The organism is Flavobacterium chungangense LMG 26729, from assembly GCF_000735715.2.
Taxonomy (GTDB): Bacteria; Bacteroidota; Bacteroidia; order Flavobacteriales; family Flavobacteriaceae; genus Flavobacterium; species Flavobacterium chungangense.
In genome coordinates, this window is the sequence record NZ_JASY01000004.1 from 57672 (window position 1) to 115342 (window position 57671).

Annotated in this window: 50 protein-coding genes and 1 pseudogene (2 of these 51 cut by a window edge); 37 read left to right on the forward strand and 14 right to left on the reverse strand. The window is 35.0% G+C overall.

The window, feature by feature from the left end; all coding sequences use genetic code 11:
• From JE46_RS09505 to JE46_RS09575, 15 genes are all read left to right on the forward strand, one after another.
• Positions 1-308, forward strand: partial view of a RagB/SusD family nutrient uptake outer membrane protein gene (locus JE46_RS09505; RefSeq protein ID WP_031455042.1) — the end only. The gene continues 1267 nt to the left of window position 1, outside the view; the window shows 308 of its 1575 coding nt (coding positions 1268-1575); the start codon falls outside the window, past its left edge; its stop codon occupies positions 306-308.
• 22 nt (positions 309-330) lie between these two features.
• Positions 331-1740: a hypothetical protein gene (locus JE46_RS09510; RefSeq protein ID WP_035136475.1), complete on the forward strand. Its 1410-nt coding sequence runs from the start codon at positions 331-333 to the stop codon at positions 1738-1740.
• A 235-nt stretch (positions 1741-1975) separates the two neighbouring features.
• Positions 1976-4450 carry a beta-galactosidase GalB gene (gene galB, locus JE46_RS09515; protein WP_031455044.1) on the forward strand — a complete coding sequence of 825 codons (2475 nt, stop codon included), beginning with the start codon at positions 1976-1978 and terminating at the stop codon, positions 4448-4450.
• A 129-nt stretch (positions 4451-4579) separates the two neighbouring features.
• Positions 4580-6979 carry a glycoside hydrolase family 31 protein gene (locus JE46_RS09520; RefSeq protein WP_031455045.1) on the forward strand — a complete coding sequence of 800 codons (2400 nt, stop codon included), beginning with the start codon at positions 4580-4582 and terminating at the stop codon, positions 6977-6979.
• A gap of 78 nt (positions 6980-7057) precedes the next feature.
• Positions 7058-9064 carry a glycoside hydrolase family 97 protein gene (locus tag JE46_RS09525; RefSeq protein ID WP_031455046.1) on the forward strand — a complete coding sequence of 669 codons (2007 nt, stop codon included), beginning with the start codon at positions 7058-7060 and terminating at the stop codon, positions 9062-9064.
• Between the two features lie 114 nt (positions 9065-9178).
• Positions 9179-10735, forward strand: coding sequence for a GH39 family glycosyl hydrolase (locus tag JE46_RS09530; RefSeq protein WP_031455047.1), 1557 nt, complete (start codon positions 9179-9181; stop codon positions 10733-10735).
• Between the two features lie 102 nt (positions 10736-10837).
• Complete coding sequence (locus JE46_RS09535; protein WP_031455048.1) at positions 10838-13066, forward strand: glycoside hydrolase family 3 C-terminal domain-containing protein; 2229 nt, start codon at positions 10838-10840, stop codon at positions 13064-13066.
• 47 nt (positions 13067-13113) lie between these two features.
• Positions 13114-14610 (forward strand): cellulase family glycosylhydrolase, encoded by a 1497-nt coding sequence (locus JE46_RS09540; RefSeq protein ID WP_083480869.1) that lies wholly within the window; start codon positions 13114-13116, stop codon positions 14608-14610.
• A 203-nt stretch (positions 14611-14813) separates the two neighbouring features.
• Positions 14814-16067, forward strand: a complete 1254-nt coding sequence (locus JE46_RS09545; protein WP_209445154.1) for a glycoside hydrolase family 5 protein — start codon at positions 14814-14816, stop codon at positions 16065-16067.
• A 23-nt stretch (positions 16068-16090) separates the two neighbouring features.
• On the forward strand, positions 16091-18037 hold the full coding sequence (locus JE46_RS09550) for a sialate O-acetylesterase (RefSeq protein ID WP_031455051.1): 1947 nt from the start codon (positions 16091-16093) through the stop codon (positions 18035-18037).
• Positions 18038-18099: 62 nt separating this feature from the next.
• The gene (locus JE46_RS09555; RefSeq protein ID WP_051872865.1) at positions 18100-19611 is read left to right on the forward strand and encodes a family 43 glycosylhydrolase; all 1512 of its coding nucleotides are present in this window, start codon (positions 18100-18102) and stop codon (positions 19609-19611) included.
• Position 19612: 1 nt separating this feature from the next.
• Positions 19613-20230, forward strand: a complete 618-nt coding sequence (locus tag JE46_RS09560; RefSeq protein ID WP_051872866.1) for a transposase — start codon at positions 19613-19615, stop codon at positions 20228-20230.
• A gap of 157 nt (positions 20231-20387) precedes the next feature.
• On the forward strand, positions 20388-22781 hold the full coding sequence (locus JE46_RS09565) for a glycoside hydrolase family 95 protein (RefSeq protein ID WP_031455054.1): 2394 nt from the start codon (positions 20388-20390) through the stop codon (positions 22779-22781).
• A 131-nt stretch (positions 22782-22912) separates the two neighbouring features.
• A complete protein-coding gene (locus JE46_RS09570; RefSeq protein WP_031455055.1) occupies positions 22913-23374 on the forward strand; it encodes a Panacea domain-containing protein in 462 nt (153 codons plus the stop codon).
• Position 23375: 1 nt separating this feature from the next.
• Positions 23376-23735 (forward strand): hypothetical protein, encoded by a 360-nt coding sequence (locus tag JE46_RS09575; protein ID WP_031455056.1) that lies wholly within the window; start codon positions 23376-23378, stop codon positions 23733-23735.
• A gap of 101 nt (positions 23736-23836) precedes the next feature.
• On the opposite strand, the gene JE46_RS09580 is transcribed toward JE46_RS09575, so the two are convergent.
• Entirely contained in the window at positions 23837-24367 is a 531-nt protein-coding gene (locus JE46_RS09580; RefSeq protein WP_031455057.1) for a CvpA family protein, read from the reverse strand.
• 164 nt (positions 24368-24531) lie between these two features.
• Here JE46_RS09580 and JE46_RS09585 point away from each other — a divergent pair, with 164 nt between their 5' ends.
• The 4 genes from JE46_RS09585 to JE46_RS09600 all read left to right on the forward strand — a co-directional run bounded on the left by JE46_RS09585 (position 24532) and on the right by JE46_RS09600 (position 27089).
• Positions 24532-24888 (forward strand): hypothetical protein, encoded by a 357-nt coding sequence (locus JE46_RS09585; RefSeq protein WP_031455058.1) that lies wholly within the window; start codon positions 24532-24534, stop codon positions 24886-24888.
• A gap of 47 nt (positions 24889-24935) precedes the next feature.
• Entirely contained in the window at positions 24936-25463 is a 528-nt protein-coding gene (locus JE46_RS09590) for a hypothetical protein (RefSeq protein WP_031455059.1), read from the forward strand.
• A gap of 123 nt (positions 25464-25586) precedes the next feature.
• Complete coding sequence (locus JE46_RS09595; protein ID WP_031455060.1) at positions 25587-26606, forward strand: phenylalanine--tRNA ligase subunit alpha; 1020 nt, start codon at positions 25587-25589, stop codon at positions 26604-26606.
• A 75-nt stretch (positions 26607-26681) separates the two neighbouring features.
• Entirely contained in the window at positions 26682-27089 is a 408-nt protein-coding gene (locus JE46_RS09600) for a hypothetical protein (RefSeq protein WP_031455061.1), read from the forward strand.
• A 1-nt stretch (position 27090) separates the two neighbouring features.
• Here the strand turns inward: JE46_RS09600 and JE46_RS09605 are convergent, their stop codons facing one another.
• Genes JE46_RS09605 through JE46_RS09615 form a run of 3 tightly spaced genes read right to left on the reverse strand, consistent with a single transcriptional unit; the run spans position 27091 to position 29243 of the window.
• The gene (locus tag JE46_RS09605; protein WP_031455062.1) at positions 27091-27663 is read right to left on the reverse strand and encodes a hypothetical protein; all 573 of its coding nucleotides are present in this window, start codon (positions 27661-27663) and stop codon (positions 27091-27093) included.
• Between the two features lie 43 nt (positions 27664-27706).
• Entirely contained in the window at positions 27707-28276 is a 570-nt protein-coding gene (locus tag JE46_RS09610; RefSeq protein ID WP_031455063.1) for a 5-formyltetrahydrofolate cyclo-ligase, read from the reverse strand.
• Positions 28263-29243, reverse strand: a complete 981-nt coding sequence (locus JE46_RS09615; protein ID WP_031455064.1) for a succinylglutamate desuccinylase/aspartoacylase family protein — start codon at positions 29241-29243, stop codon at positions 28263-28265. The genes JE46_RS09610 and JE46_RS09615 overlap by 14 nt, the downstream gene beginning before the upstream one ends.
• A gap of 134 nt (positions 29244-29377) precedes the next feature.
• Between JE46_RS09615 and uvrC the strand changes: the two genes are divergently transcribed.
• The 14 genes from uvrC (at position 29378) to JE46_RS09685 (ending at position 47767) form a co-directional block, all read left to right on the forward strand.
• Positions 29378-31171 (forward strand): excinuclease ABC subunit UvrC, encoded by a 1794-nt coding sequence (gene uvrC / locus JE46_RS09620; protein ID WP_031455065.1) that lies wholly within the window; start codon positions 29378-29380, stop codon positions 31169-31171.
• Positions 31172-31181: 10 nt separating this feature from the next.
• Positions 31182-33536, forward strand: a complete 2355-nt coding sequence (locus JE46_RS09625; RefSeq protein ID WP_083480871.1) for a patatin-like phospholipase family protein — start codon at positions 31182-31184, stop codon at positions 33534-33536.
• A 215-nt stretch (positions 33537-33751) separates the two neighbouring features.
• Positions 33752-34909: a homogentisate 1,2-dioxygenase gene (locus tag JE46_RS09630; RefSeq protein WP_031455067.1), complete on the forward strand. Its 1158-nt coding sequence runs from the start codon at positions 33752-33754 to the stop codon at positions 34907-34909.
• Between the two features lie 137 nt (positions 34910-35046).
• Positions 35047-35406: a four helix bundle protein gene (locus JE46_RS09635; protein WP_031455068.1), complete on the forward strand. Its 360-nt coding sequence runs from the start codon at positions 35047-35049 to the stop codon at positions 35404-35406.
• Between the two features lie 88 nt (positions 35407-35494).
• The gene (gene hppD, locus JE46_RS09640; protein WP_031455069.1) at positions 35495-36655 is read left to right on the forward strand and encodes a 4-hydroxyphenylpyruvate dioxygenase; all 1161 of its coding nucleotides are present in this window, start codon (positions 35495-35497) and stop codon (positions 36653-36655) included.
• A gap of 294 nt (positions 36656-36949) precedes the next feature.
• The gene (locus JE46_RS09645) at positions 36950-37720 is read left to right on the forward strand and encodes a DUF3108 domain-containing protein (RefSeq protein ID WP_031455070.1); all 771 of its coding nucleotides are present in this window, start codon (positions 36950-36952) and stop codon (positions 37718-37720) included.
• Positions 37720-38661: a tryptophan 2,3-dioxygenase family protein gene (locus JE46_RS09650; RefSeq protein WP_031455071.1), complete on the forward strand. Its 942-nt coding sequence runs from the start codon at positions 37720-37722 to the stop codon at positions 38659-38661. The genes JE46_RS09645 and JE46_RS09650 overlap by 1 nt, the downstream gene beginning before the upstream one ends.
• A gap of 21 nt (positions 38662-38682) precedes the next feature.
• On the forward strand, positions 38683-39903 hold the full coding sequence (locus JE46_RS09655) for a M23 family metallopeptidase (RefSeq protein ID WP_031455072.1): 1221 nt from the start codon (positions 38683-38685) through the stop codon (positions 39901-39903).
• Between the two features lie 24 nt (positions 39904-39927).
• Positions 39928-40548, forward strand: a complete 621-nt coding sequence (locus tag JE46_RS09660) for a hypothetical protein (protein WP_031455073.1) — start codon at positions 39928-39930, stop codon at positions 40546-40548.
• Between the two features lie 56 nt (positions 40549-40604).
• Positions 40605-41336 carry a hypothetical protein gene (locus JE46_RS09665; RefSeq protein WP_031455074.1) on the forward strand — a complete coding sequence of 244 codons (732 nt, stop codon included), beginning with the start codon at positions 40605-40607 and terminating at the stop codon, positions 41334-41336.
• A gap of 116 nt (positions 41337-41452) precedes the next feature.
• A complete protein-coding gene (gene pgi / locus JE46_RS09670; RefSeq protein ID WP_031455075.1) occupies positions 41453-43090 on the forward strand; it encodes a glucose-6-phosphate isomerase in 1638 nt (545 codons plus the stop codon).
• A 347-nt stretch (positions 43091-43437) separates the two neighbouring features.
• Positions 43438-46668 (forward strand): TonB-dependent receptor, encoded by a 3231-nt coding sequence (locus tag JE46_RS09675; protein WP_236010637.1) that lies wholly within the window; start codon positions 43438-43440, stop codon positions 46666-46668.
• Positions 46669-46771: 103 nt separating this feature from the next.
• Positions 46772-47194, forward strand: coding sequence for a hypothetical protein (locus tag JE46_RS09680; RefSeq protein ID WP_031455077.1), 423 nt, complete (start codon positions 46772-46774; stop codon positions 47192-47194).
• Positions 47195-47281: 87 nt separating this feature from the next.
• Positions 47282-47767 carry a septal ring lytic transglycosylase RlpA family protein gene (locus JE46_RS09685; RefSeq protein ID WP_031455078.1) on the forward strand — a complete coding sequence of 162 codons (486 nt, stop codon included), beginning with the start codon at positions 47282-47284 and terminating at the stop codon, positions 47765-47767.
• A gap of 15 nt (positions 47768-47782) precedes the next feature.
• Here the strand turns inward: JE46_RS09685 and JE46_RS09690 are convergent, their stop codons facing one another.
• Positions 47783-48238: a DinB family protein gene (locus JE46_RS09690; RefSeq protein ID WP_031455079.1), complete on the reverse strand. Its 456-nt coding sequence runs from the start codon at positions 48236-48238 to the stop codon at positions 47783-47785.
• Between the two features lie 73 nt (positions 48239-48311).
• Between JE46_RS09690 and JE46_RS09695 the strand changes: the two genes are divergently transcribed.
• From JE46_RS09695 to nadD, 4 genes are all read left to right on the forward strand, one after another.
• Positions 48312-48668 (forward strand): arsenate reductase family protein, encoded by a 357-nt coding sequence (locus JE46_RS09695; protein ID WP_031455080.1) that lies wholly within the window; start codon positions 48312-48314, stop codon positions 48666-48668.
• Between the two features lie 442 nt (positions 48669-49110).
• Entirely contained in the window at positions 49111-49971 is an 861-nt protein-coding gene (locus tag JE46_RS09700) for a YicC/YloC family endoribonuclease (protein WP_035136476.1), read from the forward strand.
• A gap of 64 nt (positions 49972-50035) precedes the next feature.
• Positions 50036-50608 carry a guanylate kinase gene (gene gmk, locus JE46_RS09705; protein ID WP_031455082.1) on the forward strand — a complete coding sequence of 191 codons (573 nt, stop codon included), beginning with the start codon at positions 50036-50038 and terminating at the stop codon, positions 50606-50608.
• A 108-nt stretch (positions 50609-50716) separates the two neighbouring features.
• The gene (nadD, locus tag JE46_RS09710; protein ID WP_031455083.1) at positions 50717-51298 is read left to right on the forward strand and encodes a nicotinate (nicotinamide) nucleotide adenylyltransferase; all 582 of its coding nucleotides are present in this window, start codon (positions 50717-50719) and stop codon (positions 51296-51298) included.
• 199 nt (positions 51299-51497) lie between these two features.
• Here nadD and JE46_RS09715 read toward each other — a convergent pair whose 3' ends face one another.
• The 9 genes and pseudogenes from JE46_RS09715 to JE46_RS09755 form a co-directional block, all read right to left on the reverse strand.
• Positions 51498-52091 carry a rhodanese-like domain-containing protein gene (locus tag JE46_RS09715; RefSeq protein WP_031455084.1) on the reverse strand — a complete coding sequence of 198 codons (594 nt, stop codon included), beginning with the start codon at positions 52089-52091 and terminating at the stop codon, positions 51498-51500.
• A gap of 47 nt (positions 52092-52138) precedes the next feature.
• Positions 52139-53608, reverse strand: coding sequence for a nicotinate phosphoribosyltransferase (locus tag JE46_RS09720; protein ID WP_031455085.1), 1470 nt, complete (start codon positions 53606-53608; stop codon positions 52139-52141).
• Positions 53605-54552 carry an ADP-ribosylglycohydrolase family protein gene (locus tag JE46_RS09725; RefSeq protein WP_031455086.1) on the reverse strand — a complete coding sequence of 316 codons (948 nt, stop codon included), beginning with the start codon at positions 54550-54552 and terminating at the stop codon, positions 53605-53607. Before JE46_RS09725 ends, JE46_RS09720 begins: the two co-directional genes overlap by 4 nt.
• Before the next feature lies 1 nt (position 54553).
• Positions 54554-55286 (reverse strand): annotated as a pseudogene (locus JE46_RS09730) (metallophosphoesterase family protein).
• A 34-nt stretch (positions 55287-55320) separates the two neighbouring features.
• Positions 55321-55923, reverse strand: a complete 603-nt coding sequence (locus JE46_RS09735) for a macro domain-containing protein (protein ID WP_031455087.1) — start codon at positions 55921-55923, stop codon at positions 55321-55323.
• A 10-nt stretch (positions 55924-55933) separates the two neighbouring features.
• A complete protein-coding gene (locus tag JE46_RS09740; RefSeq protein WP_031455088.1) occupies positions 55934-56482 on the reverse strand; it encodes an RNA 2'-phosphotransferase in 549 nt (182 codons plus the stop codon).
• 23 nt (positions 56483-56505) lie between these two features.
• Entirely contained in the window at positions 56506-56976 is a 471-nt protein-coding gene (locus tag JE46_RS09745; protein ID WP_031455089.1) for a macro domain-containing protein, read from the reverse strand.
• Between the two features lie 3 nt (positions 56977-56979).
• Positions 56980-57501 (reverse strand): O-acetyl-ADP-ribose deacetylase, encoded by a 522-nt coding sequence (locus tag JE46_RS09750; protein ID WP_031455090.1) that lies wholly within the window; start codon positions 57499-57501, stop codon positions 56980-56982.
• A protein-coding gene (locus JE46_RS09755) for a hypothetical protein (RefSeq protein WP_031455091.1) crosses the window boundary here: on the reverse strand, positions 57498-57671 show its final stretch. It continues 240 nt past the right edge of the window; the window shows 174 of its 414 coding nt (coding positions 241-414); its start codon lies off the right edge, out of view; the stop codon is at positions 57498-57500. Before JE46_RS09755 ends, JE46_RS09750 begins: the two co-directional genes overlap by 4 nt.

Here is a 57671-nt window from a genome sequence, read left to right on the forward strand (position 1 = left end):
TTGACCAGGTGAGACAAAGAGCGTACAAAGCAAACTTTGCTTCATTACCACCAACTCAGGAAAATATCATGGAGGAAAGACGTTTAGAATTTGCTCTTGAAGGTGTAAGATATTGGGATTTATTACGTCAGGGAATTGGTATAGCTTCGTCAAAAATTGCAGAAAATACAACCTTGTTAAGCGGTGGAGTTGCCACAACAAAAACAATATCGGCTGCTAAAATTCAGGAAACAAAAGGATTATCTCAAATTCCTAATACGCAGATTACATTGTCAGGAAATGTTTTAAAACAAAATGCCGGCTGGTAATTTTAACTAAAAACTAAAGAAAATGAAAAATATTAAAATAGTAATTACAACATTTTTGACGCTGGTACTCCTAATGTCATCTTGTTCACCAGATACCTATTCGTTAGATGCTGTGACTGATAAGTCGGATATTGATTATGAAATTACACAAGATTTTGCAGTAGATCCGGGAGGGAATACTGTAAAATTAACGAATAAAACACCTGGAGTTGTGCTGACCTGGGATTACGTTACAGGAAAATCAAACAAAGCTACTGAAACGGTAAAATATGCCTTTAAAGGAAATTATACTATAAAAATTAGAGCAGTAACAGGTGGTGGTATTGTAGAGTTGGATCCCTATACTGTGACCGTTACTCAGGATAATTTAAATTATGTAAACGACCCACTTTGGAATTTACTTACAGGTGGCGTTGGAAAATCTAAAACCTGGCTTTTGGATTTAAATGCAGATGGGGTTTCGAAATATTTTATTGGCCCAATGTACTTTTATGGGGCAGATAACGGATGGCTTGAAGGTGGCGATAATGGATGTTATGGTGCTAGTTGTTGGAATTGGCTTCCGGAATGGAAAGGAAACACATGGATTGCTGCTAAAGGTGATTATGGAAGCATGACATTTAGTTTAGAGGGCGGTCCATTTTTAAAAACAGATCACAAAATGATGGCCAGTTATGGTCAGGAATCAGGGACGTTTTTTTTAGATGCTGATGCAAAAACATTAACTACCTCTAATGCTACTATTTTACATACCAATGAAAATGAAAATTGTGTAGATAATTGGCACTCTATGAAAATTATGTCACTAACAGAAAACACATTACAAGTTGGTGTTTTAAGAAAAGGAAGTTGTGATGGTGCTGCAACATTGGTTTTTAACTTTATATCAAAAGACTACAGCGATAACTGGGTACCAAAAGATGTTCCGGATCCAAATCCGGCAATTGATTTAAATGGTGGAAGTGTCGATGATTTATTATCAACTACAACTACAACCACTAAGACATGGGCCTTAAGCAAAGACAGCCCTTTTAACTGGACAGATTTAACAGGAGCATTTTTAAATCCTTGGAATACTGTAGCTGATTATCCGGACTGGGCTGCATTTACAGCAGCAGATCAGGCAACTGTAGTGAAAAATAAAATCTCTTTTTCTGATGATGGAACTGTTAAAACCGTAAAGAGCGATGGTACTACAACTTCAGGGACTTATACAACAAGTACTGATGGAACAAATATTATCACTTTTGGCGGAATAAATCCTTCATTTGCGATAGGCAATTCCTGGGCAAGTGTATCTACTACTACAAAAAACCAATGGAAAATTGTTAAAACAGCAAAAACCGGTAATGTAGTTACTGACATTTGGTTTGGAAAACGTGATGAGGTGAAAAGTGAGTATATGGTTTTCCACTTTGTATTAAGTAATTAATAATCTAAAACCACTTTTTTAAATAATAAAGTCATCTCTAAATACAATCTTATGTACTATTTTTTTTGAAAGAGAGTGTTTAGGGATGTCTTAATTATTTGTTGCTTTTTTGACAAAATCAAATCAGTTTAAGATTAAAAAGTACAAGAATAAATACATGAAAAATAATAATTTACCCTCCAGTAATTAGTTGAAATAATTATCGGTAAATTTATTTGAACTAATCTAAAGAAAGATGAAATATTTGAATTTTTTAAAGACATTGACAATTTTGGGACTTTTTATAGTTTGTAGCTGTAATAAGAAAAATACTGATTTTGAAAACCGAAAAGTCTCTTTTAATTCAGATTGGAGTTTTCATCTAAATGACAGCCTTGTTGATAAAGATACTATAGGAACTTCTACAAAATGGAGAACTTTAGATGTTCCTCACGACTGGAGCATCGAAGGAAAATTTGATGAAAAAAGTCCTGCCGGTTACGGAGGAGGATCGCTTAACGGAGGTTTGGGCTGGTACAAAAAAACATTCAAAGTTGCAGCAGCAGACAGCACAAAAATTACTTCAATTACTTTTGACGGTGTTTACAGAAACAGCGAAGTGTGGGTAAACGGACATTTTTTAGGAAAACGTCCAAACGGATATATTGGTTTTCAATATGAAATGACTCCATACTTAAATTACGGAGACAAAAACAACGAAATAATTGTTAAGGTTGACAATTCAAAACAACCCAATTCACGCTGGTATTCGGGTTCAGGAATTTTTAGAAATGTGTGGATCGAAACAACAGACAAACTTCACATTGGACAATGGGGAACTTACATTACAACTCCAAAAGTTACGGCTGAAAAAGCTTCTGTAAATATTGAAACAACGATTAAAAATCAATATAAAGAAGATAAAAAGGTAAAAGTAACGACAACTATTTTTAAAGAAGATACCAAAGTAACATCGGTTACTCAAGATATAACAATCAGTGCAAACGGAAATCAAATTGTAAAGCAATCGGCTGAAGTTGCAAATCCTGCATTATGGTCAGATCAAAAACCTGAACTGTACACAGCAGTTACCGAAATTTCGTTTGATGATAAAATCATTGATGAATACAAAACCAATTTCGGAATCAGAGATTTTAAATTCGATCTGAACCAAGGTTTTATTTTGAATGGAAAACAAGTCAAAATAAAAGGAGTTTGTATGCACCATGATTTAGGGCCGTTGGGTTCTGCAATTAATACGCGCGCAATTGAACGTCAGTTAGAGATTTTGAAAGAAATGGGGGTGAACGGAATTAGAACGTCACACAACCCACCTGCACCCGAACTCCTCGATCTTTGCGATAAAATGGGGTTCATCGTGATGGATGAAGCTTTTGATATGTGGAAACAAAACAAAACCAAATACGATTATGCGAATGATTGGGACAAGTGGCACAAACAAGATTTAATCGATCAATTGCTTCGCGACCGTAACCATCCAAGTATTTTTATGTGGAGTATCGGAAATGAAATTCCGGAACAATGGAACGAAACAGGAATTGAAATTGCGAAGGAATTAGCAGCAATAGTACGTTTAAATGATAAAACACGACCGCTAACAGCAGGAATGAATCCACCGGTAAATATGAATATCGATGCAGTAACTTTACAATTTGAGAAAAAGAATGTTTCGATTAATCCGCTTGCCGGATCTGGTGTTTTAGATTTGATAGGATACAATTATGCTCATCAAACTTTCGAACATCATTTGCAAAACTTTCCCAAAACTCCTTTCATTGCAACCGAAACGACTTCAGGTTTGCAGACAAGAGGTTATTACGATGCAGTTTCAGATACCATCAAAAAATGGCCGGTTAGTTGGGATAAAAAATTTGATGGAGGTAATCCTGGAAATACGGTTTCAGCTTACGATCAGGTGCAGACACCTTGGGGATCTACGCATGAAGCAACCTGGAAAATTATAAAAAAACATGATTTCTTAGCCGGAATGTACGTTTGGACAGGTTTTGATTATATCGGTGAACCAACTCCGTACGAATGGCCATCGGTAAGTTCGTATTTCGGAGTTGTCGATTTAGCCGGTTTCCCAAAAGATGTTTATTATATGTACCAAAGTGAATGGACGAACAAAACAGTTCTTCACATTTTCCCGCATTGGAACTGGAAAGCCGGACAAACCGTTGACGTTTGGGCCTATTATAATAATGCTGATGAAGTTGAACTTTTTGTAAACGGAAAATCAGTTGGAAAAAGAACTAAAAAAGAAGACGATTTACATGTCATGTGGAGAATTCCTTTTGAAGCAGGAACTCTAAAAGCAGTTTCTAGCAAAAGAGGAAAAGTGGTTTTGGAAAAAGAAATCAAAACTGCCGGAAATCCATCACAATTAAAGTTAACAGCCGACAGAAGTACGATCAAAGCAGATAAAAAAGATTTGTCTTTTGTAACTGTTGATATTTTAGATGATAAAGGAACTTTGGTTCCAAATGCCAATAACGAAATCCATTTCTCCTTAAAAGGAAACGGAAAAATCGTAGGCGTTTGCAGTGGTGATCCGGTGAGTCATGAATCTTATAAAGGAACAAAACATACTGCTTTAGCCGGAAAATGCCTGGTAATTGTGCAGGCGGGAGATAAATCCGGAAGATTAGAATTAACCGCTAAAGCGAATGGACTAAAACAAGCCACAATTGTAATTACAACAGAATAATAAGTCACGTTCCTAACAGGTTTCCAAAACCTGTTCGGGATGAATAGATTTTTATTAAGATATTAAACAAAATAGCTAACAGGTTTCCAAAACCTGTTAGCAGAAACTAACATCTAGAATTATTAACTCATGAAGAACAAACAACTAACCACATTGTTTTCGGCTTTTATGCTTGGATTTGTTTTGATGCCAAAAGCATCAGCTCAAATTCAGAACGCAGACGTGCTAAATGCACCAATAGATATCAGCAAAGATTTTCAGAATTATCTGAATACGTTTTATTTCGCTGATGAATTGGCCTCTTTTGATCCTGCAACAGGAAAAGGAACTATAAAATATTTGCGATACAATTACAAAACGCGTCAGGCTTTCAACAACATGATGATGAAACCTGATGCAGAGAAACCAAATGAATTCCCCACAACAGAATATGAGGTTTCACCGGTATTGCCATTCGAAATTCAGTTTGTTTCAGACAGAACAATAAGAATCAAAACTACATCAGGGCCACAGTTTCACCCGCAAAAAGAATCCTTAATGCTGGTGGATGGTGTTGCACCAAACCATCCGGAATTATGGAAATATTCTAAAATCGAAGGCGGTCATAGTTATACTAGCAAACACGGAAAAGTTGAAATTTTGACAAAACCATGGCACGTTAAAATTTACGATGAAAAAGGAAAACTGCTGACAAGCACGCTTCACGATACCGATTTTAAAAATACCTATACACCAACACTTCCGTTTTCTTATGTTCGCAGAAACAGCGATTATTCCAGAAGTATGGGCGCAGCGTTCAGTTTAGAACCGGACGAAAAAATATTTGGTTGTGGAGAATCTTTCACACAATTCAATAAACGTGGTCAAAAAGTAGTTTTATGGACGGATGACGCAAACGGAATCCAAAACGAAACGATGTACAAGCCAATTCCGTTTTACATGAGCAGCCGTGGTTATGGTGTTTTCATGCACCATTCGACACCCATTACAGTTGACTTTGGGAGATATTTTGCCAGTGCCAACGAAATGTATATTGGAGATGACGAAGCTGATTTGTTTTTCTTCATCGGCGAACCAAAAGATATTTTAGATCAATATACCAATTTGACCGGAAAAGCAGCCATGCCGCCACTTTGGTCGTTTGGTTTCTGGATGAGCCGTATTACCTATTTCTCAGAAAAAGAAGGACGTGAAGTTGCCAAAGATTTACGTAAATATAAAATTCCAACAGACGTAATTCACTTTGATACAGGCTGGTTTGATGTAGACTGGAGAAACAATTACGAGTTTGCAAAATCCCGTTTTCCGGATGCAACTAAAATGATGTCTGATTTAAAAGAAGATGGTTTTCATGTTTGTCTTTGGCAATTGCCTTATTTCACACCAAAAAATACGTTGTTCAATGAAATCATAGACAAAAACCTGGCAGTAAAAGACCGTAAAGGAAATCTTCCTTACGAAGATGCTGTTTTAGATTTCTCAAACCCGGAAACCATTTCATGGTATCAGGGAAAACTGAAAAAGTTATTTGATGAAGGAGTTTCGGTTTTCAAAGTAGATTTTGGAGAAGCCGCTCCGCCAGACGGAATTTACCATTCAGGAAGAACTGGTTTTTACGAACACAATTTATATCCATTAAGATACAATAAAGCGGTTGCCGAAATCACACAGAAAGAAAAAGGGTATACTTTGATCTGGGCAAGAAGTACATGGGCAGGATCACAGCGCTATCCGTTACATTGGGGCGGTGATGCCGAAACGACTAACGGAGCCATGTCAGCTGAATTACGTGGCGGACTTTCGTTAGGTCTTTCTGGTTTTAGTTTCTGGAGTCATGATGTGGGAGGTTTCGCAACAAAATCACCAGAGAATTTATACAGAAGATGGGCGCCATTCGGAATGTTTACTTCACACGTAAGAAGCCACGGAGAACCGCCTCGCGAACCATGGTTATACAGCAAAGATTTTCTCGAAGGATTTAGAAAAGCAGATAATATGCGTTACGAGTTAATGCCATACATCTACGCTCAGGCAAAAGAAAGTTCTCAAAAAGGATTACCAATGATGCGTGCTTTATTTGTAGAATATCCAAACGATCCGGGAGCCTGGTTGGTTGATAATGAATATTTATTCGGATCCAGTATGCTGGTAGCGCCTTTGTTTGAAGAAGTAACAGAGAGAGACGTTTATCTTCCGGCAGGAACATGGATTGATTATCAGACCAAAAAAGTATACGAAGGAGGGTGGCACAAAATTAAAGCAGGCGAAGTACCAATTGTAGTTTTGGTTAGAGACGGTTCAGCTATTCCACATATTGCTTTGGCACAATCTACAAAAGATATGGACTGGAGCAAATTAACCCTAAAAGTATTCGCAAGCGACAAAACAACTTCGGCGAAAGCCAAAGTATTTTTACCAAATGGAGATGCTGTTCAGGAAATTACAGTTACTAAAAAAGGAAATGCTTTTGATGTAACACCAAATACCTTAAACGGAAAAACCACTTTTAAAACCGAGTGGCTAAAATAGGTTTTGTTAGAGTTAGTTTTATAAATCGGGTGAAATCTGCGTCACCCGATTTATTTATAAAAGATTAAATAAAATACCATGAAAAAATACCTTTTCCTTCCCGCTGTACTACTTTCAATAACTTTTGGATATAGTCAGAAAAATAAAAATGCTTACGAACTGGCTTCCCCAAACGGGCAAAACAAAATCAAATTTGAGCTGGTAAAAAACGCTCCGAAATATGCCGTTTCTCACGGAAAAACCGAAGTGATATTTCCATCTGAAATGGGATTTGTATTAAAAGGAAACGAAGACTTAAGTTCGAACTTTGAAATTAAAGGCGTCAAAACATCTACGTTTGATGAAACCTGGGAACAAGTTTGGGGAGAAAAGAAAAACATCAGAAATCACTACAATCAGTTAATTGTTGATTTACAGCAAAAAACAGGAAACAAAAGAAAACTGCAAATTCAGTTTCGTGCTTTTGATGACGGGGTTGCTTTTAGATATGTGTATCCAAAACAAAATGTAAAAGACAGTATTTTCATCACGGATGAAAAAACCACTTTCAACCTGAAAGAAGACGGAAAAGCCTGGTGGATTCCGGCTAACAGAGAAAACCGCGACGAATATTTATTTGAAGCTGCGCCAGTCAGTAAATTAGATACGGTTTTAACTCCGCTAACAATCGAAAGCAAAAGCGGATTGGCTTTAAGTTTCCACGAAGCAAACCTGATTGATTTTGCCAGTATGACTTTGGTAAATAATAAAGGAACAGAACTAAAATCAGATTTAGTGCCTTGGCCTGACGGAATTAAAGTTCGTGTAAAAGACACTTTTACTTCTTCGTGGAGAACGATTCAGATTGGAGAAAATCCGGGAGAGTTAATTACTTCCTATTTGGTTTTAAATCTGAATGAACCAAACAAATTAAAGAATACAAACAGTTATTTCAAGCCTTATAAATATTTAGGAATATGGTGGGGAATGCACATCGGGAAATATACGTTCTGGGAAAGCGACAAACAAGGTGCCACTACAAAACACGCCGAAGAATATATTGATTTTACAGCAAAAGAAGGTTTCAACCATTTATTAATCGAAGGATGGAACAAAGGCTGGACGCCGGGCTGGTACGAAAACCGTATGCACATGTTCAGTTTTACCAAAAGTGCCGATAATTTCGATTTAGAGAAAGTAGTTGAATATGGAAAGAAAAAGAACATCGAATTAATAGGATACCACGAAACGGGCTCTAATTTAATTAACTACTTAAAAGAAGTTGACGAAGGTTTTGCTTTATATAAAAAATTGGGAATCCATACCGTAAAAATTGGTCACGTGGGTTCTAAATTAAATATGAAACAAATGCACTTCGGACAATTTGGAGTTAATTATTTCAGATACATTTTAGAAAAAGCAGCGCAATATGATTTGGCGGTTTTATATCATGAATCAATTAAAGATACAGGAGAACGCAGAACTTTTCCAAACATGGTTTCGAGAGAAGCAGCACGTGGACAAGAATACAACGCCTGGAGCGAAGGAAATCCGCCAAATCATTTAAGCATTATTCCGTTTACGAGATTACTTTCCGGACCAATGGATTTTACACCCGGAATTTTCGATGTTGAGGTAAAACAAGGATATCCGGGAAAAAGAATTCAGGGAACAGTGGGGCAGCAATTGGCATTGTATGTAGTACTTTATTCTCCAATTCAAATGTTGGCAGATCTTCCTGAAAACTACGAAGGAAAACCAGCTTTACAATTCCTAAAAGATGTTCCTACAGATTGGGGAGATACCAAAATCATAGAAGGTAAAATTGGCGAATACATTACCACAGCAAGAAAAGACAGAAACAGTGCCGACTGGTATTTAGGAACTTTGACAAATGAAAATCCAAGAAAAGTTGAGGTTTCCTTGTCATTCTTAGATCCAAATGCAACTTACGAAGCACAGATTTATGTTGATGCTGAAGGGACAGATCAAAAACACAATCCGGAAGCAGTAGCTATTTCAAAGAAATCAGTAAAATCTTCAGACTCTCTAAAATTGAATTTAGGAGGAGCCGGAGGGGGCGCAGTGCGATTTAAAAAATTGTAATTGGAGTTAGAAGTTAAATCCTGCAGGTTTTAAATAGGTAAGGATAATTTCAATAGGAAAATTGTAGATACGCACAGCAGTGCGTCTAACATTCAGAATTAAAATATTTTTTAGATGAAAAAGCTTCTTATAATAGCGGTTCTAATTAGTTCAATCAATTTGTTTGGACAAGACCGAACCATAAAAGTAGATTTCAACAAATCTTCGGGAAAAATAAACACCATGTTCAAAGAATGTATTGGTGCCGGAAGAGCAAATGAAGGATTACGTGCAGATTGGCAGCAACAATTGGCAATGGCAAAAAAAGAATGCGATTTTAAATACATCCGATTTCATGGTTTATTGTCTGATGATATGGCAGTTTATCGTGAAGATTCTAAGGGAAATCCAGAATACAACTATCAGTATGTAGATGTTTTGTTTGATTTTATTGTGAGCCTGAAAATGAAACCTTTTGTTGAATTAGGTTTTATGCCTAACGCACTGGCAAGTGGAAGTGAAACGATTTTCTGGTGGAAAGGAAATGTAACACCTCCAAAAGATTATAAAAAATGGGAAGATTTGATTCGGAACTTAACGCAACATTTTACTGAACGTTACGGAGTAGAAGAAGTCAAAACATGGTATTTTGAAGTCTGGAACGAACCAAATCTAACTCCCGGTTTCTGGACAGGCACACAAGCAGAATATTTTAAATTATACGAATATGCAGCACGAGGCATAAAAGCTGTAAATAAGGATTTTAAAGTGGGTGGACCAGCAACAGCCGGTGCCGGATGGGTTCCGGAAACCATTGAATTTGCTGCTAAAAATAATGTTCCGTTAGATTTTATTTCGACACATACTTATGGCGTAAATCAGGGATATTTAGATGAATTCGGGACTTCAGGCACTGTTTTGAGTCCTGACCAAAACAGTATTAGCGGTGACGTTATCAATTCGCGTAAGCAGATCACCAATTCGGTTAAACCAAATCTTGAATTGCATTATACAGAGTGGAGTTCATCTTACACACCAGCTGACCCAATTCACGACAGTTATCATTCGGCAGCCTATATTTTACAGAAATTAAAACAGGTTGGCAATGCGGCAAACTCAATGTCATATTGGGTTTTTACCGATATTTTTGAAGAGGCAGGGCCAAGGTTTACTCCTTTTCACGGAGGTTTCGGATTATTGAACACACAGGGCATTAAAAAACCGGCTTATTTCTCGTATTATTTTCTGAATAAATTAGGCGAAACAGAACTTCAAAATACGGATAAAGCTTCATGGGCAGCTAAAAATGCAAAAGGAGATGTTCAGCTTTTATTCTGGGATTTTACCAATACGCATCCGGGTGACAAAGTCTGGAATCAGACTTATTACGTCAAGGATTTGCCTTCAAAAGAAAAAGAAAAAGTAAAAATTGAAATTGACGGATTGCAAAAAGGAAAATACATTTTGGAAATCTACAAAGTAGGTTATAAATCAAATGATGCTTATGCAGATTATTTGGCTATGAATAAACCAAATCAGCTGACACGTGATCAGGTAAATTCAATCAAAGTAAAAAATAACGGCGCACCTGTTGCCACAGAAAAAATAAGCATCGATTCTAAAGGAACTTTCAGTAAAGAAATTAAAATCAATGAGAATGATGTTTTCCTGATGAATTTTGTAAAACAATAATTTGAAAATAAACATACAGCAAAAACATAAAATAAATATAAACACCACGAATTTAAAATTTTAGTGAGAATGGGATTTTAAATCTATTAACGAAAATGATCTATGAAAAACAAAATTTTACAACTGTCAGCATTCATGGCTTTTGTGGTTTTTACTTCCTGTAAAAATTACGCACAAAATTCAGGTGTTGCTCAAAAAGCATATGTTGGTAAAGAAATAGGGACAGGATTTGATGCGAAAATTGATAAGTTAATTTCTCAAATGACACTTGAGGAAAAAATCGGGATGCTGCATGGCAATAGTATGTTCACGTCCGGCGGTGTAAAGCGTTTGGGGATTCCGGAACTAAAAATGGCAGATGGCCCGTTAGGAGTTCGTGAAGAAATTTCAAGAGATAACTGGTCTCCGGCAGGGTTAACAAATGATTTTGCAACCTATTACCCGGCTGGAGGCGGTTTGGCTGCCACGTGGAATGTAGAAATGGCGCACAAATTCGGAACCAGTTTGGGAGAAGAATTACGTGCAAGAGATAAAGACATGCTGCTTTCGCCTGCAATTAATATTGTGAGAACACCACTGGGAGGAAGAACATATGAATACATGTCTGAAGACCCATTTCTAAATAAAAAAATTGCGGTGCCTTTGATTGTTGGTTTACAGGAAAATGATGTGATGGCGTGTGTAAAACATTACGCTGCCAATAATCAGGAAACCAACCGTGATTTTGTAGATGTGCAAATTGACGAGCGTACTTTGCGCGAAATATATCTTCCTGCCTTTGAAGCTTCTGTAAAAGAAGGAAAGGCCTATAGTATAATGGGAGCTTACAATAAATTCAGAGGTGAATATTTATGTGAGAATGATTACATGCTCAATAAAATACTTCGTGATGAATGGGGATTTAAAGGAGTGGTAGTTTCAGATTGGGCAGCGGTACATTCAACAGGAAAAGCTTTAAAGAACGGTTTAGATATCGAAATGGGAACACCAAAACCATTCAACGAATTTTTCCTGGCCGATAAATTAATCGCAGCAGTTAAATCAGGAGAAGTTTCAGAAACAGAAATTAACCTGCATGTAAAACGTATTTTACGAACTCTGTTTCAGGTAAAAGCGATAGATGGAAAAAACCGTGCTAAAGGAAGCATTGCAACAGAAGCACATTATCAGGACGCTTATAAAATAGCAGCGGAAGCAATTGTCTTACTGAAAAACGAAAATAATGCATTGCCTCTAAAATTAGACGGAGTTAAATCTGTTGCGGTAATCGGAAACAATGCAACCAAGAAAAATGCACTGGGCGGATTTGGAGCCGGTGTAAAAACCAAAAGAGAAGTTACGCCTCTTGAAGGATTACAAAACAGATTGCCTTCATCTATAAAAATTAATTACGCTGAAGGATACTTAGAGCGTTACGAAGAAAAAAACAAAGGTAATTTAGGGAATCTTACATCGACTGGTCCCGTAACAATAGATCAGTTAGATCCGTCTAAATTACAAGAAGCATTAGAAGCCGCTAAAAATTCAGATGTAGCTATCATATTCGCAGGTTCAAACCGTGATTATGAAACTGAAGCTTCTGATCGCCGTGATTTAAAATTACCATTCGGACAGGAAGAACTGATTCAAAAAGTGCTGGCTGTAAACCCAAGAACAATCGTAGTTATGGTTGCAGGTGCTCCTTTTGAAGTGGAAGAGATTAGCAAAAAAACTTCAGCTTTAGTATGGACGTGGTTTAATGGTTCTGAAGGAGGAAACGCTTTGGCGGATGTATTGTTAGGAAAAGTAAATCCATCCGGAAAATTGCCATGGACAATGCCAAAAAAACTGATGGATTCTCCTGCACATGCAACAAACAGCTTTCCTGGCGACAAAGCGGTAAACTATGCTGAAGGAATTTTGGTAGGGTATCGTTGGTTTGACACTAAAAAAATTGAACCGTTATATCCTTTTGGATACGGATTATCATATACCAGTTTTGCTTTTGAAAATGCTAAAGCAAATAAAGCAGCATATGCTTCAGGTGAAACGATTTCTGTTTCAATTAATGTTAAAAATACGGGAAAGACAGATGGAAAAGAAGTTGTTCAGTTATACGCTTCAAAATCTGATTCAAAAGTAACGCGAGCTGCAAAAGAATTAAAGGGATTCAAAAAAGTATTTGTAAAATCCGGCAGTTCTCAACCGGTAACGATTCAGGTTCCGGTTAAGGAACTTGCCTACTATGATGTCGCTTCAAAAAAATGGATCGTAGAACCGGGAAAATATACACTGAGTCTGGGGAATTCTTCAAGAGACATCAAAAAAGAAATTATAGTAAACATTAAATAAAAATTCAAATAACCACCACTTTATTAACTTAAACAACCAAATTAACAATGAAAAAAATAATAAAAATGTACTTATTAAACACGATTTTGTGTTTATCTTTTTTGGGTATCCTCGCCTGTAGTTCCGATAAGGAAACTTCGGAGGAAACAGATCCAATAGTAAAAACCCTGACCGTAAATGTCAATAAAGTTGAGCTTGACAGTAAAGCTAACAGTGCAGATGTAATTGTTGCCACAAACAGCACAGGATGGTCAGTAAGTACATCAGATGCAACCTGGATAAAATTTTCTCCGGCTACGGGTGTAGCGGGCAGAACAACAGTTACGATTTCTGTTTTAGAAAACACGAGTTCTGTAACAAGAACGGCAGATGTTACTATTAGTTCCAGCGAAGTAGCTTCGGTAAAAATAACCGTTTCGCAAGCAGGAAAGGCAGGTTTATATCCGAGCTATAATACGAATCCAATTGCAGCAGATGCTACAGGTATGAGCAGTACTGCTGTACAATTGGCCGCTAAAATGAAATTGGGATGGAATATCGGAAACACTTTAGAAGCAACTGGAAGTGAAACAGCCTGGGGAAATCCAAAAGTTACAAAAGCACTAATCGATCTGGTTAAAGCAAACGGTTTTAATGCTATTAGAATTCCGTGTTCATGGAATCAATATGCTAATGCTACAACAGCAAAAATTAATACAATATGGCTGGACAGAGTTAAAGAAGTTGTTCAGTATTGTGTTGATAATGATATGTATGTAATTGTAAACATCCACTGGGATGGCGGATGGCTGGAAAGAAATGTTACCGAAGCCAAGCAAGTAGAAAATAACGCCAAACAAAAAGCTTTTTGGGAGCAAATTGCAACACACCTACGCGGATTTGATGAGCATTTACTTTTTGCAAGCGCTAATGAACCAGATGTTGCGAATGCCACAGAAATGGCTGTACTTAAGTCCTATCATCAGACTTTTATTGATGCTGTTCGTTCAACAGGAGGGAAAAATGCATATCGTAATTTAATTGTTCAGGGGCCATCGACAGATATTGAAAAAACAAACCAATTGATGACTTCATTGCCTACAGATCCTGCTGCAAACCGTATGATGGCTGAGGTTCATTTTTATCCGTATCAGTTTACCCTGATGACCGAAGATGCTGACTGGGGTAAAATGTTTTATTATTGGGGATCAGGAAACCATTCCACTACGGATACTTCACGCAATGCAACATGGGGAGAGGAAGCTGATGTGGACAAATTTTTCTTAATGATGAAAACACAATTTGTAGACAAAGGAATCCCTGTAATCTTAGGCGAATTTGGAGCCATAAGACGTAATTTAACCGGGGATGCGTTAACCTTACATCTAAAATCAAGAGCAGCTTTTTATAAATATGTTGTTAAACAATCAAAAGCAAATGGTTTAGTTCCTTTTTACTGGGATGCAGGAAATCTGGGGGTAAATACAATGTCTTTATTTGACAGAAGCAATAATACCGTATACGATTCACAGGCATTAACAGCCTTACAGGACGGGTTGAAATAAAAAATTATTAAAGCTCTGCAGTTAGTTACAAAACTAATGACTAATTAATTGTAGATTTTTTATCAATTTTAAAGGTTATTTTCTACACCAGATTTTTTTAAGCCATTATTTCTTTTTCTTTCAGATTGAAATAATGGCTTTTACTCCTTTAATAAAAAAATATTATACTTTAACTTATGCATTTAACGAAAAAATTAAATATCATGAAAAAAACATTTATGAATTGCCAAATTACATTTTTATTGTGTTTGGGGTTATTAGCAAATCTTTCCTGTAGTAATGATGTTCCTGAACAAAAAATTACTGCAGAAACGAATTCAGCTGTATCAGTTTCAACTTCAAAATTACCAAATTATAATACAAACCCATTACCGGCTGACGCTTCAGGCATGGGAAGCGATGCCAAAACAATTGCATCAAAAATTAAAATAGGCTGGAATATCGGTAACACGATGGAAGCTACCGGAGGTGAAACGGCCTGGGGAAACCCAAAAGTGACCAAAGCATTAATAGATTTAGTAAAAGCGAAAGGTTTTAATGCTGTAAGGATTCCATGTTCATGGAACCAATATTTGGCTAATTCGACAACTGCTCAAATAAAATCAGATTGGATGAACAGGGTTAAGGAAGTGGTAAAATATTGTAATGATAACGGAATGTATTGTATTGTAAACGTTCACTGGGACGGAGGATGGCTGGAGAACAACATTACAGTAGCTAAACAAGCCGAAAACAACGAAAAACAAAAAGCATTTTGGGAACAAATTGCGACCAGTCTTAGGGATTTCAACGGATTATTACTTTTTGCCAGTGCTAACGAACCAAATGTAGACAATGCAGAACAAATGGCGGTACTTAAATCCTATCATCAGACTTTTATTGATGCGGTGCGTTCTACAGGAGGAAAAAATGCTTACAGAACCTTAATCATTCAGGGACCGGGAACAGATATTACAAAAACAAACCAATTGATGACTTCTTTACCTACAGATAAATTAGCAGGCCGAATGATGGTAGAAGTACATTATTATGCGCCATGGCAATTTGCTGGTTTGACTCAGGATGAAAGTTGGGGAAAAATGTTTTATTATTGGGGAAATGGATTTAAATCTACAACCGATACCGGCAGAAATGCAACCTGGGGAGAGGAATCTGCAGTAACAGCCGATTTTAAACTAATGAAAACACAGTTCGTAGACAAAGGAATTCCGGTAATTTTAGGAGAATTTGGTGCCATTAGACGTTCTTCATTAACCGGAGATAATCTAACGAAACATTTGGCATCACGTGCTTATTATTTAAAATATGTAGTGCAACAGGCAAAAGCTAATGGTTTGGTACCTTTTTACTGGGATGAAGGAAGCATGACTAATAATGGTTTTGGAATCATCAACAGAACGAACAATACCGTTTTTGACACTAAAGCACTCACTGCTTTAATGGATGGTTTGAAGTAGAATCTGATTTATAAAAAACCAAAATGAAAAAAAACATAGTAACCTTTATATTGTTTTTTTCTTTGTTTGCAAGCGCCAATGTCAGAATGCCTTTGTTGTTTTCTGACGGAATGGTGCTGCAGCGCAATAAGGAAATTCCGGTTTGGGGCTGGGCAGATGCCAACGAAAAAGTAACGATTCATTTTAACAAACAAACCAAAACCATACAGGCTGATACAAACGGAAAATGGATGGTTAAACTAGCTGCCGAAAAAGCCGGAGGTCCTTTTGAATTAACCATTACTGGAAAAAACAAAGTTGTTATCAAAGATGTTTTGGTGGGCGAAGTCTGGATTTGCAGCGGACAATCCAACATGGAATTCCAGATGTATAAACTGCCTGGTTTTGAAACTCAAAAAAATCAGGCTAATTATCCGATGATTCGTCAGTTTGGTGTGGCTCAGGATTTAAGCGGAACTCCAAAAGAAGATTTAAAAGCTGGAAAATGGGCAGTTTCGAACAAAGAAAATATTCGCGATTTTACGGCAGCAGGTTTCTTTTTTGCTAAAAAGTTATATACCGAATTAAAAATTCCAATCGGAATCATCAATACCTCTTGGGGCGGAACCAATTTAGAAACCTGGACAAGCCACGAAGCATTTCAAAATAGTGATGAATTCAAATCGATGATCGCCGAAGTTCCAACTGTTGATATGGATGTTATTTTCGAAAGCTATAAAAAATCCATTTTGCAAAATCTCAAAAAAGTTCAGGGTTTTGATGTTTCCATAGAAAATGAAAACCAATTTAAGGAATTCGGTTTTAATGATAAAAGCTGGCCGGAAATAAAAGTGCCTTCACTTTGGGAAAATCAGCAAATAGGTAATATTGACGGAATTGTATGGATGCGAAAAATGATTGTTTTAACTGCTGAACAAGTCAAAAGTGAAGCCGTTTTGCATCTGGCAAAAGTCGATGATGAAGATCAGACTTTCGTAAACGGAATCCAGATTGGGACTAACAATATTTGGGACAAGCAAAGAATTTACAAAATTCCGGCAAATGTCTTAAAAGAAGGAACAAACGTAATCGCAGTCAGGATTACAGATTACAGCGGTGGTGGCGGAATTTATGGAGATCCTGCTGATTTGAAAATTCAATTTAAAGACAGTAATTTACCTCTCGAAGGACTTTGGAAATTTAATGTTGTTCAGGTAAAAATATCCGTTTCGCCAAACAGTTATCCTTCATTATTATACAATGCTATGGTAAATCCGCTGGTTCCGTATGCGATTCAGGGGGTTTTATGGTATCAGGGTGAAGCGAATGTCTGGAGAGCAAATCAATACAAAAAAGCATTTCCGTTAATGATTCAGGACTGGAGGACAAAATGGAATCAGGGCAATTTCCCTTTTTATTATGTACAGTTGTCAACTTTTGATGAATTTGGAGGGAATAGTAAAAAAGGAAGCCGTTGGGCAGAACTTCGCGAAGCACAATCGGAAACTTTAAAAATACCCAATACCGGAATGGCTGTTACAACTGATATTGGTAATGCAAAAGATATTCATCCAACAAACAAACAAGACGTTGGGCTTCGTTTGGCAGCAATCGCGCTGAATAATGTGTACGGTAAAAAGCAAGTTTTTAGCGGTCCTACTTATAAATCTCAGGAAATAAATGGGAATCAGATTATTTTGACTTTCGAAAACATAGGGACCGGATTATCAAAACCAAATAATTCCGAATTAAAAGGTTTCGAAATCGCCGGTGCCGACAAAGTTTTTTATTCTGCGAAAGCAATAATTAAAGACAACAAAATTATCGTTTCGGGCGATCAGGTTCAAAAACCCGTTGCCGTTCGCTACGGCTGGGCGGATGACGATACAGAAATCAATCTTTTCAATAAAGAAAAATTTCCGGCATCGCCCTTTAGAACCGACAATTGGGAAATGATTACGGCAAATGAAATTTATAAAATTAATCCGTAGTACAGACGGGTTTCAAACCCGTCTGTACAAACCCGTCTGTCCAGCAAAAGAAATAAAAATTTATGGAATTTCTAAAATCAAAAATGCGGTTGTTATTGTTGTTTTTATCGCTTACTGTAAATGCGCAGCAGCAAAATGCTGTTTCCAACAGTAAGCAGTATCAAAATCCAATATTTGCAGGCGATTATCCTGATCCTTCGATAATTCGTGATGGTGAAGATTATTATATTGTACATTCTTCATTCAATTATTACCCCGGATTGTTAATCTGGACCTCTAAAGATTTAATCAACTGGAAACCCGTTACGCATGCGCTCAAAAAAAGTGTAGGTTCAGTCTGGGCTCCGGATTTGGTAAAACTTAATAACAAATTCTACATCTATTTTCCGGCAAACGAAACCAATTATGTAGTTTGGGCAGATTCGATAAACGGTCCATGGAGTGATCCGATTGATTTAAAAATCGGTAATATCGATCCCGGACATTTTACAGACGAAAAAGGAAACCGTTACCTATATTTCAGCAACGGAAGTTATGTCCCGCTTTCAAAAGACGGATTGGTAATTTCGGGAGAAAGCAAACATGTATACGACGGATGGAAAATTCCTTCAGAATGGTCCATTGAATGTTTCTGTATGGAAGGACCAAAAGTTTTTAAAAGAGGCGATTACTATTATTTAACCACAGCCGAAGGAGGAACCGCCGGGCCTGCAACAAGCCACATGGTAATTTCGGCAAGATCAAAATCACCTTTGGGACCTTGGGAAAATTCGCCTAACAATCCAATTATAAGGACAAACAGCGCTTCCGAAAAATGGTGGTCAAAAGGGCACGCCACAATAATTGATGATGCGAAAGGAAATTGGTGGATGGTTTTTCACGGCTACGAAAACGGTTATTACAATATGGGACGCCAGACATTACTGCAGCCTGTAGAATGGACAAAAGACGGCTGGTACAAAATGAAAGACGGTATTAAAACCGAGGACCAAATTAAAAAACCAGCAGGGCAATCCATAAAAAGTAATTTCACACTTTCGGATACTTTTACGGGAACGAAACTCAATCCGCAATGGCAATTTTTTGATGAATACGATTCCCGAAGAGCCACATTTTCTGCAAACGGAATAAAAATCAAAGGAAAAGGAATGGGTATCGGTCAAAGTTCGCCCTTGTTATGCACACCTTCAGACCATTCATACACGGCTGATGTAGAAGTTGAAATAGAAGGAAATGCATCGGCTGGATTGGTTCTTTTTTATGATCCTAAAATATTTACCGGAATCGCTTTCGATAAAGAAAATATCATGGCAATTCTTAGAGTATGGCAATTTCCTACTGTAAAAGGAGTTAATAAAACACATTTGTTTTTACGTCTGGAAAAAAAGGAACAGACAGTAAATATGTTTTACAGCATCGATGGAAAGGATTGGCTAAAAATCGAAAACTCTGCGGAGGTAAGCTCTTTCAACCATAATGCGTTAAGTGGTTTTATGAGCCTTCGTTTAGGACTTGCATCTGTTGGAGAAGGTTCAGTTACTTTCAGGAATTTTGTTTACAGCGCTGTAAAATAAAATGACTAAATTTCAAGGAAAATACAGGATAGATTCTGCCAGAGCCAAATGGTGGAATTATGATAATCCAGGTGATTATTTTATTACCATTTGCACCAAAAATAAAGATCATTTATTTGGATATATAAAGGATGGAGAAATGATATTGAATGAATATGGCAAAATTGTATTAGATTGTTGGCTGGATTTACCCAATCATTATAACAATATTGTTTTGGGGGAATTTCAGATAATGCCCAATCATATTCATTATATCGTTGGAGTAAATGATTCAAAAATAATGATTCCCGATTCGGATCACGCAGATTGCGTAGAGACGGGTTTGAAACCCGTCTGTACCACGAATGATTTCCATGATGATATTGCGGATAATTTCGCAAATAATTCCATGAATGAAAATCCCATAAAAAAGAATCACGGCGTATTTGAATTTATAAGAGCATTAAAATCATTTTCGTCCCGGAGAATAAATGAAAAAAGAAATTCAAAAGGAGTTTCTAATTGGCAGGAAAGATTTCACGATCATATTATTAGGAATGAAGCAGAATATGATAGAATTAGAAATTATATCATAAATAATCCCAAAAAATGGGATGAGGATTGTTTTTTTAATAGATGATTGTAGACGCGGGTTTCAAACCCGTCTGCATGCAGTTGTGAATTGAAATAATTACGGTACGTATAGACGGGTTTGAAACCCGTCTGTACTAACGTCTGTACTAACGTCTGTACAGGAGCCATCTGTACCGACTAGAATTTAGATTAAATCATATTTTATGAAAAAGTTATATTTAGTTTTTGTTATTGCCATTTTTTGTGGAAAAATTACGGCACAATCCAGCCATGTTTTATGGTACAACCAGCCAGCTGAATTTTTTGAAGAAAGTCTGGTTTTAGGAAACGGAAAAATGGGCGCAACCGTTTTTGGCGGAGCCAATTCAGATAAAATTTATCTAAATGATGTCACACTTTGGTCAGGAGAACCCGTAAATCCTAAAATGAGTCCGGAAGCATACAAAAATATCCCGGCAGTTCGGGAAGCATTAAAAAGTGAAAATTACAAGCTGGCTGAAGAATTAAACAAAAAAATTCAGGGTAAAAACTCCGAATCTTTTGCGCCATTAGGAACATTAGAAATCAATAATTCTGAAAAAGGAAAAGCAGTAAATTATCATCGGGAATTGAATATTTCGAACGCAGTATCAAAAGTGAGTTACGAAATGGCCGGTATAAAATATACTCGTGAATATTTTGTATCGGCTCCTGATCAAATTATGATAATCAAATTGACAAGCGATCAAAAAGGAGCGCTAAATTTTGATATTAATCTAAAGAGTTTACTGAAATCAAATGTTGAAGTGAGAAATAATGTTTTGGTAATGAGAGGGTCTGCGCCAATTCATGAAAATGCCGGATATACCGTTTTACCAAAATATTTAGACATAAAAGAAAGAGGAACAAAATTTACCACTTTAGTCCAAATCAAAAAAACAGACGGAAAAATCACAACTTCCAGAGAATCTTTAACTTTAAAAGATGCAACAGAAGCAATTATTTATGTTTCTGTTGCAACAAGTTTTAATGGTTTTGACAAAAATCCAGTAACTCAAGGTATAGACGATGTAGCAATTGCATTGCAGAATATGAACAAAGCATTTGCAAAGCCTTTCGATAAAATAAAAGAGGCACATATAGCTGATTATCAAAAATTCTACAATCGCGTCACTTTAGATTTAGGAAAAACAACTGCTCCTGATTTAGCAACAGACGAACGTTTATTACGTTACGCTGATGGAAAAGAAGATAAAAACCTCGAAATTCTATATTTCAATTTTGGGCGTTATTTATTAATTAGCAGTTCAAGAACCCTAGGAGTTCCGGCCAATTTACAGGGAATTTGGAATCCGCATTTAAATCCGCCATGGAGCAGTAATTATACGATGAATATCAATTTGGAAGAGAATTACTGGCTGGCAGAAAATACCAATCTCTCCGAAATGCATTTACCGCTTTTAAGCTTTATTAAAAATCTTTCGGTAACCGGTAAAATTACAGCGAAGACTTTTTACGGAGTAGACAAAGGTTGGGCAGCAGGGCATAACTCAGATATCTGGGCGATGACGAATCCTGTTGGTCAGTTTGGAAAAGAAGAACCCATGTGGGCTTGCTGGCCAATGGCTGGTGCGTGGTTAAGTACCCATATCTGGGAGCATTATATTTTTACACAGGACAAAAATTACTTGAAAAATGAAGGTTATCCGCTGATGAAAGGAGCTGCCGAATTTTGTCTTGCTTGGCTCGTAACCGATAAAAACGGAAATTTAATCACTTCGCCCTCAACGTCACCTGAAAATCAATATAAATTGGCAGATGGTTTTATTGGAGCCACATTTTATGGAGGAACAGCCGATTTGGCGATGATTCGTGAGTGTTTCGATAAAACGATCAAAGCTTCAAAAGTTTTAAATGCCGATGCCGATTTCAGAAAGAAATTAGAAACAGCACTTTCTAAATTTCATCCCTATCAAATTGGCAAAAAAGGGAATTTGCAGGAATGGTATTTCGATTGGGAAGATAAAGATCCAAAGCACCGTCACCAATCGCATTTATTTGGACTGTTTCCCGGCGATCATATTACGCCTTTAAAAACTCCGGATTTGGCAGAAGCGTCCAGAAAAACACTCGAAATAAAAGGCGATGAAACTACCGGCTGGTCAAAAGGCTGGCGAATTAATCTCTGGGCAAGACTCTGGGACGTAAACCGTGCTTATAAAATGTATCGTGAATTACTTCGTTACGTAGATCCGGACGGAAAGAAAACAGACAAGCCAAGAAGAGGAGGAGGAACGTATCCGAATTTATTTGATGCGCATCCGCCATTTCAAATTGATGGAAATTTTGGTGGCGCTGCTGCCGTTGCAGAAATGCTGGTTCAGTCAGATGAAAACGAAATCAGATTATTGCCGGCTTTACCTGATGCGTGGGAAAGCGGTTCTGTAAAAGGAATCTGTGCACGTGGCGGATTCGAAATTGAAATGGAATGGGATAATAAAGTACTAACGAAAATTTCAGTTTCTTCTAAAAATGGAGGAAAAACAACTTTAATAAGCGGTGATAAAAAACAAGACATCACATTGAAAAAAGGGCAGAAAATAGGGATAGACTGGTAATATAAAATAGAGATAACTAAGTTAGGTATCTCTATTCTGTTTTAATAACTCTTCTGATTAATAAAACAATAGAACCCATAATTGTAAAGCAACCTAATTTTAATTAACTTTGAAAATATATTTTTATAATTATGTCTTACAATCCAACAACGGTAGCAAATTATTTCATAGATAAATATTCCAAAACAGGGAATCTTACTCCTATGAAAATAATCAAGCTTACTTATATTGCGTATGGCTGGTATTTGGCCTTGACAGATAAAAAAGAAAGGTTGATTGATGAAAACCCGATTGCCTGGGATTTTGGGCCAGTTTTCCCTTCATTGTATTATAGTATCAAACAGTATAAGAAAGAAAAAATCACTGAAAAAATTCCGAATGCTACTAAAAACGAAAAAATCACAAATGAAGATGAAAAGTTTTTAGATAAAATCTGGGACGTTTATGGAAGATTTGACGGGATATATTTGAGTGCTCTTACCCATATTGAAGGAACACCGTGGCAAAAAGTATATCGTAAGGATTCTAATGCGGTTATTTCTGATGATGATATTTTTGAGCATTACAATAATTTAAAACCAATTTCTACTTAAGATGTCTTTACTCAATTTAAGCAATATTTCTATTGAAAATACTGCTGCAGTCAGACCTGTTGATATTGATAATGCCCGCATTCAAAACCAAATTCTGGAAGATAGACTGGGAAATGCAAAAGTGGGAAGGTTTTTAGAAGATACAATGCTAAGAAGATATCTTACTTATATCTTCTCATTTATTATTTTCCTTTGGCTGGCAGCTGTTATCTCCATTTTATATTTCAATCACAATCTGTTGGAACTGAATCTTTCAGAAAATGTACTGATAACTTTACTGACTACTTCATCAGTGAATGTCATTGGAATGATGCTGATTATTCTGAAAAATTTATTTCCTCAGGCGCCTAATCAGGGTTAATAAAAGTAAGGATTAATGATGTGTCAGGCTGAGCGGAGTCGAAGCCCATTAATATTTAAAAAGCCTTGACTCCGTTCAGGATGATAATGGTATTTATAGCACTATTCTTTTTCTACAGACTTTTCAGCATTCGCTTTTTTCAATTTTTCATATCCTTTTTCAATCGAAGGATATACAAAAGCCGCTATTTTTTTAATCGGATTATAAAAAATATAATGGTCTAAAGTTTGTTTTTTGGCAAAAGTCTGGTTGAAGTTTATTTTTTCAAACAGTGAAATAAAAATACTTACGATCAAAACGGTTTTCAAAACTCTGAAAAAGCCTCCGCCCAATTTGTTGATCCATCCCAAATAAGCAAAATCAGCTATTCCGGTTAAAATTTTGGCTAAGAAATAAACGCCTATTACCACTAAAATAAAAGTCAGGATAAAAGCTGTAACCTGAACCGTGTTCGGATTCCATGAAACATATTTTACAATAATGTTTTTTAGAAGAGAAGAGAATTTAATGGCTATATAAATTCCTAACAGTAAAGAAATAAAAGAAGCAACTTCTACAAAAAGACCATTTTTGATGCCCTTGTATAAACTGAAGGCCAAAAGTGCTCCTAAAAGCATATCGAAAAAACTCATAATTAACGTTATTTTAATGAGGCGCAAATATAAAAGAATTTATCAGGGATATGTTCTCAAATTTCAACTCCGTATCTTTGCAGCAATAATTTTAGAGTTTAAAACAGAATCAGATTTGAAGCAATCTGAAATATACAGTCTAAAATCACAAATCACAAATCATAATGTCCAGAGATACACAACTAAAAGAGCGTTGGGAAAAGCTCGTTAATATATTGTCCAATCAGTTTTCGCAAGGGGAAGATTTAGATTTGGATGCCATAATTTACCTTATTGGAGTTCAGGAACTTGGCAAAGTGCACCGGGAATTCAAAAAAGATGAAAAACTGAACCTGATGCACATTGCCATTTGTCGATTATTAGAACCTTACGGGTTTTATGAATTCGAATATTTTGATGACGAAGGCTGGCCACATTACAAAGTAAAAGAAGAACTGCCGCCATTAAAAGCAGGTGAACAATCCGTTTTGATGAAAGAAGCGATTGTAAATTATTTTTTGGAAAGAGAATTGATTGAGTAAAAATTGATTTCAAATTGCAATTTTGGATCAAATAAAAAGACCTGAGAATGTGTAGATATGGAATGACCCAGTATAAGCCTCATTATGTCTGCTTTAACTGTCGGAAAACATTCAAAAGAAGATTCAGAAAGGATGTAAAAAATGAAGAAAGCTTTGTTTTTGAAGCCAAATGCCCGGACTGTAGAGGATTAATGGCAGATATGGGACTTGATTTTGAATCACCAAAAAAGGACGATTTTAAAAAATGGAAACATTTGGGAAGTCTTTATTCAGTAGGAATTACATTTCATTCCTGTGGATGCAGTGGACCGGGATATATTCCAAATTCAAAAGAAAAACTAATAGAGTATTTTGAAGAGTTAAAACAAACTTATTTTAAAAATATCGATTTTTGGCGTACAAGAGTAGAACCATCAACTAAAAGTGAAAAAGATCGGGACTCGACTAAAAACTGGATTGAATTAAGTAAAGTTTCGTCTAATTATAACAAAGAGTCAGTTAAAAATCAAGAGGGAATAGATTACTGGATAAAACGAATTAAGGAAATAGAAGGGAAAATTAGTGTGATAAAATAGTGAGAAAAGAGCAATTTTGCATTAAGATTGAAGATATTCTTAAGCTTTAGAAATACTTCTGACTTCTCACACCTAATATCTGACTTTTTTCCTTAAATTTGTACCCTCAATTGTAGAATGGAAATGATAGACAAGATAAAAGAACATATCGAGGAAGCTAAAGCCTTTAATGATAAAAATAAAGAATCTTTAGAGAAGTTCCGTGTTAAATATTTAGGAAGTAAAGGTTTGGTACGAGAGCTTTTTAATGAGTTCAGAAATATTCCGAATGACCAGAAAAAAGATTTTGGTCAAGTAATGAATACCCTAAAATCGGTTGCTGAAGAAAGAGTAAAAGCGATTCAGGAAGAGCTTGAAAGTAAGGAAGAAGTAAAAGGCTTTTTTGGAGACTTAACGCGTTCGCCTGAACCTGTAATCATTGGTTCACGTCATCCTATTTCGATTGTTAAAAATCAAATTATAGATATTTTTGCCAACATTGGTTTCAACGTTTCTGAAGGTCCGGAAATCGAAGACGACTGGCATAATTTTACTGCATTGAACTTACCTGAATACCATCCGGCACGTGATATGCAGGATACCTTTTTCATTCAGACCAATCCTGATGTGCTGTTGCGTACGCATACATCATCTGTTCAGGTACGTTATATGGAAAATCACAAACCGCCAATCCGTACCATTTCTTCTGGGCGTGTGTTTCGTAACGAAGCTATTTCGTCACGTTCTCACTGTATTTTCCATCAGGTAGAAGGATTGTACATTGATAAAGATGTTTCTTTCGCAGATTTGAAACAGACATTGCTTTATTTTACCAAAGAAATGTTCGGGAAATCTAAGATTCGTCTACGTCCGTCATACTTTCCGTTTACAGAACCAAGTGCCGAAATTGATATCTACTGGGGCTTAAAAACCGAAACGGATTATCGTATCACAAAAGGAACCGGCTGGCTGGAAATTGGAGGCTGCGGAATGGTAGATCCAAACGTTCTTAAAAACTGTGACATCAATCCTGATGAATTCAATGGTTTTGCTTTCGGAATGGGAGTAGAGCGTATTGCGATGCTTTTATACCAAATAGGTGATATCCGTATGTTTTACGAAAATGATGTTCGTTTCTTAGAGCAATTTAAAGCAAATATATAATTAAGTCGAAAGTCAAAAGTCGAAAGTCTCAAAGTTTGGGACTTTCGACTTTTGACTTTATAACTTTTGACTAATATGAAAAAAGATATTACAATCCCCGAAGTAGAAAACGTATTCTTAGCCGCTGTTCAGGAATGGAGCGACGATTTTATGGAAAAAGTGTGGTATGCTTATTTGGTAAACGACAGCGATTTTAATTTAGATAGTGTGATGGTAGTTTCTAAAGCTTTTGGAACTATTGATGGAGAAATGAAAAAAACATCTATTCTTCGTCATGCATTTGTTGAGGTTCCGGCGGTTTCTGTTGTAAAAATCGAAATGATCGAAAAGAGTCTTTTGGTTTTAAACAACGAATTTATTGTCACTTTCTTCATCGGAAATACCTTGTACGATAAAAAGTTCATCTTCAAATCAAACTTAATCAACGAAAACAATACGGAAGAGGTGCCGATTCTTTTTGTTGAAGGGATTATGGTGAAATAGATTAAAAACTGCTATTAGCGGTAACGGTTTTTTTTTCATATTCTTTTTCTAATTCGTTCTTGTTTAACCAAAGTGGAATGCCAATAATGCAGAAAAATATTGATGCAAAAAAAACGAATATTCTTTCTCCAAAATTATCCAGTTCACTTATTTTGAATTTATACCGAATGTTTTTATTGATTATTTCAAATGTCTTATCATTAGCTTTTTTTTCAATAATTACATTTTTTACTATCTTATTTTCATTTTTACTATTTATTAAATTTAGACGATATATTGAACCATCTATCAATTGAATAGCAAAATAAGTTTTAAAAAAAGTTTGTTTCATCGGAACTGTAATCGTATCAAAAATTATTTGTGGTTTAATTTCTGCCTTAATAAATTTTTCATTTTCGATATTTTCTGATTTATAAGGATCAGAATTTTCAACAATGGTTTGTCCAATTGCTACAATTATAATGACAGCAATAATATAGCAGAATAATTTTTTTAAACTTATCCTGTTGTCATCTTTGTTTTTTAAAAACCTATAAAAATCAGTTGAATATTTGCTTGGTTCTGTGTTATACATTTTTTTCTATAAATAACCGTTATTTGCTGGTTTGTCTCGGATTTCAAAACCTATAAATTTTTTCAGGCGTCACACAATAATCCAGTTTTATATCCGATTCAAATACATCATCAATCTGGCTTACAGCTTCAAAAAAGGAAAGGCCGATTTTGATGGTTTCAGGGTTACATTCTGCTAAAAATTTATCATAAAATCCCTTTCCGTAGCCAATACGGTTTCCAAAAATATCGAAAGCTAAAAGCGGTACAAAAACGACATCAATAGTTTGAGAAGGAACCGGTAAGCCATTTACAGGTTCCGGAATATTGTATTCGTTTTTCTTGATTTTGGTATTATCTGTCAGTAAAAAGTGCGACATGATTCGGGTTTCAAAATCACTTTTTGAAATCACAATTTCTTTATCTTTTCCGGAAAGCAGATGCAGAATAAACTCGGTATTTACTTCTTTTTGTTCCTGTATTGGAAGAAAAACATGATAATACGTTTTGTCCCAAATAGGTAAGGAGATCAATTGATTACTTATTTCAAGGCTTTTTTCTTCAATATTTTCCTCAGTAAGTTCTTTTCGGAGGTTTTTATAATGTAATCGCAGTTCTTTTTTAGTCGTCGGCATTTTCATCTACATTTTTAGAGATATGGTAAATAGCATCACCTTCATAAACAATTGGTGAATGATTGGCGTTAATGACAAAACCGTCATGTGGTGCTTTTACTTTTTGCTCGAATTTACCAAACGGATCAGTAATAATGGCTAAAATAGTTCCTTTAGTAACAAATTTACTGATCATATTATAATCGTGTAATAATCCTGACTGTTTTGCCCGTAACCAAACGGAATTTTTAATATAGATAGATGGGAAATCAGCTTTTTCAACTATGTTTTTTGGGTCGAGCATATTGAGATAATGAAGCAAACGTTTGACTCCTTTAACACCTTCATTAGCAATTGGATCATTGATGTCCAATGATTTTCCGCCTTCAAAAAGTAACATTTTGACATTGGCTTTTTCAGAAGTATTTCTAAAAGAACCATTAATGTTTTTAGAATACAATGTAAACGGAGCATCAAAAACATCAGCCAAAAGCTTTAATTCGGGATTGTTTTCTGTAATTCTAATCTGAGGAGCGTTGAATCGACTTGCTCCTCCTGCATGAAAATCTACCGCATAATCAATAAGAGGCAATACCTGATTGGTGATATGAAAAGCAAACCGGCTGGCAAGAGAGCCTTTTTTGCTTCCGGGAAAAACACGGTTCAGGTCGCGGCCATCGGGAAATTCCCTCGATTTATTTACAAATCCGTAAATATTGATAATCGGAATGCAGATAATAGTTCCTCTCGTTGGACGATTGATTTTTTTACTGATGATTTGGCGGACAATTTCGACACCGTTTATTTCATCGCCATGAATTCCGGCCGAGAACAAAACTACGGGTCCGTCAATTTTAGAACGCCGAACTATAATCGGAATATTAAGTTTGGTTGTAGTGTGTAATCTGGCGATTTCTACATTTATCGTTTTGTTTTCTCCGGGCAAAATCGATTCGCCAAAAAGAACTATTGGGGCGTTGTTTTTCATGTCGAATTATAAAATCTAAATATAGAAATTATTCTTTTGATTTCGTAAATTTGAAAAGATTTCATTGTTAAGCTTTCCGATTTGAATCGGAATGATTTTTGACAATACTTTTTACATCTTCAGAAACAAATATAATGCAAATACCGTCTTTAGAACTTCAAATTCAAACCCTTCCGGACAACCCTGGAGTGTATCAATATTATGATAAAGAGGGAAAGATATTGTATGTTGGAAAAGCAAAAAACTTAAAGAAAAGGGTTTCTTCTTATTTTAATAAAATTCACGACACGAAGAAAACAAATGTACTGGTCAGGAAAATTGTAACTATCAAACATATCGTTGTTCCTACCGAAACAGATGCACTTTTATTAGAAAATAACCTGATCAAAACGTTACAGCCCCGTTATAATGTACTGCTTCGTGATGATAAAAGCTACCCTTGGATTTGTATTAAAAGAGAACCTTTTTCCAGAATATTTTTAACCCGAAGAATGATAAAAGACGGATCTGAATATTTTGGTCCGTACACGAATTTCAAAATGGTCTACACCATTCTGGATTTAATCAAAGAACTTTATCCGTTAAGGACTTGTAATTACGATTTGAGCGAATCAAATATCAATTCCGGTAAATTTAAAGTATGTCTTGAATATCATATTGGAAATTGCAAAGGGCCTTGTGAAGGAATAGAATCATTAGAAGATTATCAGAGACAAGTTGATGCAATCAGAGAAATTTTAAAAGGAAATTTCAAGGAAAGCATGAAGGATTTTAAGCGTTTAATGAACCAATATGCCCAGGATTTGCGTTTTGAGGAAGCACAGAAAATTAAGGAAAAAATAGAAATTCTGGAAAACTATCAATCGAGATCAACTATTGTAAATCCGAAAATTACCAACATCGATGTTTTTTCAATTGTATCTGACGAAAGTGCTGCTTATGTGAACTTTTTACAAATTTCTCATGGGTCGATTATTCGTTCGCATACCATGGAAATCAAGAAAAAACTGGACGAAACTGATGAAGAATTACTGGAACTGGCGATAATCGAACTTAGGGAGCGTTTTCAGTTATTATCAAAAGAAGTAATTGTTCCGTTTGATGTAGATTTAGGCGAAAATATAAAAGTTACCGTTCCGCAATTAGGCGACAAAAAACAAATTCTCGATTTGTCAGTCCGAAATGCCAAGTTTTATCGAATTGAACAATTAAAACAATTGCAAATTGTTGATCCGGACAGACATGTTAACCGTATCATGGCGCAAATGCAAAAAGATCTGCGTTTGCAGGCTGAACCCAGACATATAGAATGTTTTGATAACTCAAATATTCAGGGAACCAATCCAGTTGCAGCCTGTGTTGTTTTTAAAGACGGAAAGCCAAGCAAGAAAGATTACCGACATTTTAATGTAAAAACCGTCGTAGGACCTGATGATTTTGCTTCAATGACCGAGATTGTATATCGCCGTTACAAAAGATTGTTAGACGAAAACGAACCGCTTCCACAACTGATTATCATAGACGGTGGAAAAGGACAGTTATCCGCTGCACTTAAAAGTATTGACGAACTGGGATTGCGTGGTAAAATTGCTATTATCGGAATTGCGAAACGACTAGAAGAACTGTTTTATCCCGGTGATTCGATTCCGTTATATTTAGATAAAAAATCCGAAACATTAAAAGTAATCCAGCAATTACGAAACGAAGCACACCGGTTCGGGATCACTTTTCATCGTGACAAACGCAGCAAAGCAGCTCTTAATTCTTCTGTAGAAAGTATTCCGGGTATTGGCGAAAAAACAATGCTTGCGTTAATTCAACATTTCAAAAGTGTTAAAAGATTAAAATTGGCTACTGAAAAAGAAATATCTGATATTGTGGGTGTATCAAAAGCCAAAAAAATTGTCGACTTTTACAAAACAAATTAGTACCTTTTTTATGCGCCTAATCCAGTTATCCATTTCAAATACCCGGCCTAACAGTTTTTTTTCTGCAGTAAAAAAAGGAGCTTTGGTGATCGCTTTTTTTTTACTGGGGAAAATAGCTTTTTGTTTCTCCCGGTTTTTCATTCCTGTCTGGGACAGAGCATTAGTGTTTTTAATACTTTTAGCACTTCTTTCACAAAAATCTTTTTCACAGGAAAAAAAGACGGATAGTATAAAAAGACCAAAAATTGGTTTGGTTCTAAGTGGTGGAGGAGCAAAAGGCTTTGCTCATATTGGTGTATTAAAGGTGTTGGAACAAGCAGGAATAAAAATTGATTATATTGGCGGAACCAGTATGGGTGCTGTAATTGGAGGGCTTTATGCAACAGGATATAATGCAGAGCAAATTGATTCGATTTTTAAGAGAACCAATTTTGATGAACTAATTAATGATTATATTCCCAGAGGATCCAAAAATTTTTATGGCAAGAAAAATGACGAACTATACGCCATTGTTTTGCCTTTTAGTAATTTAAGAGTAGGTATTCCCGAAGCACTTTCAAAAGGAATGTACAATTATAATTTATTGAGCAGCTTAACCAGAAATGTTCGTCACGTAAGGGATTTTAATCAATTGCCGATTCCTTTTTTATGTATAGGAACTAATATTGAAACCGGCGAAGAAGTTTTGCTCAACAAAGGTAATCTGGCTCAGGCCATGGTGGCCAGTGCCGCCTTCCCTTCATTGTTTTCTCCTGTAGAGGTCGATGGAAAGTTATTGGTAGACGGGGGAGTTGTTAATAATTATCCTATTAAGGAAGTTCGCAATTTAGGGGCTGATATTATCATTGGAGTTGATGTACAGGATGATTTACTAAGCCGTAAAGGACTAAAAAACGCTACCCGTATCCTGGTTCAGATTACCAATCTGCAGTCTATCGAAAAAATGAAAGGAAAAAGGGCAGATACTGATATTTATATTAAACCGGATATTCGTGATTTCGGGGTTATTTCATTTGATCGTGGCGGAGAAATAATCAGAAGAGGAGAAGATGCCACATTTGAGGTTTATGAAAAAATTAAAACTTTGGCAGACGAACAACATTTTTATAAAAAACCCAAATTAAAAATAGCTTCGGATACTCTTGAAATAGAAAAAATAAACAATACAAAGCTAAGAGATTATACGAAAGAGTATATAACAAGTAAGCTCCGTTTTAAACCATCCAGTACGATAACGTATGAAGATCTGCGCGTAGGAATAAATAATATAGATGCAACACACAATTTCAGCGCAATTTCCTATTCTCTTGAGCCAAACGGCAATAAAGATGATTTGAATCTTGTCCTGAAAGAAAATCCTACGCATACCTATCTAAAGCTGGGACTGCACTATGACGGACTTTACAAAAGTGCTGTTTTAGTAAATCTGACTCATAGGAAGACATTTTTAAAAAACGATAATACTTCACTAGACATTATTCTGGGAGATAATTTTAGGTACGATTTTAATTATTATGTCGAAAATGGTTTTAATATCAGTTTTGGCTTTAACTCCCGACTTAATCAGTTTAATCGAAATGTAACAGAGAGTATCAGCAATCAAACTGTAGGAAATTTAAGTGACAATCTAATTAATGTAGATTTTATAGATATCTCTAATCAGGCTTATTTTCAAACTATTTTTGTGCAAAAATTCCTTATGGGTGGGGGATTGGAATATAAGTTTCTAAAAATAAAATCGCCTACATTAGATACCAATTCAACAATTGATGAAAGTAATTATTTTAGTGTTTTTGGATATTTAAAATACGACTCTTTTGATAACAAAAGCTTTCCCAGATCAGGCTGGTATTTCTCGGGTGATGTTCAAACTTATTTAGCTTCATCCAATTATACACATCAGTTTAATCCTTTTTCTACTGCAAAAGCCGAAATCGGAATTGCAAGAACCATTTTTAACAGAGCTACAATAAAATTCCAGTCAGATGCAGGCTTTACATTTGGCGATGACAGCGTGCCATTTTTTGATTATATATTAGGTGGATATGGCTACAGCAAGGTAAATAACTTTAATTACTTTTATGGATATGATTTTCTGAGTATTTCCGGTAATAGCTATATAAAAGCAGGGATAACTTTTGATTATGAAATATTCAGAAAGAATCATCTTAATTTTTCTGCCAATTATGCCAATCTGGGTGACAATCTTTTTAGTACAGTAGACTGGATTGATATGCCTAAATATTCCGGTTATGCAGTGGGTTATGGTTTAGAAACCATTATTGGACCTATAGAAATAAAGTATTCATGGTCACCGGAAAACCCAAAAGGACATACTTGGTTTAATATTGGATTTTCATTTTAATTTGTAATTTAAATCAATAAAAATTACGATATTTGTTGTAATGAAAACAAAATGGACAGGTTTATTAGAGTATCTTCAATTCCTTATCAAGAGAAATCCTGAGTAAAACGGCCGAATTGAGATAATTTGGATCATTCAAAAAATGATCAGATTATCTGTTCACACAATTCTAATTTTCGAATTATCTAATTTATAAATTATCTAATTGAAAAGCCATGCCATTATATCATAAACTCGGAGACTTTCCGCAAAAACGACACACCCAATTTGAAAAACCAAACGGAGGTTTTTACTACGAACAATTGTTTGGAACCGAAGGTTTTCACGGACATTCGTCATTGTCATATCACGTACACAGACCAACTCAGGTCAAAGAAATTTTAAATTCCTATTCGGTTGAACCAAAAATTGCAATCGGGAAAAATATAAAATCATTACTTTTTAAAGGGTTCGAATTAAAGTCTGAAAACGATTTTTTAGACAGTCGAAAAGCAATGTTAGTCAACAAAGACTGTATTATTGGATTAGCTGCACCCAAACAATCGCTTCGAAATTATTTCTATAAAAATGCCGATGCTGATGAAATGCTTTTCATCCATAAAGGAAAAGGTAAATTAAGAACCATGTTAGGGAATATTCCGTTTGAGTATGGCGATTATTTAATTATTCCCCGAGGCATTATTTATCAGATCGACTTCGAAACAGAAGAAAATCGATTATTTTACGTAGAATCCTATTCTCCTTTTTATACTCCAAAACGTTATAAAAATCAATCCGGCCAGCATTTAGAACATTCGCCATTTTGCGAGCGCGATTTTATTTTGCCAAACGAATTGGAAACACACGACGAAAAAGGTGATTTTTTAATTAAAATCAAAAAAGAAGGCATGATTCACGAGGTAGTTTATGCGACACATCCTTTTGATGTTGTGGGCTGGGACGGATATAATTTTCCATACGGATTCTCTATTCATAATTTTGAACCTATAACCGGACGTGTTCATCAACCGCCTCCGGTACATCAGACTTTTGAAACAGCAGCTTTTGTTGTTTGTTCATTTTGTCCAAGACTTTACGATTATCACCCAAAAGCTATTCCGGCGCCATACAATCACAGCAATATAGATTCAGACGAAGTACTGTATTATGTAGACGGAGATTTTATGAGCCGTAATAATATCGAGCAGGGTCATATTACTTTACACCCAAAAGGAATTCCACACGGACCTGCGCCAGGCGCAATGGAACGCAGTATTGGTCATAAAGAAACTCAGGAATTGGCTGTAATGGTAGATACTTTCAGACCGCTTATGGTTACTGAAGAGGCTATGGGATTGGATGATGGAAAATATTACAAATCCTGGGTTGAATAATTAGTCAATGTGTCAATGAGATAATTAGAAAATTTTTAAATACGTCAATTAGTAAATTAGATAATTAATTATTGTAATTTTAAACTTACAAATAAATTATCTCATTGACACATTTACAAATTATCTAATTAACAAAAATGACCTTTAACGAGAAATATAAAGACAACGCTCTATTAATAAAAACATTCAATTTTGCATTAAATATAATTGACTATACAACCGAACTTCAAAATCAAAAGAAATTTGTAATTGCAAATCAATTATTGAAAAGCGGAACATCAATTGGAGCCAATTCAAAAGAATCACAAAATGCCGAAAGTAAAGCAGACTTTATACATAAATTAAAAATTGCCATTAAAGAAGCAGACGAAACTGAATATTGGTTGTTTTTGTGTGATGCGCATAACGATTATCCCAATTGCAAAGAACTGCTAAATCAATTGTCAGAAATTTTAAAAATTTTAAATAAAATAATATCAACATCTAAGAGGAATTAGGTAATTAGTCAATGTGCCAATTAGAAAATTAAATCTAATTAAGTTCAATTAAGGGATTATCTCATTTTCTCATTTACAAATTATCTAAATTATGAAACAAGTAAAATCAGTAGAATACGGATTAGAGAAAATATTTGAAGGAGCACAAGATTTCCTTCCATTATTAGGAACAGATTATGTCGAATTTTATGTAGGAAATGCAAAACAATCTGCGCATTATTACAAAACAGCTTTTGGATATCAGTCATTGGCTTACGCCGGATTAGAAACCGGAGTAAAAGACAGAGCATCTTATGTTTTAAAACAGGACAAAATCAGAATTGTATTGACAACTCCTCTTACAGCAGATTCTCCAATAAACGAACATTTGAAAAAACACGGAGATGCCGTAAAGGTGGCGGCGCTTTGGGTTGAAGACGCCACAAAATCGTATGAGGAAACCATGAAAAGAGGCGCCCGTTCTTTTATGGAGCCAACGGTTGAGGAAGATGAATTTGGTCAGGTGGTTCGCTCCGGAATTTATACTTACGGCGAAACGGTTCATATTTTCGTTGAGAGAAAAAATTATAATGGCGTTTTCTTGCCAGGTTATAAAGAATGGAAATCCGATTATAATCCAGAACCAACAGGCTTGAAATATATCGATCATATGGTTGGAAATGTAGGCTGGAACGAAATGAATACCTGGGTAAAATTCTACGAAGACGTTATGGGATTCGTGAATTCCCTGTCTTTTGATGATAAACAAATCACCACAGAATATTCTGCTTTGATGAGTAAAGTAATGTCTAACGGAAATGGAAGAATTAAATTTCCAATTAACGAACCTGCTGAAGGAAAGAAAAAATCTCAAATCGAAGAATATTTAGATTTTTATGGAGGACCAGGTATCCAGCATATTGCCATTGCAACAGACGATATAATTAAAACAGTATCCCAACTAAGAGCCAGAGGTGTTGAGTTTTTATCTGCGCCACCCCATACTTATTATCAGGCAATTCCGGAAAGATTAGGGGTGCACATGGAGATGATGAAGGAAGATTTAAATCAAATCGAAGAATTAGCTATCATGGTAGATGCTGACGAAGATGGGTACCTGTTGCAGATATTTACTAAGCCAGTGCAGGACAGACCGACACTTTTTTTCGAAATTATACAAAGAATGGGGGCAAAAGGCTTTGGTGCAGGTAACTTTAAAGCCCTTTTTGAATCTATTGAAAGAGAGCAGGAATTAAGAGGAACTTTGTGAAAATGCATTTTTTTTACATTATGTAAAAAAACACGCTATAAATTGATGATTTATATGCAAATGTTTTGTTAAACTCACTTTTTGCTATTTATTATTTAAACTTTGTGTCTATCTTTGCACTCGCAAATCGAGAAGGGGTGGTTTCCTTCCGAATTGATATAAATTTTCATAATTTATAGTTTTTTGGTTAGTTAATAGCATAAAAACTCAGTCATTCGTTGACTGAGTTTTTTTGTTTTGGTATATTTGGAATAAAATTTGCGTTTGTGGCAGTAAACGATCAAATATCTTACTATGAAAAAACTAGTTCTATTCATATTAATTCTCACCACACTAAGTTTTGATACCTTTAAAGAAGATTCCTTTGATGTGGGAGAATATTTCAGATTCAGGATTCATTACGGAATTGTAAATGCAGGCTATGCTACTCTTGAGGTTAAAGATGCTGTTGTAAATAACAAAAAAGTCTTTCATGCAGTGGGAAAAGGATATACAACCGGGATGTCAAAATTTTTCTTTAAAGTGGAAGATTTATACGAAAGCTATTTTGACAAAGAAACAAATCAGCCTTATCGATATGTTCGAAAAATTAATGAAGGAGGTTATACTAAAAATCAGGAAGGCTTTTTTAACCAGTCCCAAAATCGGGTTTTAGTAAAAGATTATAAGCGTAAAACCGAAAAAACAATTGTGGTTACAGAGGAGGTACAGGATATTATTTCGTCTTTTTATTATTTAAGAAATCACCCTAATATCGATAAATTAAAATCGGGCGAATCTATTACAATCGATATGTTTTTTGATGATGAGATCACAAAATTTAAGTTAAAATATATAGGTCGTCAGGATATTACAACTAAATTTGGCACCGTTGCAACAATGGTTTTTAAGCCTTTGGTACAAACAGGCCGCGTTTTTAAAGAAAAAGAAAGCGTAACGCTTTGGATAACAGATGATAATAATAAAGTTCCCGTTAGAATAAAAGCGGATCTTGCAGTAGGCTCACTTAAGGCAGATATTGACGAATATAAAGGATTAAAATATCCATTTAAAGTAAAAAAATAATGAATACCACAGATAATTCTGAATCAATCCTAAAAGAAATTGATCTTAAATTTCAAGCTATAAATCAAAAAACAGATGTTCAGCTTGAAGGCTTGCTTTGGTCAAAACCAATCACTTACTGGGATTATATTCAGACGGATGCTCTTTTAAATCTTCAAATACAAAGAACAACCCTGCCTGACGAAATGGTCTTTATTATGTACCATCAGGTCAATGAATTGATTTTTAAAATGATCCTTTGGGAAATTGATCAGATTGCAGATACAGAAAATATACAGGTTGATTTTTTTAGCGAAAGACTTTCCAGAATTACCCGCTATTTTGATATGTTGACGAATTCATTCAGTATTATGGAAAACGGGATGGAGGTAGATCAGTACATGAAATTTAGAAACACTTTGACTCCGGCAAGTGGTTTCCAGAGTGCTCAGTATAGAATGATTGAATTTGCTTCAACAGATGTTATCAATTTAACCGATAGAAGATATAAAGCTAATTTTGATGAAAACACCGATTTAGAAACTTCTTTCGAACATTTGTATTGGCAGGCCGCAGGCAAAGATTATCATACTGGTGAAAAATCATATTTGCTGCAGGAATTTGAGAAGAAATATAAAGGACAATTTCTGCGTCAGATGGCAGACTTCAAAACTAAAAATATCTGGAAAAAGTTTACTCAGTTGCCGGTTGAAGATCAGCAAAATTCTGAATTGATCAAAGCAATGCGTCATTACGACCATACTGTAAATATTACCTGGGTAATGCAGCATTTAAATACAGCCATTAAATATATTCTGGAAAGCGGAAAAGGAAACGGAGAAGCAACAGGTGGAAGCGACTGGCAAAAATATATGCATCCAAAATACCAAAGACGCATCTTTTTTCCTAAATTGTGGAGCGAAGAAGAATTGTCTAATTGGGGAAATGAGCCAGGAGCTTAGTTTCTGAAAAAAAATAAAAATTTGAAAAAAGCATTCGTAATTGTAATTCTCTTATTTTCAATTATTTCATGTAAAAAAGCAGAAGAAAAAATTGAAGCTAAAATTAGTAAACCAAAAACTAAAAAGGTTGAGTTTGGTTTTAATTACGCTGATTTTAATGTCGTCCATGATACAGTACAAAAAGGGGATTCTTTCGGGTCAATAATTCAGGGTCAAAATATAGGAGAAAAACAGGTTTATGATATTGTCGAGCAGGTAAAAGATTCTTTTAGTGTCAGAACTATTCGCTACAATAAACCTTATACCATTCTTCGGTCCAAAAATAAAACCAATAAACTGCAGGTTTTTATTTATCAGCCAGATGCGCTTACTTATTATGTCGTAGATTTTAGAGATAGTATTGCAAAAGCTTATAAAAAAGTAAAACCCGTTACCCTCAAACGAAAAATTATAGGTGGTGTTTTAAAAAGCTCACTTTCAGAAACCTTAGGGAATAATAGTGTTGAGGCTGCTCTTGCCAGCAGAATTACCAAAGTCTTTTCCTGGTCTATCGATTTTTTTAAACTTAAGAAGGGTGATCGTTACGGACTAATTTTTACCGAACGTTTTATAAATGGTAAAACATACGATGGAGTTGAGGAACTCGAAGCTGCTTTTTTTGAATACAAAGGAAAAATTGTATACGCTTTTCCGTTTGAGAAAGATACCCTTTCCGGAAAAATTGAATATTATGACGATGAAGGAAAAACGCTGAAAAACTTCTTCTTAAAAACACCAATCAAGTTTAGCCGAATTACTTCAAGATTCACAATGAACAGATTTCATCCAGTACAGCATACCTGGAAAGCACATAAAGGGACTGATTATGCGGCTCCCAGAGGAACTCCAATTTCGACAACCGCTTCCGGAACAGTGGAGCAGACAGGTTATACCGCCGGAAACGGAAATTTTGTAAAAGTAAAACACAACGGAACTTATTCGACTCAATATCTCCATATGTCTAAAATTTTGGTCCGCCGAGGTCAGCGTGTTAATCAGGGCCAAACGATAGGCCTTGTTGGAAGCACAGGTTTGGCTTCAGGTCCACACGTTTGCTATCGATTCTGGAAAAACGGAATTCAGGTTGATGCCTTGCGACTTAATTTACCAACCGGCGAATCTCTGGCCGGCAATTATAAAGAGCGTTTTTTTAAACAAATCGAACCGTTAAAAAGAGAGTTAGACAGTATTGGTAATCTTTAGCAATTCTTAAAAGCAAGAGAAAAAATGAAGAATAAACGTATTAAAGAAACTCTTGATGAAACTTTTTCAGATTTGAAACTTTTTTACAGAGATACTAATCTGACTGATACCTTAATTGAGAATTATAAAGTTGGACAGATAATTAAGGAAAAAGGATTTACCGACATGACTTCTATAGGCAGTGGCCTTTCGGGAAATTTGAGGTATTTAATTGCCAGTGCAAATGCAAAAGATATTTCAAAATTTAATCCTGATTCTTCGAAAATTGGTCATTTTCTTTTAGATGAGATTTCGTTTTTTAAGGTTTTGTATATCCAAAAAAGCGAAAATAAGACACAGATTTTCCTGCTTCATATTCCGGATAATGCACTTTCACTTTTTAAGAATTCAACTTCCAATATTGAAGAAGAAATAATAGAAAAAGCGAAACAGAAATTTAATGCAAAAATAAATTCGCCTTTAATTCCGGAATTGCAAACAGAAAACTGGAAGGAAAGGACAAAATCACCAATTGGAATGAATGATCTGGGCGAAATGTTTTTCGATGATGCAACCATAAAAGTGGAAGAACCAAAAAGGATTGAGATCAACAAGGATAAAAAGATCATTGAGATTAATAAAAAGCCGTGGTGGAAGATTTGGTAGTTATAATGATGAACTTTATTAAAAGATTTTTCGTTTTTATTATTTGTCTCGTAATAGTGTCTTGTGAAAGAAAAATAGAAGAAAGACACATAGAACAAAAAACTGGAACAAAAAAGGTATTCTTAGAGCCTATAAATCAACTTTCTTATGAGTGGCAATTAGCAGCCATAAAATATGGAACGTCTAAAGATTCTATTTTGTCGAACGATATTCAGTTCATAAATTATTCTATTCTTGGAAGAAAATTCAAATTAGATATTTCAAAGTATGAGGCTGAAAGCAGAAAGAAAGGATGTTATCCATTAAGACTTCAAAAGAAAATGTTTAACGAATTTTATATTGAAGGATTTAATAATTTAGGAGATTTAAATGGAGATAATAAAGCTGATTCAGTATTCGTTTTACATGCACTGAATCATTGTGAAGAAGGTGATTCGTATTATTTTACAGATAACTCGATTCCGCGTATATTAACTGATTCAAATTGTTGTCATCCGTATAGTATTCTTAATATTGGAGATATTGATGAAGACGGAAAAAGTGAGATAGCGGAGTATTATTCTTCATGCGCAAGCAGATACAAAGCTATTACGATATATAGTTTAAAAGAATCAGGATGGAAAGAAATCAAATCATTCTCTTTTGTTTTAAATGATAAATATTTTATTGACAAGGACTTTAAAAAACTATTTCGAAAAACATCTAAAAACCACCTTGAATATTATGAGATATCAGATATAAATATGGAAGGAGATTTAGTTGCCGAATGGAAAAAAATAAAGATTTAGTAGGTTATGCTTAATTTATCTCATAAATCGTTTTCGTAACTAATTGCCCTGTAAAGAAGTATTAAATAGTTATTTCAGTATTTTTGTATTTCTAAAAAAACTACAATTTTATAAAAATGGCTTTAAACACAACAAACCCAACCGGGACTGAAGCGTGGAAAAAACTGCAAAACCACTTTAACGCAATTCAGAACACTACAATACAGGAATTATTTCTGCAAGATGATAATCGTGTCGCAAAATTCAACTTGCAATGGAATGATTTTTTGGTCGATTATTCTAAAAACAACATTAGTGAGGAAACTATTTCGCTTTTGTTGGAATTAGCGAATACAATTGGTTTAAAAGACGCGATTGCTGATTATTTTGGAGGAGAAATCATCAATCAGACTGAAAACAGAGCAGTTTTGCATACAGCTTTACGTGCGCCTGAATCGGCAGTTATAAAAGTAGACGGAGAAAATGTAATTTCGGAAGTTTACGAAGTAAAAAATAAAATTAAAAACTTCACAAACGAGGTAATCTCAGGAGAAAGAAAGGGTTTTACCGGAAAAGCGTTTACAGATATCGTAAATATTGGTATTGGAGGTTCGGATCTTGGTCCTGTAATGGCAGTTGAAGCCCTGCAATTTTATAAAAATCACTTAAATGTACATTTCGTCTCTAATGTAGACGGTGACCATGTGAACGAGGTGATCAAAAAATTAAATCCTGAAACAACTTTATTTTTAATTGTTTCTAAAACATTTACTACTCAGGAAACATTATCGAACTCAGAAACCATAAAAGAATGGTTCCTGAAATCAGCTTCTCAGGAAGATATAGCCAAACATTTTGTGGCGGTTTCTACTAACATTCAAAAAGTAACCGAATTCGGAATTAATCCTGATAACGTTTTCCCAATGTGGGACTGGGTTGGCGGAAGATTCTCTTTATGGAGTGCAGTTGGTTTAAGCATCGCTTTGGCAGTTGGTTTTGATAACTATAATGACTTACTAAAAGGTGCTAATGAAATGGACGAACATTTCAAATCGGCAGAATTTGATCAAAACATTCCGGTAATTTTAGCTTTGTTAAGTGTTTGGTACAATAACTTTTATGGTGCCGAAAGTGAGGCTTTGATTCCGTACACTCAATATTTGCAAAAACTGGCTCCATACCTGCAACAGGCAACAATGGAAAGCAACGGTAAAAGTGTTGGGCGTGACGGAAAACCGGTTAACTATCAAACCGGAACTATTATCTGGGGAGAGCCTGGAACAAATTCGCAGCATGCCTTTTTTCAGTTGATTCATCAGGGAACAAAATTAATTCCAACTGATTTTATCGGTTTCATAAAACCATTATACGGAAATAAAGATCATCACGATAAACTGATGTCTAACTTTTTTGCACAGACAGAAGCATTGCTGAACGGAAAAACTGCTGAGCAGGTACAGGCAGAGTTTGACAAACAAGGACTTGCTGCTGAAAAAGCGTCTTATTTGCTGCCATTTAAAGTTTTTACAGGAAATAAGCCAACCAATACAATCCTGATTGAAAAACTGACTCCTAAAAGTTTAGGATCTCTGATTGCGTTGTATGAGCATAAGATTTTTGTACAAGGAGTAATTTGGAACATTTTTAGTTTTGACCAATGGGGAGTAGAACTAGGAAAACAATTGGCGAATTCAATTTTAGATGAAATTAATTCTAAAACGGTAAAAACTCACGATAGTTCGACAACTTTTTTACTTAACCATTTTTTAAAATAAAGAAATAGTTCCTGTTAATTTTTTAAATTACTAACGCCTTGATTTGAGCAAATCAAGGCGTTTTTTGGTTTAAAAATGTAAGATTAATATAGTGTAAATGCTTGTTTTTGAAACTTTAACAGATTTATGTGCTGTGTTTTTTTATGTTTTTAACAAAAATAAGCAGTTTAAATTTAAAAAATCATTCTTTTATTTAATGAAAAAATGAAAATTCGTTTTAATACTTAACAGAATAGACAAAACTCATGTTTCTTAACACTTTGATAACATTATCTGATTAAAATGTTATAATTTTGCCAAAAACAAATAACAAAAAACAGATGAAAAAATTGTCAAAGTTTCTCTTAATGCTTTTAGCATTTATTTATGCAGGAGATATTTATGCGCAAGGTAACACTACTTCTTCGATTAACGGAGTTGTAAATGATTCTCAAAACAAATCACTTCCAGGAGCAACAATACTTGCTGTTCATGAAGCTTCAGGGAGCCGTTATTCAACTACCACGGATTTTGATGGTCATTTTAGGATTTCAAACATGCGTGTAGGTGGTCCTTATAAAATTGAAGTTACTTTTGTTGGTTTTAAAACCTATACTGAAACAGGGGTTTATCTTCAATTAGGGGATTCTAAAAGCTTGAAAGTAAGCTTAAAAGATGAGGCTAATGAACTTAATGAAGTAGTTGTAGTTGGAAGAAAAGATCCAATGTTTAACTCTAAAAAAACAGGAGCTCAAACCGTTATTGATCGCGATAAAATTAATGAATTACCTTCATTATCAAGAAATATTGCTGATTTTGCGAGACTTACGCCTCAGGCGCAATTACGTGGTGATGATCAAATTTCTATTGGTGGTCAAAATAACAGATTTAATGCAATTTATATTGATGGAGCTGTAAATAACGATGTTTTTGGATTAGCAGCCAATGGTACGAATGGAGGTCAAACAGGAGTTAGCCCGATTTCATTAGATGCAATTGAGCAATTTCAGGTAAGTGTTTCTCCTTTTGATGTTAAATTATCAGGGTTTGCGGGAGGTGCGATTAGTGCAATTACACGTTCAGGAACAAATAATTTTGACGGTTCTGCTTACTTTTTATACAGAGATCAATCTTTAGCAGGAAAAACTCCAACTCGTTCCGGAAGTGATATTGAAAGAACCAGATTGGCTGATTTTACGGCACAAACATATGGTGTTAGAGCAGGGGGAGCAATTTTAAAAGATAAATTGTTCTATTTCATTAACTATGAAAAACAAGAAAACGATACACCACAGCCTTTTGAGATTGCAAATTACACAGGAAATACAAAAGCAGACGGATTAGAAGCTTTAAGTAAATATTTAATTGATACATATGGGTATAATCCTGGGTCATATCAAAATAATAAAGCTTCATTGACAAGTGATAAATTAATTGCAAAAATTGACTGGAATATTAATGATAACAATAAATTATCTATTAAAAATAGTTATGTAAAATCTATAAACTTTTCTCCAAACCGTTCTTCAAGCACTGCAATTAATTTCTTAAACGGAGCTCAAACTTTTGAATCTATTACAAATTCGGCATCGTTAGAATTAAACACTAGATTCAATAATAAATTCTCGAATAACTTAGTTGTTGGATTCACAACTGTAAATGACGATAGAGATGCATCTGGAGATCCATTCCCAACTGTATCTATTAGAGATGGTTCCGGAACGATTTTTTTTGGATCTGAAGCAAGCTCAACTGCAAACTTGCTAAATCAAAGAGTATTAACTATCACAGACAATTTTGAAATTAATATTGGTAGACATAATATTTTAATTGGTACACACAATGAACTATCTCATGCGAAAAATGTATTTATCAATAGAAATTTTGGAGCGTATGATTATAATAACTTAAATGAGTTTATGAGACCAGATTTAGGTTATAAGGCATACCGTTACCGTTTAGGATATTCATTATTTGGTGGTTCAGGAGACGATTCTAATGGAGCTGCTGATTTTAACATGAATCAATTTGGTTTATATGTTCAGGACAATATCAGAGTATCAGACAACTTTCGCTTAAATGTTGGTGTTAGAGCCGATATGCCAGTATGGTATGATGGACTTGTGAATGAGGATTTTAATACCAGAACAATTGGCTTGTTAGAAGCTAAAGGGAAAGATTTAAAAGGTGCAAAGGTTGGTCAGGCAATTAAAAATACAGTACATTTCTCACCTAGAATTGGTTTTAACTACGATGTTGATGGTGATAAAATAACTCAGGTTAGAGGAGGTATTGGTGTCTTTACTTCCAGAGTTCCATTGGTGTGGCCAGGAGGAGCATATAATAATAATGGTATTTCTCAAAATAGTATCCTAATTAATAACTCTGCTGGTACTCCTACACCAAACTTCAATCCTAACACAAGTGTTGATAGCCAATTATATTCTAATGGTGTTGCGTTAGGACCATTGCCAGGAAGTGGAAAAGTGGGTGGAAATGTCGATTTATTTGCTAAAGATTTTAAGCTTCCACAAGTTTTAAAAACTAGTTTAGCCTTCGATAGAAAATTAGGATCTGGCTGGGTTATATCGGCTGAAGCAATTTGGAATGAAAATCTTAACTCAATCCAGTACCAAAACTTAAACATTGCTGACCCTGCAATCAATTTAACAGGTGCAGATAACAGACCAAGATACAATGGAAATGCTCGTATAGATAACACTTACCAAGGTGTTTATTTAGCATCTAATAAAAAAGCAGGAAGTTCATGGAATACAAACTTTACTGTTGCTAAAAACTTCTACTCAGATTTCATTGATGCAAATATTTCAGCAACTTATGCTTATGGGGAATCATATGTTTGGATGGATGCAACAAGTTCACAAAACAGTTCACAATGGCAGTTCATAGAAACTGTTAACGGTTCAAATGCAATTTCTGGAGTGTCTAGATCAGATTTTGATCAGGGGTCAAGAGTGCTTGCTAATTCTTCTTTAAAATTCAAATGGAATAAATCAATTAAAACTACGATTGGTTTTTATTATGAAGGTACTCAGGGAACACCATTTAGTTATGTTTATGATGACACTGGTAACCTATTGCGTGATACTTTTCAACCTTCAGCTTTAATTTATGTTCCTAGAAACAAAAATGAAATAGTTTTCACACCTTCTGCAACAATGACGGCAGATCAACAATGGGAAGCACTTAATAATTTTATCTCTAATGACAAATATTTAAATAGCAGAAGAGGTAAATATGCAGAACGTAATGGAGACCGTTTAGATTGGAGTCATGTTATCGATGTAAAAGTTGCTCAAGAATTCTCAATAAATGTTAATAAGAAAAGCCATAAATTAGAGTTTACAGCTGATATCTTTAACTTTACAAACTTGTTAAACAAAAACTGGGGAAGAAGATACTTTATGACAAACGATCAACTATTGCTTATTAAGCACACTGGATTCTTAGCAAATGGTACAACGCCAACATTCAATTTTAATCCAAATATTACAAAGAATATCAATCAAATTGATGATGCTGGTTTGCAATCATCAAGATGGCAAATGCAAATTGGAGCTAGATACTCTTTCAACTAAATAAGAACCAAAATAAATAATTAAAAACGGCATTGACTTTTAGTTTAATGCCGTTTTTTTTTAACCTTTTTTGTTATATTTGTTTCAAACAAAATATTAATCTATGTATCATTTTATTCAAAAACTCCACTCCGGCTGGGCTTATTTGGCATTATTACTTTTATTAGTCGCTGTTGTAAATGCCATTCTGGGGTTTACTTCAAAGAAAGAATTTACAGCCAGGGATCGCAAAATTGCTTTATTCGCTTTAATAGGTACTCATACACAATTGTTAATCGGATTGATACTTTATTTTGTGTCTCCGTTAGGGAAAGATTCTTTAGGACAAATGTCAAATGCAGCTCTTCGACTAACTTCATTAGAGCATCCGCTAATCAATATCATTGCTATTATTCTAATTACAATTGGCTGGTCAAAACATAAAAAATTAATCAATAGTGAAGCAAAATTTAAAACATTTTCTATATTTTACGGAATAGGTTTAGTGCTTATTTTAAGTAGAATTCCCTGGAACTTATGGTTCTAAAAAAACCAAAATAAGCCCTTATTCGGGGCTTTTTTTATCTCGGCATATTATTTGTACAAACTCCCCAAGTCTGAAAAAAAATAAATTATGAGGAATAAAAAAAATATTCTGCTCTCTATTCTTTCAGTAACTCTCTTTAGTTGCTTCACCTACGTTATGAGCCAGAGTAAGCCGGTTGAAAACAAGGTTTCTCAGGATACTTTAAAAACAGATAAATTAAAAATGCTTCCTTTAAGCGATTCTGTTTTTAGCATTGAAGGCTTAAAATTAAAAACCTATAAAAAATCGGCTCATGCTTCCTACTACCATGATCGGTTTAATGGAAAAAAAACTGCAGACGGCAGCAGATTTAATAATAATAAATATACAGCTGCCCACAAAAAACTCCCTTTTGGTACCAAAGTAAAAGTAACAAATGAAGCCAATGGAAAGTTTGTTATCGTTAAAATAACCGACAGAGGTCCTTTTGTGAAAACCAGAGAAATAGATTTGTCGAAAAGAGCTTTTATGGATATTAGCAATAGAAAAGGAGCAGGAGCAATGACTGTAACAATAGAAACTATTGAGAATTAAAAAATCCGAAAGTTTCTAAACAAACTTTCGGATACTCATTATTATTCCGGTGTGGGTGCCTTCATGGTAATTGTTGAAAGATAAGGCATCTTCAACATTGCGAAGTGTAAATCCCATGCTTGTAGTATACTCCCTATAATTCACAAAAATTTTATCTGCATAATCTTTTTGGACCTGATGAAGTGTTTCTGAAAGTAACCGTCTGATTTCGTCCACTTCCGCTTGCGAAACATCGCCTTCAGGTTTGGTTCCTTTGCTGTATCGGGTAATAAAATCTTCTGAAACTTTTGACGGCAGTCCTGATAATTTATAGACTAAACTCTGTTGTGCAGCTATACAATGTGCGATATTCCAAATCAAATTATTGCTAAATCCTTCCGGAATTTTATTTAATTGTTCTAATGAATGATTGTCTAAAATCTTCAATAAAATTTCTCTGATTGTCTTTTGTACTTCGAAAACTGAATTCATAAATTTTTTTTAATAAAATTAGGTAATTTTAAGTTGCAATGATTTTTCTTTGTACCGAAATAAACTAAAAATTATGAACAAAATATACTACTTAGCCTCCTGCGATACCTGCCGAAAAATTATCAAAAGCTTACCAAAAGGCAATGATCTGGTTTTTCACGATATCAAGCAAAATCCGATTACTGAAACTGAGCTGGAAGAAATGTACCAACTGTCCGGAAGCTACGAAGCGTTATTCAGCAAAAAAGCGCAATTGTACAAATCAATGGATTTAAAAAACAAATCACTAACCGAAGCCGATTTCAAAAAATACATTCTGGAACATTATACTTTTTTAAGCCGTCCGGTTTTTATTATTGATGGTAAAATTTACATTGGGAACAGCCAGCAGAATATTCTGCAGGTTATGAAAGCTTTAGGAGAAAAATAAATCCGGAATTTTCTCAGGATTAGGGTTTGCGTTAGGAATTACTTCACATGATTTTTATTTTTTAATCAGTGAATTTCATTTAAAGTGGAAATCCTTTTTTGTGCTTTTTTGCCTGAAAAAAGATTACCACGTCAGTTCGCTAGTGCTCGGACAATGCCATTTAGTTAAGGATTAAAAGATAAAATGATTGCTGAATTTTGATTTCTGATATAAAAAATCTCGCAAAAAGGACAGTCTAAATATTTAGCTACAACAAATCTGAAATCAAAAATCGTTAACCCTCAATCTAAAATTTCTTAACTTAATTACATTGAGTGATCGTGTGCAGTGGATAGCCTGGCCTTTAGGCAACGCCCAATAAATTTCAAAACTTATTCGTCATGAAACTAGAAACTTTCTCTGTAAAGTTTTTTAGTATCTTTGCGCCTTTATACTCAATTATATGATACAATCGATGACGGGTTTTGGTAAAGCTTCTTTGCAATTGCCAACGAAAAAAATTACTGTAGAAGTAAAATCTCTGAATAGTAAAGGTTTAGACCTGAATGTGAGAATGCCTTCGGTTTACCGTGAAATGGAATTGGGTTTACGTACCCTGATTTCGACCAGACTGGAAAGAGGAAAAGTCGATTTTGCGATTTATGTTGAAAGTACTTCTGAGCAGACTTCTACCAAAGTAAATGTGCCGGTTGTGAAAAATTATATTGCCCAGTTAAAGGAAGTTTATCCTGATGCGGATGAAACTGAATTGATGAAAATGGCTGTTCGTATGCCGGATGTTCTAAAAACGGAACGTGAGGAAATCGACGAAAACGACTGGGATCAGATTCAGGTAATCATTCATGAGGCTTTACAAAATATATTAAGTTTTAGAAAAGACGAGGGAGAATCGCTTGAGAAGGAATTCAATCTTAGAATAGGGAATATCCGCCAATATATGGAGGATGCTCTGGCGTTAGATCCAGAAAGAGTTCAGGCTATAAAAGACCGTTTGCATACAGCCATTTCTGAACTTCAGGTAAATGTAGACGAAAACCGTTTTGAACAGGAATTGATCTATTATTTAGAAAAACTGGACATTACTGAGGAAAAAGTTCGTTTGACGAATCACTTAGATTATTTCATTGAAACTTTAAACGGAAATGAAGCTAACGGCCGTAAACTGGGTTTTATTACTCAGGAAATGGGGCGTGAAATCAATACCATGGGTTCAAAATCGAATCATGCCCAAATGCAGAAACTGGTAGTGATGATGAAGGATGAACTGGAGAAGATTAAGGAACAGGTACTAAACGTATTATAAAGTAATCAGTAAGTGAATACTAATTAGCTGTTCACTAATTACTAATTACTAATTGCATATAAAAATGAATAAAGGAAAATTAATTGTTTTTTCGGCACCTTCAGGATCCGGAAAAACAACGATAGTAAAGCATTTGCTGAAACAGGAAGATTTAAATTTAGAGTTTTCAATCTCAGCAGCTTCCCGTGACCCGCGCGGAGAAGAAGTCAATGGAAAAGATTATTATTTTATTTCGCTTGACGAATTCAAAAAACACATCAAAGCAGAAGATTTCCTGGAATGGGAAGAAGTATACCGAGATAACTTTTACGGTACTTTAAAATCGGAAATTGAAAGAATCTGGGCTTTGGGAAAAAATGTAATTTTTGATATTGATGTTGCCGGCGGATTACGTATTAAACATAAATTTCCTGAACAGACTCTGGCCGTTTTCGTAAAACCACCAAGTGTTGACGAATTAAAAAGAAGACTAAAAGAACGCTCTACAGAAAGCGAAGATAAAATCAATATGCGTATTGCAAAAGCTTCGGTTGAACTGGCAACTGCACCTCAGTTTGATGTGATTATTAAAAACTATGATTTGGCTGTGGCTTTGGAAGAAGCACATCAGTTGGTAAAAGACTTCGTAAATAAGTAATTATTCCACAAAGATACACAAAGACAAAGCGCCGAGATTCGCAAAGTATTTTTTAAACTTTGCGAATCTTTGTGCTATCTTAGCGAATCTCTGTGAAACCTCAAAAAAATGAAGATAGGCCTGTACTTCGGAACATACAACCCCATTCACATTGGTCATTTGATTATTGCCAATCACATGGCTGAATTTGCAGGTTTAGATCAGGTTTGGATGGTGGTTACGCCTCATAATCCGTTAAAAAAGAAAGCTACTTTGCTCGATGACCACCACCGTTTGCAGATGGTGTATCTGGCAACTGAGGATTTTCCAAAAATAAAACCTTCGGATATTGAGTTTAAATTGACACAACCAAATTATACGGTAAATACACTGGCGCATTTGCATGATAAATATCCGAATCATGATTTTTCATTGATCATGGGAGAGGATAATTTGAAAACACTTCACAAGTGGAAAAACTATGAAGTACTTTTGAATAATCATGATATTTACGTTTACCCCCGCATTTCAGATGAACCGGAAAATAGCGAACTAAAATCACATCCTAGAGTTCATATTATTGATGCGCCTGTTGTAGAAATTTCATCTACTTTTATTCGGGAGAATATTAAGAAAGGGAAAAATATCCAGCCGCTTTTGCCTTCAAAAGTCTGGGAATATATTGACCATAATAATTTTTATAAGAAATAATTTCCCATGCAGTTTTACGCAATCTTGTCATTCCGACGAAGGAGGAATCTTCGTTGCTAGATCGACACAGATTGATATTCTTTGAGGAGCTACTTACGAAGATTCCTCGTTTCTCGGAATGACAAACATAACGCAAAAACGAGTCATAAAAAAAGCCTGAATTGATAAGATTCAGGCTTTTAGCTTTTAAGTGTTTTTATTATTTCACTTCAGTTCCTTCAAATTGTATTCTCGGGTCATTCACATTTACGAGTTCATCGAGCTCGTAGATATTTTTATAACCGTATCCATAAAGGTTAATATGCGTTGGAATATTCAATGCCAGCATAATAGGTTTTCTGTTGGACAGAATTTGTGTTTCGATATTGGTTTTAGGTTTAGCCATTTTCGAAGCAAAATCTATTGGATCTCCATCAAAATTATTATTACAGTAAATCAAGATTCTGGTATTGGGATCCGGAATTAACTTTAAAAGGTTTTCCTGCGTAAAGTCAGTAAAATCCAGATGAATCGCTCCTTTTAAATGTTTTCTGTTGAAACGAAAATCAGAACGGGAATCTAAAACCACGGTATTTTCTTCCTGAGCCATTTTCAAAAAAAGAGGTAGACTCACCAGGTTTTTTTCTCTTTGCTTTTCTAATTCAGTTACCAGATTTTTAAAATCATCATAATCGACTAACGCTTTTGGATATTGGGTGTCTTTTTCCATCTTCTTTCTTTTGTTTACCTGTGAATGGATAATGCCGGTTATAAAACAGCAGCCGGCTAAAATGATAAGAGCTGTAATTTTCATAGTTTTATATTTAGTTCAGATTAAATCTGTTTATAACCGGCGTATTTTTATGCCTCAACACTTATACCTGCACTGACACGGGCTCTTATATCACTTAAAGACTGATCTGTCAAAAGTTTCCCGTCTCTGAAAACTTCTTTCAGTTCACCTTGTTTTTCTTCTTCCCATGAAACATTGTCTGTTAAATGATAAACACCGTCAACCAAATCAATTTTCATTAAGCCTTTTGCAGATTTTTTAGTTCCGTCATCTGTAATAGGATCTTTGAATATCGCTCTTCCTTCGCCATCAACTTCTCCGTAAGTCGCTTTCATGGCAAAACCAAAAGTATCACGTGTATTATACTGATATGTGAAAGATCCAATTCCTAAAACCACATTGGTAGAAGCGAATCCTTTTGCTTTTAAACGCTCACAAATCTGAATCGCTCTGGCAACGGTAATACTGTCGCCGTAAATGGCTCCAATTTGAGGAATCAGTTCTTTATATCCCTTTGCATTTTCTGAACCTCCAAAAACATCCCAAAGCAGTTCAATAACACCTTTCTTCTCTTGTTCTGTTTTTCCATTCGGATTTCCGCAGATAATATCAACAGGATCACCGCTGTCAGGACGAATAACTACTTTACCTTCTCGGGCAATAATATCTTCTTTTAAACGCGGTAAATAATCGGTTAAAACTTTCCATAAATCCCATGTGTCAGAAACGATAGAAACAATTCCTTTTGGATATACTTCTGTAATTAATCTTTTGAAAGTTTCACATTCGCCTTCTGTAGTTCCCATACACATTACAGAATGTTCAGTTGCGGCAACAGAACCTGCGATTAATTCGGTATCAGAATTGGCTTTGTAATATTCTTCAAAGAAATCAATTGCCGGAATCGTATCAGATCCTGTAAAACTCAATAAATGCCCGGCTGCAGACGTTACAGCTGCTTCGATTCCGCCCATTCCTCTCATAGAGAAGTCATGTCCCTGCCAGTTGACAAAATCTGGTGCAGATGAAGTCTCATCAGCATATTTATCCAATACTTTTCTGTATTCCCTTGCGATGGTAGCAGAGTTACAAGGCAACCAGATTACGGCAGAAAGCAGTGTTTCAAAATAATTCGTCAACCAGAAAAACTCCGGAATCGTATTGTACATCGTAAACATTGGCACTCTCAACGGAACGCTTGCACCTTCCGGCAAAGCTTTAAAAACCATCGGAATATAGCCTAAATCATGCAAATCTTCGATATGTTTAGTGCCTACCTGGTTTTCTCCTAAATAGTTATTGATTCGACGGGCGTATTTTTTAACCACTTCTTCTTTTGGCTGTTTGAAGAAATACGTATCAAAATCATGAATAATGTATTTTTTGATGAAATACTGCAATCCGAAAAACACAACTTCTTCAAGACCTTCGATTCTTGATTTTCTGGGTGTCCAGTTAGAATATACTAAAGTGGTTTTGTCCGGGTATTGCCTTCTGTGGTCAACTTTGTAACCGTCGGTTAATAATAGTGGGTTCATAATTTTAGTTTATATTTTTTTAATAATCGTTCTGCTAAATCTTTTATATCATTGGTTCTTACCAAATTTTCAATCCATTTGTTTGGAATATTTTCTATTCCATAATAAATCCCTGCTAATCCTCCTACAATAGCTCCGGTTGTATCTGTATCTTCACCCAAATTAACCGCTTTCAAAACTGTTTCTTCATAAGAGTCTGAATTCAGGAAACACCAAATACTCGCTTCTAAACTATGCAGCACATAACCAGAAGAATGAATTTCATTTTCCGGATATTCTGAAATATCATTTTTAAGAATTCTGTCAAATAACTGAATTTCTGCTGGATTAAACTTTTTATCTTTCAAAAATACCGAAACCGTATTTTTCATTTCGATATAGGCTTCGAATTTATCTTTCTCCTTTAAAATTTCCAAAGAATAAATCACATAAATAAAGCAGGCAAATATTGATCTGAAATGTGCATGCGTTACAGATGAAACTTCTTTGACTTTTTGGTAAATTACTTCAATATCATTTTCTTTTTGAAGATAAAAAACCAACGGCAAAATACGCATTAAGGAACCATTTCCATTATCACTTTCAGAAAATCCGCCGCACAAATCGGGCTGATGTCCTTTTGCGATATTAAGAATGGCATGTCTCGTTGCAATTCCAATATCGAAAACTTGTCCATGTGGTGTCCATAATTCGCCACTATACCATTTAACAAAATTTCTGGCTATGTCATTTAAATCATAGCCTGAACATAAACTTTCAGCCAGACAAAACGCCAATGAACTATCATCACTCCACGTTCCTATTGGCTGATGATGCGTTCCAAAACCAAACATTTCGGTAACCGGATTTTGTTTTAAATAAGTTCTGGATTGAAATTCAACCGGAACTCCTAAAGCATCTCCAACAGCTAAACCGAATAAACCTGATTCTATTGTGTTTTTCATTTTATTTATTTCTTCCTTTTTCATTAGCATATAATGTCTGTACACTATCGCTTTGCCAAAATTCTTTCGTTTCAGTATCAATACAGGTTAATTTTCCATAAAAACCAGCTCCGGTATCAATATTCCATACATTACAACCCTGCATTGGAATTTCTATATCATAATGAAGCGTTGGTGTATGACCGATGTAAATTTCATTAAAAAGTAATAACCTTTTTTGGGTATAAATTCGAATCTTTTTTAATTCGTTTATCCATTATCAGCGCCATTTCCCATAAAGTTCTGTCCCATGAAAAATTGGTTTGGTAATGTTCTTTTTCTGGTCCGTGCATCGATGAAAATCCGGCATGAATGAAAAGGTTATTATTCTCATCAACAAAATAATCTTTCATTTGATTAAAGAATTTCAGATGTTTCTCCTTTTCAGAAATATCAATATTCTGATAACTTTCTATAGTCGATTTTCCGCCATGCAAAAACCAAATATCATTTATTACATCTTTTTCTAACCATTCCTGACACCAGGCATCGTGATTTCCTTTTATAAAAATGCATTCCTGTTTTTGGGATAGCCTGATAAGAAATTCAATAACCTGTGCCGACTCGCTCCAGCCATCTACATAATCACCTAAGAAAATCAGGCGGTCAGTTTCAGATAAAGCGATTCGGTTCAGCAACTGAACCAAAGCATTTAATCCTCCGTGGATGTCTCCAATAACTAAAGTTCTCATTATATTTATTTATAAATGAAGTAGAGTTTTTTGTTACTTAATAATCCCAGATTAGTCCTTTTTCATTTAGTCTATATTGGTATTTTTGGGTATCGCCGAATGTTTTATATTCTTTGTAATTTCTATTTATAATTTCATCATAAGCCAAAAACATTTGATTAGAAGCAATATGAAAAGGCATTCTTCCGCATCCAGTACATAAACCCGGGATTGTGACTGTTTCTATTTTAGGATTATTTATACAAGCTATCAAAATTGCTTTCATAGCTAAAAAGGCATTAACTGAAGTTGCAATATTAAAGCTCATTGGAACTCGCATAGTTGGAGCTGAGATTAAAAAAGGAACTTCACTATCTCCCGTTTCTAATGTGATTGATCTTCCAATTAAGAGTTCTCTTTCATCAAGTTGAGCAATTTTTGCTTGTAGTTCATCCTGCAAATGCCATCCAAATCTTTCTGACAAATGCCAATCTAAACCGCCATCCATGAATCCAAATGAATTTGCCGGACTTACAACTGCGTCAGATTTTATTTTTGTAATATCTCCTTTTATTATACTGAGATTCTCACATTCTGAAAAATCATTTCTCCATGAATTGCCAAGTTCATCTTCTAAGTAAACCAATTTTATATGCAGCATCTTTTTTAAATTAAAATTGAATGTATTTTGCAGGAACTTCATCTGTCAGCCAGACATTGTTTTCGGATAAATAAAACTTAAAACCGTCTCTATGCATTTCACCGGTTTTGACGGTTAAAATTTGAGCAATTCCTCTTCGGCTTCCTACTTTTACTGCCGTTTCTTTGTCTTTTGAAAGATGTACATGCTGACGGCTCATTTTTTTCAAACCTTCTTTGCGGATACTTTCCATAAACTTTCCAACTGTTCCGTGATACAAATATTCAGAAGGTTCAGTTTCGACCAGATTTAATTCAACGGAAATCGAATGTCCCTGACTTGCACGGATTTTGGTTTTATCTTCGTTAAATGCAAAACGTTTTTTATCGTTATTCTCTACAACGTAATCCAAAAGTTCGGCCGTCATCTGATTCTGGCTTCCCTTTTTATTACATTTTATAATTAATTCTTCTACATCTGCCCATCCGTTTTCGTCTAATTTTAATCCGATAGTTTCAGGCGAATGTCGCAGCACCAGACTTAAAAACTTGCTGACGCTTTTTGCTGTTTTTTCATTCATCTTTATTAATTTTTATTATGGATTTAAAAATCATAAACCACGACTTTTATATCCTTATCAGACAGCGTTTTAAGAATGATGGGTTCGATCATTTCCCATTTACCACCGGCTAATCCGCATCCTATTCTTGGCATGTTAACCGATGCATTATTTGTTTTTGCAAAATCAGAAACTGCTTCTAGTCCTTCTTCAATAGCATTGTACCGAATTGGAGCATCTCCGTTTTCATCTTTATTGATTTTATGCTGTCCGATTAAGTTTGCTACCCACAAATTTTCTTCAACCTGAACAAACTGCACTCTTCCTAATTCAAAATCATTTTTAGATTTGAACCATTCACGATATTGTTTTTCTGGTGTTTTCCATCTTTTTGAAATTGCCATTACAAATCCTTTTCCCCATCCGCCAATATCATTGCAAACGTGAACAATTATTTTGTTTTCGGATCCTTCTGGAGATGTTGCATCGCCTTTTATATATTGAATGTCTTTCATTTTTTATTTATTTTCTATTCCCAGAATCTCTTTATAAATCTGATAATTTTCATCATCAAAACAGACAAATAGTATTTTTTCTATTTCTGCGATTCTTTGAAAATCTTTTACTGCTTTTACGGCAATCTGAGCCGCTTTGTCTTTCGGGAAATGATAAATTCCAGTACTGATATTTGGAAAAGCAATGGTTTTAATTCCATTTTCAACAGCAAGATTCAAACTGTTCTGATAACAATTTGCCAGTAGTTTTGACTTTTCGTCTTTATCACCATTCCAGACCGGACCGACAGTATGAATCACATATTTAGAAGGAAGATTTCCGGCTGTTGTAATGACAGCTTCTCCGGTTTTACAGCCTCCCTGCTTATTACGTATTTGAATGCATTCTTCTAAGATTGCTTTGCCTCCTTTACGATGAATCGCTCCATCAACACCGCCGCCGCCAAGCAAGGAAGTATTGGCTGCATTTACTATTGCGTCGACCTGAATTTCTGTTATGTCCGCTTTTAATAATCCTAAAATCATTTTCTAAAACTCTCTAGTTTGTCATTAAGTTCTTTGTCTTCACTTAACACTGAACGATCCGTAAAATGAACATTAACTATTTCAATTCCGTTTACTATGTTAGCATTAAAATCAATTAATTCTTCTGATGGTATCCAAAGTTCGTTATGATTTTTATCGCCAACATTTTG

Excerpts from the sequence above, each read along its gene's own strand:
- JE46_RS09605 (WP_031455062.1), bottom strand. The coding sequence starts at position 27,663 with ATGTATAACACAGAACCAAGCAAATATTCAACTGATTTTTATAGGTTT.
- JE46_RS09535 (WP_031455048.1), top strand. The coding sequence starts at position 10,838 with ATGAAAAACAAAATTTTACAACTGTCAGCATTCATGGCTTTTGTGGTT.
- JE46_RS09520 (WP_031455045.1), top strand. The coding sequence starts at position 4,580 with ATGAAGAACAAACAACTAACCACATTGTTTTCGGCTTTTATGCTTGGA.
- uvrC (WP_031455065.1), top strand. The coding sequence starts at position 29,378 with ATGCAAATACCGTCTTTAGAACTTCAAATTCAAACCCTTCCGGACAAC.
- JE46_RS09650 (WP_031455071.1), top strand. The coding sequence starts at position 37,720 with ATGAATACCACAGATAATTCTGAATCAATCCTAAAAGAAATTGATCTT.
- pgi (WP_031455075.1), top strand. The coding sequence starts at position 41,453 with ATGGCTTTAAACACAACAAACCCAACCGGGACTGAAGCGTGGAAAAAA.
- JE46_RS09590 (WP_031455059.1), top strand. The coding sequence starts at position 24,936 with ATGTGTAGATATGGAATGACCCAGTATAAGCCTCATTATGTCTGCTTT.
- JE46_RS09560 (WP_051872866.1), top strand. The coding sequence starts at position 19,613 with ATGACTAAATTTCAAGGAAAATACAGGATAGATTCTGCCAGAGCCAAA.
- nadD (WP_031455083.1), top strand. The coding sequence starts at position 50,717 with ATGAAGATAGGCCTGTACTTCGGAACATACAACCCCATTCACATTGGT.
- JE46_RS09600 (WP_031455061.1), top strand. The coding sequence starts at position 26,682 with ATGAAAAAAGATATTACAATCCCCGAAGTAGAAAACGTATTCTTAGCC.
- JE46_RS09595 (WP_031455060.1), top strand. The coding sequence starts at position 25,587 with ATGATAGACAAGATAAAAGAACATATCGAGGAAGCTAAAGCCTTTAAT.
- JE46_RS09575 (WP_031455056.1), top strand. The coding sequence starts at position 23,376 with ATGTCTTTACTCAATTTAAGCAATATTTCTATTGAAAATACTGCTGCA.
- JE46_RS09735 (WP_031455087.1), bottom strand. The coding sequence starts at position 55,923 with ATGCTGCATATAAAATTGGTTTACTTAGAAGATGAACTTGGCAATTCA.
- JE46_RS09695 (WP_031455080.1), top strand. The coding sequence starts at position 48,312 with ATGAACAAAATATACTACTTAGCCTCCTGCGATACCTGCCGAAAAATT.
- JE46_RS09555 (WP_051872865.1), top strand. The coding sequence starts at position 18,100 with ATGGAATTTCTAAAATCAAAAATGCGGTTGTTATTGTTGTTTTTATCG.
- JE46_RS09545 (WP_209445154.1), top strand. The coding sequence starts at position 14,814 with ATGAAAAAAACATTTATGAATTGCCAAATTACATTTTTATTGTGTTTG.
- JE46_RS09685 (WP_031455078.1), top strand. The coding sequence starts at position 47,282 with ATGAGGAATAAAAAAAATATTCTGCTCTCTATTCTTTCAGTAACTCTC.
- JE46_RS09525 (WP_031455046.1), top strand. The coding sequence starts at position 7,058 with ATGAAAAAATACCTTTTCCTTCCCGCTGTACTACTTTCAATAACTTTT.
- JE46_RS09720 (WP_031455085.1), bottom strand. The coding sequence starts at position 53,608 with ATGAACCCACTATTATTAACCGACGGTTACAAAGTTGACCACAGAAGG.
- JE46_RS09625 (WP_083480871.1), top strand. The coding sequence starts at position 31,182 with ATGCGCCTAATCCAGTTATCCATTTCAAATACCCGGCCTAACAGTTTT.
- JE46_RS09530 (WP_031455047.1), top strand. The coding sequence starts at position 9,179 with ATGAAAAAGCTTCTTATAATAGCGGTTCTAATTAGTTCAATCAATTTG.
- JE46_RS09570 (WP_031455055.1), top strand. The coding sequence starts at position 22,913 with ATGTCTTACAATCCAACAACGGTAGCAAATTATTTCATAGATAAATAT.
- JE46_RS09690 (WP_031455079.1), bottom strand. The coding sequence starts at position 48,238 with ATGAATTCAGTTTTCGAAGTACAAAAGACAATCAGAGAAATTTTATTG.
- JE46_RS09630 (WP_031455067.1), top strand. The coding sequence starts at position 33,752 with ATGCCATTATATCATAAACTCGGAGACTTTCCGCAAAAACGACACACC.
- JE46_RS09715 (WP_031455084.1), bottom strand. The coding sequence starts at position 52,091 with ATGAAAATTACAGCTCTTATCATTTTAGCCGGCTGCTGTTTTATAACC.
- JE46_RS09745 (WP_031455089.1), bottom strand. The coding sequence starts at position 56,976 with ATGAAAGACATTCAATATATAAAAGGCGATGCAACATCTCCAGAAGGA.
- JE46_RS09510 (WP_035136475.1), top strand. The coding sequence starts at position 331 with ATGAAAAATATTAAAATAGTAATTACAACATTTTTGACGCTGGTACTC.
- gmk (WP_031455082.1), top strand. The coding sequence starts at position 50,036 with ATGAATAAAGGAAAATTAATTGTTTTTTCGGCACCTTCAGGATCCGGA.
- JE46_RS09700 (WP_035136476.1), top strand. The coding sequence starts at position 49,111 with ATGATACAATCGATGACGGGTTTTGGTAAAGCTTCTTTGCAATTGCCA.
- JE46_RS09660 (WP_031455073.1), top strand. The coding sequence starts at position 39,928 with ATGAAGAATAAACGTATTAAAGAAACTCTTGATGAAACTTTTTCAGAT.
- JE46_RS09540 (WP_083480869.1), top strand. The coding sequence starts at position 13,114 with ATGAAAAAAATAATAAAAATGTACTTATTAAACACGATTTTGTGTTTA.
- JE46_RS09580 (WP_031455057.1), bottom strand. The coding sequence starts at position 24,367 with ATGAGTTTTTTCGATATGCTTTTAGGAGCACTTTTGGCCTTCAGTTTA.
- JE46_RS09750 (WP_031455090.1), bottom strand. The coding sequence starts at position 57,501 with ATGATTTTAGGATTATTAAAAGCGGACATAACAGAAATTCAGGTCGAC.
- JE46_RS09565 (WP_031455054.1), top strand. The coding sequence starts at position 20,388 with ATGAAAAAGTTATATTTAGTTTTTGTTATTGCCATTTTTTGTGGAAAA.
- JE46_RS09585 (WP_031455058.1), top strand. The coding sequence starts at position 24,532 with ATGTCCAGAGATACACAACTAAAAGAGCGTTGGGAAAAGCTCGTTAAT.
- JE46_RS09615 (WP_031455064.1), bottom strand. The coding sequence starts at position 29,243 with ATGAAAAACAACGCCCCAATAGTTCTTTTTGGCGAATCGATTTTGCCC.
- JE46_RS09550 (WP_031455051.1), top strand. The coding sequence starts at position 16,091 with ATGAAAAAAAACATAGTAACCTTTATATTGTTTTTTTCTTTGTTTGCA.
- JE46_RS09725 (WP_031455086.1), bottom strand. The coding sequence starts at position 54,552 with ATGAAAAACACAATAGAATCAGGTTTATTCGGTTTAGCTGTTGGAGAT.
- JE46_RS09740 (WP_031455088.1), bottom strand. The coding sequence starts at position 56,482 with ATGAATGAAAAAACAGCAAAAAGCGTCAGCAAGTTTTTAAGTCTGGTG.
- JE46_RS09675 (WP_236010637.1), top strand. The coding sequence starts at position 43,438 with ATGCTTTTAGCATTTATTTATGCAGGAGATATTTATGCGCAAGGTAAC.
- JE46_RS09610 (WP_031455063.1), bottom strand. The coding sequence starts at position 28,276 with ATGCCGACGACTAAAAAAGAACTGCGATTACATTATAAAAACCTCCGA.
- JE46_RS09645 (WP_031455070.1), top strand. The coding sequence starts at position 36,950 with ATGAAAAAACTAGTTCTATTCATATTAATTCTCACCACACTAAGTTTT.
- JE46_RS09635 (WP_031455068.1), top strand. The coding sequence starts at position 35,047 with ATGACCTTTAACGAGAAATATAAAGACAACGCTCTATTAATAAAAACA.
- galB (WP_031455044.1), top strand. The coding sequence starts at position 1,976 with ATGAAATATTTGAATTTTTTAAAGACATTGACAATTTTGGGACTTTTT.
- JE46_RS09680 (WP_031455077.1), top strand. The coding sequence starts at position 46,772 with ATGTATCATTTTATTCAAAAACTCCACTCCGGCTGGGCTTATTTGGCA.